Annotated in this window: 53 protein-coding genes (2 of these 53 running past the window's edge); 23 read left to right on the forward strand and 30 right to left on the reverse strand. The window is 59.8% G+C overall.

All coding sequences use genetic code 11. The annotated features are described in order from the left end of the window. From QUE41_RS07215 to QUE41_RS07235, 5 genes are all read right to left on the reverse strand, one after another. Positions 1-230: the 5' portion of an ABC transporter permease gene (locus QUE41_RS07215; protein WP_286342201.1), read on the reverse strand. 1024 nt of this gene lie to the left of the window's left edge; the window shows 230 of its 1254 coding nt (coding positions 1-230); it begins with the start codon at positions 228-230; the stop codon falls past the left edge of the window. Continuing rightward, positions 218-901, reverse strand: a complete 684-nt coding sequence (locus QUE41_RS07220) for an ABC transporter ATP-binding protein (protein ID WP_286342202.1) — start codon at positions 899-901, stop codon at positions 218-220. The genes QUE41_RS07215 and QUE41_RS07220 overlap by 13 nt, the downstream gene beginning before the upstream one ends. Next, the gene (locus QUE41_RS07225; RefSeq protein WP_286342203.1) at positions 901-1536 is read right to left on the reverse strand and encodes an RNA-binding protein; all 636 of its coding nucleotides are present in this window, start codon (positions 1534-1536) and stop codon (positions 901-903) included. Before QUE41_RS07225 ends, QUE41_RS07220 begins: the two co-directional genes overlap by 1 nt. A gap of 127 nt (positions 1537-1663) precedes the next feature. Beyond that, positions 1664-2128, reverse strand: a complete 465-nt coding sequence (locus QUE41_RS07230; protein ID WP_286342204.1) for a hypothetical protein — start codon at positions 2126-2128, stop codon at positions 1664-1666. Positions 2129-2366: 238 nt separating this feature from the next. Next, positions 2367-3410: a Glu/Leu/Phe/Val dehydrogenase dimerization domain-containing protein gene (locus tag QUE41_RS07235; RefSeq protein WP_286342205.1), complete on the reverse strand. Its 1044-nt coding sequence runs from the start codon at positions 3408-3410 to the stop codon at positions 2367-2369. A gap of 207 nt (positions 3411-3617) precedes the next feature. On the opposite strand from QUE41_RS07235, the gene QUE41_RS07240 reads away from it, so the two are divergent. Next, entirely contained in the window at positions 3618-4037 is a 420-nt protein-coding gene (locus QUE41_RS07240; RefSeq protein ID WP_286342206.1) for a DUF4826 family protein, read from the forward strand. A gap of 44 nt (positions 4038-4081) precedes the next feature. Here QUE41_RS07240 and QUE41_RS07245 read toward each other — a convergent pair whose 3' ends face one another. From QUE41_RS07245 to QUE41_RS07255, 3 genes are all read right to left on the reverse strand, one after another. Continuing rightward, positions 4082-5461, reverse strand: coding sequence for a sigma-54-dependent transcriptional regulator (locus tag QUE41_RS07245; RefSeq protein WP_286342207.1), 1380 nt, complete (start codon positions 5459-5461; stop codon positions 4082-4084). Beyond that, on the reverse strand, positions 5458-7428 hold the full coding sequence (locus QUE41_RS07250; RefSeq protein ID WP_286342208.1) for an ATP-binding protein: 1971 nt from the start codon (positions 7426-7428) through the stop codon (positions 5458-5460). Before QUE41_RS07250 ends, QUE41_RS07245 begins: the two co-directional genes overlap by 4 nt. Positions 7429-7583: 155 nt before the next feature. Then, on the reverse strand, positions 7584-8633 hold the full coding sequence (locus QUE41_RS07255; RefSeq protein ID WP_286342209.1) for a porin: 1050 nt from the start codon (positions 8631-8633) through the stop codon (positions 7584-7586). Between the two features lie 432 nt (positions 8634-9065). On the opposite strand from QUE41_RS07255, the gene QUE41_RS07260 reads away from it, so the two are divergent. Together QUE41_RS07260 and QUE41_RS07265 are read left to right on the forward strand one after the other, a co-directional pair. Further along, positions 9066-10853, forward strand: a complete 1788-nt coding sequence (locus QUE41_RS07260) for a flavocytochrome c (protein ID WP_286342210.1) — start codon at positions 9066-9068, stop codon at positions 10851-10853. 290 nt (positions 10854-11143) lie between these two features. Beyond that, positions 11144-11542, forward strand: a complete 399-nt coding sequence (locus QUE41_RS07265; protein WP_286342211.1) for a DUF2057 family protein — start codon at positions 11144-11146, stop codon at positions 11540-11542. Between the two features lie 106 nt (positions 11543-11648). Here QUE41_RS07265 and QUE41_RS07270 read toward each other — a convergent pair whose 3' ends face one another. The 7 genes from QUE41_RS07270 to rluE form a co-directional block, all read right to left on the reverse strand. Continuing rightward, complete coding sequence (locus tag QUE41_RS07270; protein ID WP_286342212.1) at positions 11649-12770, reverse strand: cupin domain-containing protein; 1122 nt, start codon at positions 12768-12770, stop codon at positions 11649-11651. A gap of 55 nt (positions 12771-12825) precedes the next feature. Continuing rightward, positions 12826-15882 carry an efflux RND transporter permease subunit gene (locus QUE41_RS07275; protein WP_286342213.1) on the reverse strand — a complete coding sequence of 1019 codons (3057 nt, stop codon included), beginning with the start codon at positions 15880-15882 and terminating at the stop codon, positions 12826-12828. Beyond that, the gene (locus QUE41_RS07280) at positions 15870-16901 is read right to left on the reverse strand and encodes an efflux RND transporter periplasmic adaptor subunit (protein ID WP_286342214.1); all 1032 of its coding nucleotides are present in this window, start codon (positions 16899-16901) and stop codon (positions 15870-15872) included. Before QUE41_RS07280 ends, QUE41_RS07275 begins: the two co-directional genes overlap by 13 nt. 108 nt (positions 16902-17009) lie before the next feature. After that, entirely contained in the window at positions 17010-18377 is a 1368-nt protein-coding gene (gene purB / locus QUE41_RS07285) for an adenylosuccinate lyase (protein WP_286342215.1), read from the reverse strand. Between the two features lie 159 nt (positions 18378-18536). After that, positions 18537-19148, reverse strand: a complete 612-nt coding sequence (gene hflD, locus QUE41_RS07290) for a high frequency lysogenization protein HflD (protein WP_028108253.1) — start codon at positions 19146-19148, stop codon at positions 18537-18539. Positions 19149-19159: 11 nt separating this feature from the next. After that, positions 19160-20275: a tRNA 2-thiouridine(34) synthase MnmA gene (gene mnmA / locus QUE41_RS07295; protein ID WP_286342922.1), complete on the reverse strand. Its 1116-nt coding sequence runs from the start codon at positions 20273-20275 to the stop codon at positions 19160-19162. A gap of 137 nt (positions 20276-20412) precedes the next feature. Then, positions 20413-21027, reverse strand: coding sequence for a 23S rRNA pseudouridine(2457) synthase RluE (rluE, locus tag QUE41_RS07300; protein ID WP_286342216.1), 615 nt, complete (start codon positions 21025-21027; stop codon positions 20413-20415). A gap of 341 nt (positions 21028-21368) precedes the next feature. On the opposite strand from rluE, the gene icd reads away from it, so the two are divergent. Then, complete coding sequence (gene icd / locus QUE41_RS07305) at positions 21369-22622, forward strand: NADP-dependent isocitrate dehydrogenase (protein WP_286342217.1); 1254 nt, start codon at positions 21369-21371, stop codon at positions 22620-22622. Between the two features lie 77 nt (positions 22623-22699). On the opposite strand, the gene cspD is transcribed toward icd, so the two are convergent. Further along, complete coding sequence (gene cspD / locus QUE41_RS07310) at positions 22700-22906, reverse strand: cold shock domain-containing protein CspD (protein WP_286342218.1); 207 nt, start codon at positions 22904-22906, stop codon at positions 22700-22702. Between the two features lie 198 nt (positions 22907-23104). Between cspD and clpS the strand changes: the two genes are divergently transcribed. Together clpS and clpA are read left to right on the forward strand one after the other, a co-directional pair. Next, a complete protein-coding gene (gene clpS / locus QUE41_RS07315; protein ID WP_286342219.1) occupies positions 23105-23419 on the forward strand; it encodes an ATP-dependent Clp protease adapter ClpS in 315 nt (104 codons plus the stop codon). Between the two features lie 34 nt (positions 23420-23453). Then, complete coding sequence (gene clpA / locus QUE41_RS07320) at positions 23454-25721, forward strand: ATP-dependent Clp protease ATP-binding subunit ClpA (protein ID WP_286342220.1); 2268 nt, start codon at positions 23454-23456, stop codon at positions 25719-25721. 86 nt (positions 25722-25807) lie between these two features. Here clpA and infA read toward each other — a convergent pair whose 3' ends face one another. The 3 genes from infA to aat form a co-directional block, all read right to left on the reverse strand. Then, entirely contained in the window at positions 25808-26026 is a 219-nt protein-coding gene (infA, locus tag QUE41_RS07325; RefSeq protein ID WP_028108260.1) for a translation initiation factor IF-1, read from the reverse strand. Between the two features lie 72 nt (positions 26027-26098). Beyond that, positions 26099-26797 carry an arginyltransferase gene (locus tag QUE41_RS07330; RefSeq protein WP_286342221.1) on the reverse strand — a complete coding sequence of 233 codons (699 nt, stop codon included), beginning with the start codon at positions 26795-26797 and terminating at the stop codon, positions 26099-26101. Next, a complete protein-coding gene (aat, locus tag QUE41_RS07335; RefSeq protein ID WP_286342222.1) occupies positions 26790-27503 on the reverse strand; it encodes a leucyl/phenylalanyl-tRNA--protein transferase in 714 nt (237 codons plus the stop codon). Before aat ends, QUE41_RS07330 begins: the two co-directional genes overlap by 8 nt. 56 nt (positions 27504-27559) lie before the next feature. Between aat and QUE41_RS07340 the strand changes: the two genes are divergently transcribed. Further along, on the forward strand, positions 27560-28021 hold the full coding sequence (locus QUE41_RS07340; RefSeq protein ID WP_502876020.1) for an outer membrane lipoprotein: 462 nt from the start codon (positions 27560-27562) through the stop codon (positions 28019-28021). A 53-nt stretch (positions 28022-28074) separates the two neighbouring features. Here the strand turns inward: QUE41_RS07340 and cydC are convergent, their stop codons facing one another. The 4 genes from cydC to ald form a co-directional block, all read right to left on the reverse strand. Next, positions 28075-29730: a heme ABC transporter ATP-binding protein/permease CydC gene (gene cydC / locus QUE41_RS07345; RefSeq protein WP_286342224.1), complete on the reverse strand. Its 1656-nt coding sequence runs from the start codon at positions 29728-29730 to the stop codon at positions 28075-28077. Further along, positions 29723-31414: a heme ABC transporter permease/ATP-binding protein CydD gene (gene cydD / locus QUE41_RS07350; RefSeq protein ID WP_286342225.1), complete on the reverse strand. Its 1692-nt coding sequence runs from the start codon at positions 31412-31414 to the stop codon at positions 29723-29725. Before cydD ends, cydC begins: the two co-directional genes overlap by 8 nt. Positions 31415-31481: 67 nt before the next feature. Further along, a complete protein-coding gene (gene trxB / locus QUE41_RS07355; RefSeq protein WP_286342226.1) occupies positions 31482-32432 on the reverse strand; it encodes a thioredoxin-disulfide reductase in 951 nt (316 codons plus the stop codon). A gap of 101 nt (positions 32433-32533) precedes the next feature. Next, on the reverse strand, positions 32534-33652 hold the full coding sequence (gene ald, locus QUE41_RS07360; protein ID WP_286342227.1) for an alanine dehydrogenase: 1119 nt from the start codon (positions 33650-33652) through the stop codon (positions 32534-32536). Between the two features lie 184 nt (positions 33653-33836). On the opposite strand from ald, the gene lrp reads away from it, so the two are divergent. From lrp to serS, 6 genes are all read left to right on the forward strand, one after another. Further along, on the forward strand, positions 33837-34343 hold the full coding sequence (gene lrp, locus QUE41_RS07365) for a leucine-responsive transcriptional regulator Lrp (RefSeq protein WP_286342228.1): 507 nt from the start codon (positions 33837-33839) through the stop codon (positions 34341-34343). A 162-nt stretch (positions 34344-34505) separates the two neighbouring features. Beyond that, entirely contained in the window at positions 34506-37124 is a 2619-nt protein-coding gene (locus QUE41_RS21595; protein ID WP_286342229.1) for a DNA translocase FtsK, read from the forward strand. 67 nt (positions 37125-37191) lie between these two features. Continuing rightward, entirely contained in the window at positions 37192-37791 is a 600-nt protein-coding gene (gene lolA / locus QUE41_RS07375; protein WP_286342230.1) for an outer membrane lipoprotein periplasmic chaperone LolA, read from the forward strand. Continuing rightward, positions 37788-39116 (forward strand): replication-associated recombination protein A, encoded by a 1329-nt coding sequence (locus QUE41_RS07380; protein WP_286342231.1) that lies wholly within the window; start codon positions 37788-37790, stop codon positions 39114-39116. The genes lolA and QUE41_RS07380 overlap by 4 nt, the downstream gene beginning before the upstream one ends. Further along, positions 39109-39483 carry a fluoride efflux transporter CrcB gene (gene crcB / locus QUE41_RS07385; RefSeq protein WP_028108270.1) on the forward strand — a complete coding sequence of 125 codons (375 nt, stop codon included), beginning with the start codon at positions 39109-39111 and terminating at the stop codon, positions 39481-39483. The genes QUE41_RS07380 and crcB overlap by 8 nt, the downstream gene beginning before the upstream one ends. Positions 39484-39494: 11 nt before the next feature. Then, complete coding sequence (serS, locus tag QUE41_RS07390; RefSeq protein ID WP_286342232.1) at positions 39495-40784, forward strand: serine--tRNA ligase; 1290 nt, start codon at positions 39495-39497, stop codon at positions 40782-40784. Between the two features lie 86 nt (positions 40785-40870). On the opposite strand, the gene QUE41_RS07395 is transcribed toward serS, so the two are convergent. Further along, the gene (locus tag QUE41_RS07395) at positions 40871-41083 is read right to left on the reverse strand and encodes a hypothetical protein (protein WP_286342233.1); all 213 of its coding nucleotides are present in this window, start codon (positions 41081-41083) and stop codon (positions 40871-40873) included. Between the two features lie 200 nt (positions 41084-41283). On the opposite strand from QUE41_RS07395, the gene QUE41_RS07400 reads away from it, so the two are divergent. The 7 genes from QUE41_RS07400 to QUE41_RS07430 all read left to right on the forward strand — a co-directional run bounded on the left by QUE41_RS07400 (position 41284) and on the right by QUE41_RS07430 (position 46659). Beyond that, a complete protein-coding gene (locus QUE41_RS07400; protein ID WP_286342234.1) occupies positions 41284-41580 on the forward strand; it encodes a hypothetical protein in 297 nt (98 codons plus the stop codon). A 37-nt stretch (positions 41581-41617) separates the two neighbouring features. Next, complete coding sequence (locus tag QUE41_RS07405) at positions 41618-42178, forward strand: ZrgA family zinc uptake protein (protein WP_286342235.1); 561 nt, start codon at positions 41618-41620, stop codon at positions 42176-42178. Between the two features lie 8 nt (positions 42179-42186). Continuing rightward, positions 42187-42876, forward strand: coding sequence for an ABC transporter ATP-binding protein (locus tag QUE41_RS07410; protein WP_286342236.1), 690 nt, complete (start codon positions 42187-42189; stop codon positions 42874-42876). Then, positions 42870-44120, forward strand: coding sequence for an ABC transporter permease (locus tag QUE41_RS07415; protein ID WP_286342237.1), 1251 nt, complete (start codon positions 42870-42872; stop codon positions 44118-44120). Before QUE41_RS07410 ends, QUE41_RS07415 begins: the two co-directional genes overlap by 7 nt. 10 nt (positions 44121-44130) lie before the next feature. Beyond that, positions 44131-44631 carry a DUF3299 domain-containing protein gene (locus QUE41_RS07420; RefSeq protein ID WP_286342238.1) on the forward strand — a complete coding sequence of 167 codons (501 nt, stop codon included), beginning with the start codon at positions 44131-44133 and terminating at the stop codon, positions 44629-44631. Between the two features lie 162 nt (positions 44632-44793). Next, a complete protein-coding gene (locus QUE41_RS07425; RefSeq protein ID WP_028108279.1) occupies positions 44794-45279 on the forward strand; it encodes a MarR family winged helix-turn-helix transcriptional regulator in 486 nt (161 codons plus the stop codon). 180 nt (positions 45280-45459) lie between these two features. After that, on the forward strand, positions 45460-46659 hold the full coding sequence (locus QUE41_RS07430; RefSeq protein WP_286342239.1) for a carbohydrate porin: 1200 nt from the start codon (positions 45460-45462) through the stop codon (positions 46657-46659). A 115-nt stretch (positions 46660-46774) separates the two neighbouring features. Here the strand turns inward: QUE41_RS07430 and QUE41_RS07435 are convergent, their stop codons facing one another. Together QUE41_RS07435 and QUE41_RS07440 are read right to left on the reverse strand one after the other, a co-directional pair. Beyond that, positions 46775-48349, reverse strand: coding sequence for a BCCT family transporter (locus QUE41_RS07435; protein WP_286342240.1), 1575 nt, complete (start codon positions 48347-48349; stop codon positions 46775-46777). A gap of 487 nt (positions 48350-48836) precedes the next feature. Beyond that, the gene (locus tag QUE41_RS07440) at positions 48837-49595 is read right to left on the reverse strand and encodes a hypothetical protein (RefSeq protein WP_286342241.1); all 759 of its coding nucleotides are present in this window, start codon (positions 49593-49595) and stop codon (positions 48837-48839) included. 200 nt (positions 49596-49795) lie between these two features. Between QUE41_RS07440 and QUE41_RS07445 the strand changes: the two genes are divergently transcribed. Further along, on the forward strand, positions 49796-50488 hold the full coding sequence (locus QUE41_RS07445) for an aspartate/glutamate racemase family protein (protein ID WP_286342242.1): 693 nt from the start codon (positions 49796-49798) through the stop codon (positions 50486-50488). Positions 50489-50539: 51 nt separating this feature from the next. Beyond that, positions 50540-51034, forward strand: coding sequence for a GNAT family N-acetyltransferase (locus QUE41_RS07450; RefSeq protein WP_286342243.1), 495 nt, complete (start codon positions 50540-50542; stop codon positions 51032-51034). Here QUE41_RS07450 and QUE41_RS07455 read toward each other — a convergent pair. The 3 genes from QUE41_RS07455 to punR all read right to left on the reverse strand — a co-directional run bounded on the left by QUE41_RS07455 (position 51031) and on the right by punR (position 55023). Continuing rightward, entirely contained in the window at positions 51031-51504 is a 474-nt protein-coding gene (locus tag QUE41_RS07455) for a DUF6702 family protein (protein WP_286342244.1), read from the reverse strand. The genes QUE41_RS07450 and QUE41_RS07455 overlap by 4 nt on opposite strands. Further along, complete coding sequence (locus QUE41_RS07460) at positions 51501-53861, reverse strand: M1 family metallopeptidase (protein WP_286342245.1); 2361 nt, start codon at positions 53859-53861, stop codon at positions 51501-51503. The genes QUE41_RS07455 and QUE41_RS07460 overlap by 4 nt, the downstream gene beginning before the upstream one ends. 259 nt (positions 53862-54120) lie before the next feature. Then, positions 54121-55023: a DNA-binding transcriptional activator PunR gene (gene punR, locus QUE41_RS07465; RefSeq protein WP_286342246.1), complete on the reverse strand. Its 903-nt coding sequence runs from the start codon at positions 55021-55023 to the stop codon at positions 54121-54123. Positions 55024-55161: 138 nt separating this feature from the next. On the opposite strand from punR, the gene punC reads away from it, so the two are divergent. Beyond that, complete coding sequence (gene punC / locus QUE41_RS07470) at positions 55162-56370, forward strand: purine nucleoside transporter PunC (RefSeq protein WP_286342247.1); 1209 nt, start codon at positions 55162-55164, stop codon at positions 56368-56370. A 15-nt stretch (positions 56371-56385) separates the two neighbouring features. Here punC and QUE41_RS07475 read toward each other — a convergent pair whose 3' ends face one another. Continuing rightward, on the reverse strand, positions 56386-56972 hold the 3' portion of the coding sequence (locus tag QUE41_RS07475) for an alpha/beta hydrolase (protein ID WP_286342248.1). Its footprint extends 289 nt past the window's final position; 587 of the gene's 876 nt are visible here — the last part of the coding sequence; the start codon falls outside the window, past its right edge — the gene reads right to left on this strand; it ends in the stop codon at positions 56386-56388.

The raw sequence follows: 56972 nt of genomic DNA on the forward strand, positions 1-56972 counted from the left end.
GGCATGGCCTCCTCCTGTTCGAAATACCTAGGGTGGCTCAGGGTCAGATGACCGGTGTCCCGGGCTGCCGCTTCTTGGAGAGAGCGGTAGGTAAAGAGGCCAAATCCTGCCGAGGCGGTCAGGGCGTACACCGCAATGGCCACGATCACCATGGAGAGCAGGGTGCGTCGCCGGTTGCGGCTCAGGTTCAGCAGTGCCAACCTGAGCCAGTGGGGAATCAACTTGCCCATGACATCCCCTCCTGCTCAATCATGCCATCGCACAGATTGATGATTCGGTGGCACTGGTTGGCCATCCTAGGATCGTGGGTGGCAATGATGAAGGTAACCCCCAGCTCGCGGCCCAGTCGTTTCATCAGGGCGATCACCTGTTCGGCGGTCTGGCTGTCCAGGCTGGCGGTGGGCTCGTCGGCGATCACCAGTCTGGGCTGATGCACCAGGGCCCGGGCGATGGCCACCCGCTGCTGTTGGCCACCGGAGAGGTGATCCGGCCGCTGCTGAGCCTGATTTTCCAGCCCCACTTGGGCCAGCATCGCCAGCGCCTGCCGCTTTTGCTGGCTGACGGGCAATCCGTTCAGTTGCAGTGGATAGGCAACGTTTTCCAGGGCGGTCATCACCGGCACCAGGTTGAAGCGCTGAAACACGAAACCCAACTGGCGTCGACGCACTTCGGTTGCCTGCCGGGCGTCTGTCGGAGCCGGGGCGTCGTCCAGAGCCAGGGTACCCTGATAGTCCAGGTCCAGCAGCCCGAGGATGTTGAGCAGGGTACTTTTGCCCGAGCCTGAGGGGCCGCACAGGGCCACCATCTCACCCTGGTCCACCTTGCCATTGACCCCCTTGAGGGCGTGGACCCGTCCCAGCCCCAGGGGGTGGAACTTTTCGATGGCATCGAAGCGGATCATCAGCCGTCCTCCAGCAGGGCGCGGGCCTGGTCGGTGATGGGGTGCTGGGGCGCCCGGCCTTCCAGAGTTTTGAGCCACAGGCGCGCCTGATAGTCGTCATCGGCCTTGAGGGCGGCGTGAATGGCGTAGAGGTACACCCAGGCACAGGCCTCTATGGGTTGGGCCTCGAAGGCTTTGTCGGAGAGCAGGGTCAGGTAAAGGTCGTATCCGGCATCAAATTGACCGAAGAACTCCGGCAGCTGGGTGAAGGTGACCGCCGCATTGGCTTGTGCCAGCTGGCTGTCGGGCAGTCCCAGCACTCTGGGCTGCTCATCCAGTGGCACCGCCTGTTCCTTCAGCAGTGCCAGCCCCTGATGGATGAAGCTTACTCCGGTCTCCACATGGGATAGCTTGTTCCAGGGCATCCAGGCATCCCGGCCCATCAAGGTGTGGGTACCCCCCAGGTAGACAAGGGTCAGAGGCTGTTTGCCTTCGGCCTCAACCCTCTGCTCCAGCTTGATTCGCACCTGTTCCACCAGGGCGCTGTCTCCTTGAGCCGCCTGATTGTAGAGGTCAATGGTGTCCTGGCTGGGATTGGCCCAAGCAGTTGCACAGAGACTCAGGCTGATTAGGGCGGCGCGTATCCTTAGTGTCATGGTCTTTCTCCTTTATTGGACTGATGTCAGAGTAAAGGAGTGCCAGCAAGGTGGCTTGATGGTGCGACCAGGGGGCGTTACTGGGGATAAACGGAACCAGAGGGAGATAAACGGTTAACTGTTTCTATCAGAGAGTGTCCCTAGGGGAGGAGAGGGTGAATTTGCGGACGGCCAGCTTAACCAGTTTTACCGAATAGGCGTTGATCAAACCCAGGACCATGGCGGCTAACGGAATAATCAGAGTAAGAAAGAGAGAAACGCAGAACAGCAGACCCATCAACAACTTGTCTGTCAGGATATCCTTTGAGTGAGACCAGCCCCCAACATAGCCGTCTGAGAACAAACAGAATGCCGTGTAGAAGTAAGCAGATGACAGGGAGACGTGCAACCAAATATTGGTCTTTGCGTTGTCACTGAAATGGGAGACGGTCAGACATAAACCCAGGATGATGTAGAGGACAAAAATGGTTGTGTCAGATTGATAGCGGGCGAGGTTCTGTGCGAGATTTCCATGAGTGGCTGCGTAAGCGACACCACAGAATAGCCCCAGGGTTATGCCGCCACAGACCAACCTCTCGACATACTTTCCCATCCGTTGCTTCCGCTCCATTGACTATCTTGCTTATCCGATGCCGTGGAACAACTCGCCTTTGTTCGACAAGTGTCGAGACATGAACTTATAAAAAAACCAGTTCAGAGATCTGGGCTTTATGTACTTAATTTATAAAGACTATGTCATACAGTTAAGGGAGGGCAAGAGTCGTTTTTTCGATTTGCTAAGGCAAACAAAAAACGCCCCGCAATGCGGGGCGTTTTGTCTTAATCGCTGATTACGCCTTGGCGGCGCGAGCCTGGGCGATGATCTCCCGGGCCATGATGTCGGCCACCTCACCGGTGGTTTTCCCTTCCTCTTCCGCCTTGGCGAAGATGGTCAGCAGGGTGTAGTAGATCTTGCGTACCTTGGCTTCGGACTTATCCGCGTCGTAGTCTTTCTCGAAGGAGACGTTGATGATGCCGCCGGCGTTGATTACATAGTCCGGGGCGTAGAGGATTCCCCTCTCCTTGAGGATCTCACCGTGACGGGGTTCCGCCAGCTGGTTGTTGGCACAACCGGCAACTATGGTCGCCTTCAGCTGGGGGATGGTGGCGTCGTTGACGGTGGCACCCAGGGCGCAGGGGCAGTACACGTCGACGTTCTGGCTGTAGATCTCATCCAGGCCGACGACGGTGGCGCCAAACTCGGTGGCGGCACGATCCAGCTGTTCTGGGCTAAGGTCGCAGACCACCAGCTCGGCACCGGCTTCGTGCAGGTGACGGCAGATGTCGAAGCCCACATGGCCCAGCCCCTGTACCGCAACCTTGATCCCTTCCAGGCTGTCCAGACCGCGCTGGTGCTTCACCGCAGCCTTGATGCCCAGATAGGTGCCCAGGGCGGTGAACGGAGAGGGATCGCCACTCTGGCCTTCCAGACCGCACATGTAAGGGGTGACCTCATGGGCCTTCATGATGTCGGAGGTGTTGATCCCCACATCTTCTGCGGAGTAGTAGCGGCCGCCCAGGGAGTCGACGGCGCGACCGAAGGCGTGGAACAGGGCGTCGGACTTGTCGGACTTGGGATCGCCGATGATCACCGACTTGCCGCCGCCAAACTCCAGGCCGGCCAGGGCGTTCTTGTAGGTCATACCCCGGGAGAGGCGCAGTACGTCGTTGATGGCGTCCTCTTCGCTCTCGTAGGGCCACATGCGGCAGCCGCCGACGGCTGGACCCAGAGTGGTGTCGTGTACGGCAATGATCGCTTTAAGGCCTGAGGCCTTGTCGTGGCAGAACATGACGTGCTCATGTTCATCAAATGAGATGTGCTCGAAAATGGACACTGGCTTGCTCCCTGTGCAGTTTGCCTTTGTTTCAGGCCTTCTTATATGTGATTATGGTCGCCACCATACCAGTGACACACTGGTGCGCCAAGTCGAACCAGGGCCTGAGAGGGTGTCAAATGGCAAGCAAAGTTGACATAGATCACACTGCCAGTCTCTCTGCGCAAAAGTTGACTGGTATAAGGCAGTAGCAAGAAGGAAGAGGCAATGACAGAACAACAACAGCCCCCCCAGCAGGAGCAGGAGTGGATCCGGACTCAATTTCAGAAGGCCAACCGTCACATGGCGGAGAAGGGCCTGATTCCGGGCAAGGTGTACGACAAGGAGTGCCGGGTACTGCCCCCCTTCCTGGCCCTTTGGAAGATCATGGAAAGTGGCAGCGGTAAGCGCTACTGGGTACTCAGTGGCGACCTGCCTGCAGATCTGATGCAGGACACCCACATCGAGGATGCCCGCGATGCCCTGAGGCACTTCTCTTTGAACTGGCAAATGAAGGCGGAGAACATTCGCCGTACCACCCAGGACAAGACCCAGTTGGAGTATGCGGCGCTGCTGATCAACCGCGCCGAAGCGATGTCGCAGATGCAGATGGATGAACGTTTCTGGTCAGGTGAAGCCAAGGCCTGAGCCTGATACAGCATTGAAAAAGGGGAGCCATCGGCTCCCCTTTTTTATTCCCCCTTGGCCAGGCGGCGACTCAGCGCGCTCTGGCTGATCCCCAGCATCTTGGCGGCGGCGGTCTGGTTGTTGGCGGTGCGGCTCATCGCCTCTTCGATGATGGCACGGTTGACCTCGGCCAGGCTGGGCAACTGCTCCGGGAAACGCAGCAGTTGCGCCGGTGCCGCGTCTCCCTGGTGCTCCTGCATCGCTTCCACAAAGGGGGCGATATTCAGGTGAGTGTCGTCGCTGCGGCTGACCGCGTCGAACACCATCCCCTTGAGCTCTTGCAGGTTGCCCGGGAAAGGGTAGCCCGCCAGCTTGGCGGCCAGATCCGCTGGCAGCAGTGGGGCCGGGCGCTGCATCTGCTCGCTGGCCTGCTCGATGAAATGGTTGAGCAGCAGCGGCAGGTCCAGGGGGCGCTCCCGCAGAGGGGGCAGGTTGATGCGGTGTGCCCGCAGCCGGTACAGCAGATCGTTGCGGAAACGGCCCGCTTTTTTCAGCTCCAGCAGGTCATGCTGAGTGGAGGTGACGATGCGACAGCGCACCGGGAAGGGGCGATCACTGCCGATGGGGTAGTACTGACGGTACTGCAGCAGATCCAGCAGTTTTGCCTGGGCCTCCAGGGGCAGATCGCCGATCTCATCCAGGTAGAGCAGCCCCTCTTGGGCGCTGTGCACCAGGCCGGCCCGGGCCGGTTCATCCCCTTCGACGGCGCCACGAACCTGGCCAAACAGGGTGGCCTCGAACCCTTCCAGGCTCAGGCCCGCCAGATTGACCCGGACGAACGGCGTGTCGGCACCAACCAGGCGGTGCAGGGCCTGGGCAAACAGATCCTTGCCACTGCCACTTTCGCCGGTGATCAGGATTGGTTCCGGACTGATGGCCAGGGCTTCCAGGTAGCGCAGCCGGTCCAGCATCGCCGGCTCGCAGGTGAGAATGTGGTTGAAGGCTTCAGGCTGAGCCAGTTCCCGGCTGAGGAAGCTCTCTTTGATCTGCTGATAGCTGCGCTCCAGGCCCACCACTTCCAGGGCACGGCGCACCGTGCTGGCCAGATCTTCCACGTTGCCGGTCTTGATGAAGTAGTCGTAGGCGCCGCGCTTCATGCAGCGCACCGCGGTTTCCACCTCGTTGACCCCGGTGACGATGATCACCCTGGTGTTGGGGTAGCGGCCGCGGATCTCCTCCAGCAGCTGTTCACCTGAGTGGAAGGGCATGGTCAGGTCCAGCAGCACCAGGGCGTACTCCTTGAGATCCATGCGGTTGAGCACCTGACGGCTGTCTACACAGGTGTCCAGGGTGGCCTCTGGCACCAGGCGGGTCAGGGTCATGGAGAGGGTGCGCAGCCACTGGGCTTCGTCGTCCACCAGCAACAGGTTTCGTGCCAGCTTCATGCTTGCTCCTCCTCGGGGAAGTAGAGGGTCATGGTGGTGCCTTGGTCCAGATCGGACTCCACCAGCCATTTGCCATTGTGTTCATTGATGATGCGGCTGCACACCGACAGCCCCAGGCCGGTGCCGCCCACGTGGCGGCGGGTGGTGAAGAAGGGCTCCTTGATGCGCTGTACCGTCTCCCTGTCCATGCCGCAGCCGTTGTCGCGGATCTTGATAAAGACCCCCTGGGGATCCCGGCCGGTCTCCAGCTGGAGCACGCCACGGTCCGGGCTCATGGCGTGACAGGCGTTCTGAACCAGGTTGATCATCACCTGCTGCAGCTGCTGGGCATCGCCTCGCATCCTCGGGTCCTGTTCATCCAGGGCGGTCTGGACCCCGAAACGTTTCACCTGATTGGCGGTGAGGCGCAGGGAGACCTGAACCACGTCATTGAGGCTCAGGCTCTGGTGGCTGGCCTGATCGGCGGGGCGGGCGTACTGCTTGAGGTCGTCGACGATCCGGGCGATGCGCCTGGCTCCCTCTTCGATGGTGTGGCTGCCGTTGTCCAGTTCCCTCAGGGCCCGGTCCGGATCCAGTCCGGCGATCAGCCAGAAGGGATCCTGCTCCCGGTAGTGTTCGATGGCGGGCTTGAGATCCTGCATCGCTTCGCTGAACAGGGCGATGGCGTGGACTATCAGCCCGGTGGGGTTGTTGATCTCATGGGCGATGCCCGCGGACAGTTCGCCCAGGGAGGCCAGGCGGCTGGCCTGTTCATTGGCCTGACGCAGCTTGTGCTGCTCGGTGGTCTCCTCGAGCATCACCACTGCCTGCTCCTGGCCTATGGGGTGGATCTGCAGCTGCCAGTACTGCTGCCCCTGGTGCAGCTCCTTAACCTGGCCCTTCTGGGTGTTGAGCACCATCCTGAGTATCGGTGCCAGCTGAAAGTGCAGGCCCAGGCTGTCCAGCAGGGCCCCGGACTCCAGCATCGACTGATTTTTGCCGTTGCTCCACAGGCACTCCTGGCGGCGGTCAAACAGGAATACCCCGTGGGGGATGCCGTCGAGCACCGACTGGAACTGGCGAGACAGCTGGGAGATGCGCCCTTCCGCCAGGCGGCGCTGCTCCAGTTCGTTGTCCAGGTCCAGGGTGCGTTTGTGCAGCCGGCGGCTGATGGAGAAGGTAAACACCAGGCCGATGGCGGCCAGGGTGGCGATCAGCACCGAGCCCCACATCACCTGCTCGTGGGTGGAGGTCAGATCCACCTTCTCCCGGCCGGTGCCAAACCATTTGTTGACCAGCAGGTCGTACTCGCCGGAGAGCTTGAGCTGGCGCAGGGCCTTGTTGATCTCGGTCATCAGTGCCGCGTTCTTGTCATTGCTGACGAAGTTGAAGGCGCCGTAGATCAGCGGGTCACTGGCACTGCGCACCGAGGGGTAGAGGGGCTGCAGGCGTCGGGCGACGAAGTTCTCCGCCAACACCACGTCCACCCGCTTCTGCAGCAGCATCTTGAAGCCGGTTTCATAGAGATCCACATCGATGCGGATAAAGTTCTGAGGGTGGCCCCGCAGGTAGACATCGACGAAAGAGCCCACCTTGATCGCCACCCGCTTGCCCGCCAGATCCTGCCAGTTGTTGATGAAGCTCTTGCCCTGCAGGGTATAGGCCTTGGCGTGGGTGGCGTAGATGGGATCGGACTGCTGGGCGTTGCGGCTGATGGCCACCGGGCTCACCACACAGATGACGTCGATGTCACTGTTCGGGTTCTGCACGTCCCGCACCAGTTGCTGGAAGGATTTGCGTCTGGGGTGGATGCTGTGCCCGGTCAATTGACCGATGCGCTTGAGCAGCTCGATGTTGAAGCCCTGATCCACCCCGTTCTTGCGCCACTCCAGAGGCGCGGTATTGGAGTGAACCCCAAACACCACAGGTTCGCCGGAGGCCAGACACAGGGATGAGAACAGCAGCAGAATTGAGAGGCAATATTTCATGGGGGAATCATACCTAAGAGTAGGTAGCCGAGATGTGCAGAGGATCGCGAATTGGACTCAGGTCCAGTGCAGACTCTCATTCGGGGGAGCATGCGCCGTGTTGCCGGTCCCAAAAAAAGGGGCCCGCAGGCCCCTTAGAGTTTGTCGTACAGGAGTTAGAACTTGTAGTGCAGACCCATGGTGAAGATGTTGTCACCTTCGTCGTACAGCTTGGCGGCGGCAGTGGCCACTTCCGCGTCGAAGCGGCTGTAGTGGGCGTACAGCTTGGCGGCTTTGCTCAGCTTGTAGTCGGCGCCTACGGCGTAGTTGGTCACTTCGGCCTTGGTGACGTCGCCCTTGTTCAGGCCAGCCAGGCTCTTCATGACGTTGCCAGCGTATTTGCCGTTACCGGAGTCGTCCTGGCCATAACGGGCTTTCAGGGTGATCACATCGGTCAGAGGGTAGGCGGCGTCAACAACGAAACCGCTGCCATCCAGGTTCTCGAAGTTGAGATCCTTGGTGTCCTGGAAGATGGCGCCCAGCTTCACCTTGCCCAGTTTGACCTGACCGGTGATACGGTAGGCTTCATCGCCACCCAGACCGGCGTTGTAACCCAGGGCCACGAAGTAGTTCTTCTTCGCCAGCTTCTTGTCGCCGTACAGGGCGGATACTGAGTACAGGTCACCCTCAACATCGGCGTCGGCGCCGTAGGCGTCGTCTTCCAGCTGGTAGGTACCGATCAGAGTCACGCCACCCAGTTTAGGGGAGATGTAGCTGATCATGTCGCCGTAGCGGCTGTTGCCGGAGAACAGGCGGTTGATGTCGGTGTTGGTCAGGTTGAACTTGTCTACGCCGCCTTCAGCTTTCCAGAATGCGGAGCCCATCTTACCGAAGGTCAGCTCACCGAAGCCGCCTTTCAGACCCAGGTAGGTGTCACGAGAGGAGAATGGGTTGCTGGCATCGCTGTCTTCACCGCGAACCATCACTTCGGCCTTGTACACCAAGGCCAGGGCGTCGTTCAGGGCTACGTTGCCCTTGATGCCAACCAGGGAGAAGTCGTTCTCGATGGTGGTGCCTTCGCCACCGCCGATGTTGGAAGCGAAACCGGTATCGGCGTCAGTCACTGCCAGACGCATGGCGCCATAGAAGGTGGGCATCTCTGCCTGTACTGCAGTGGAGCCCAGCAGAGCCAGCAGCATAGAGGAAGCTACAATGCTTTTTTTCATCTTACATACCCTATTTTATTTGGTGTGGGATTGCTTGGCGGAAAGATTAAGAAATAAATAGCCGGCATAATGTGATCTAAAGTGGAATTTATATTTGTTTAATTGTCTGTGGTTTTAATATTTGCCCCAAGCCTTATTTTATTGGCTTTCTTTGAGCTTGCTAGTGTGGGTCTATGCAAAAATGCATAGGCGGCCATGGTGCAATGCACATCTGCATAGTGCTAAAACCCCGCTGTGACAGTGGCTTCACTTCTGTGCTTTGGATGGCGAACTGGCTTGTATTTCCAATGAGGCTGACAAAAGATAAAAGGTAAAAGGGAGCCGGCATTAAATTGTTCTATTTACTAGATTCAAAAAATGAATATTTCGGCTCTTTTATTAACGGCGTGAAAAATCATTTTTCATGTTCGTAAAACCACCTAGGAGATATCGATGAACGCTCGCAAATATGCACTGTCTCTGAGTGCACTTTTGGTGTCCGGTGTATTGTCTGCTTCCACTCTGGCTGCAGACAATCTGGCCGATTTCCACGCTGATAACCTGGGCTGTGAAGCCTGCCACACCGAGAGCATGGAGCTGTCTGACGACAACCTGAGCCATGAGAACAGCCAGTGTGTCAGCTGCCACGGCGATCTGAAAGAGGTGGCCGAGTCCACCAAGCACGAGCATTTCAACGCTCACGCTTCCCACTTCCCCGGTGAGCCAGCCTGTACCGCCTGTCACGCGGGCCACCAGAAGTCCCTGAACTACTGCGATTCCTGCCACAGCTTCGATTTCGACATGCCTTACCACGGCAAGTGGGAGCGCCACGAGCCTTCCATCGCCGAGCTGCACAAAGACAAGGCTGACCGCGAAGCGGCCCTGGCTGCTGCCCCTCGTGACACCGTTGATGTGCTGGTAGTGGGTTCCGGTGGCGCCGGTTTCTCTGCTGCCGTATCCGCCTTCGACAACGGCGCCAAGGTGATGCTGATTGAGAAGGAGCCTGTGATCGGTGGTAACGCCAAGCTGGCCGCCGGTGGCATGAACGCCGCCGAAACCAAGCAGCAGGCAGCCAAGGGCATCAAGGACAGCATCGAGCTGATGACCAAGGACACCATGAAGGGTGGCCGCAACATCAACGATCCTGCCCTGGTTAAGGTTCTGGTTGAAGACTCCGCAGGCTCCATCGACTGGATGACCGGCATGGGCGCGGATCTGAGCGACGTAGGCCGCATGGGTGGCGCGTCCGTTAACCGTACTCACCGTCCAACCGGTGGTGCCGGTGTGGGTGCCCACGTGGTTCAGGTGCTGTACGACAATGCGGTGAAGCGCAACATCGACATGCGCATGAACACCCGTGGTGTTGAAGTCCTCAAAGATGCCTCCGGCAAGGTGAAGGGCATGCTGGTCAAGGGCAAATACACAGGTTACTACTGGGTGAAAGCCGACGCCGTCGTGCTGGCCACCGGTGGCTTCGGTAAGAACAACGACCGTGTTGCCAAACTGGATCCCAAGCTGAAGGGCTTTAAAGCCACCAACCAGCCTGGCGCCACAGGTGACGGTCTGGACGTGGCCGGCGAAGCCGGTGCCGCCATGGTTGATCTCAAGTACATCCAGGCTCACCCAACTCTGTCCATCAAGGGCGGTGTGATGGTGACCGAGGCGGTTCGTGGTAACGGTGCCATCCTGGTGAACCGTGAAGGTAAGCGTTTCGTCAACGAGATCACCACTCGTGACAAGGCTGCCGCAGCCATTCTGCAGCAGACCGGCAAGACTGCCTTCCTGATCTTCGATGACTCCGTACGCAAGTCTCTGAAGAAGATTGAGAAGTACATTGGTCTGGGCGTAGTACCCGCCAACGCTTCCATCGTGGAACTGGGCAAATCCCAGGGCATCAACGGCGACGAGCTGAAGAAATCCATCGCCCGCTACAACGAGTTTGTGGCGGCCGGTAAAGACGCTGATTTCGAGCGTCCTCAGCTGCCTCGCGCCCTGAACGAAGGCCAGTACTACGCCATCGAAGTGGGCCCAGGTGTGCACCACACCATGGGTGGCGTGAAGATCGACAACAAGTCCGAAGTTCTGGACACCAAGGGTAAGGTGATTCCTGGCCTGTACGGTGCCGGTGAGGTGACTGGTGGTGTTCACGGCGCCAACCGTCTGGGTGGTAACGCCATCTCCGACATCGTGACCTTTGGTCGCCTGGCCGGTGAGGAAGCGGCCAAGTACTCCAAGCAGTAACAGCGAACATCAGTTTCATTCCTGCACGCTTTTGGGAGGGCCTCGCGCCCTCCCTTTTTTGTGCCTGCCTCTCCGGATTCAGCCTGAACTCTGTTTGTTGTCATTCCCCGCAGTATTGAGTGTCGCCGCGGCACCCTGGCGCCGACACCCCTGCTGTCGCCGTCAAAAAACTCAGCAGAGAACTCGATACAGTGGAAATAAAAATGTGATCAAAGTCACATTGTCTGTTAGATCTTATAGGGAGTGGCGGCATAGAGCCGTACAGCACGCGCTACAGGGAGAGAACAACAATGCGTACACTGATTGCATCCGCGGCCATGATGATGGCATCCATGGCTTCAGCCAGCACTCTGACCCTGCCCACAGGCTTCTACGCCATGGAGGTCAATGGTGCACCCGCCCAGCAGCAGGGACGTACCCTGGAACTGGGAGAGGGCAAGCAGGTGGTGACCCTGAGGTACATCAACCCCTACATCAGTCACCCCGAGTCCAACGACTTCTACACCTCCAAGCCTCAATATCTGGTGTTCAACGCCGGAACCGGGGAGATGCAGCTGGTGCTGGACGAGCGCCGCCAGTTTGATCCCTACGCGGCCGATCTGAAGTTCCACATTCAGGCCAATGGCCGCAAGGTGGCCATGAAACGCTACAGCGGTCATTCGGCGATTGCCGCGGCCCTGGCTGACTAGTTCCAAACGCAACATCTGTCTTCATCCGCACGATAAATTCGGGGAGCCATAGGCTCTTTTTTATGTCAGTTTCTTGATGCCGGCAGCCAGCCAATGTTGGGGGCCGTTACTCCAGATACCAGTACCCCAGGTTGATGAACTCCAGCAGGGTGGCGCTGTCTGTCTCGTCAGCCAGAAGCGGTGCCAGGGTCTTGGCGTCCAGGTGAGCCTGTTCCCTCAGCGGCAGCGCCGCAGCCGATGAGTTCAGTTGCCAGTGGTGACCGTCCAGGTAGAGGCTGCCGGGCAGATCCCCCTCCAGATGCAATACCTTGAGGCCGCCGATGCGCACCAGGCTGTTTCCCCGCTCCAGGGCTGCGGTGAGCCAGGGCAGATCCACCGGCTCTTCCGGGGGCAGGGGCTCAAGCTCGAACCGGTTCTGGCTGAGCAGGCTGCCCAGCATGGGGCGCAGGGTCGTGGGAGCCGTCATCAGCTGGATCATCAGATTCGCCAGTCCCTGCTGATGGTCTGCGCTGATAAGAGAGGCTTGCCCGGGCTCAGAGTCTGAGGTGAACCGCTGTTGGCCCTGGTTGGTGTCCTGCAGCTGGTCGGCCAGCTGGCACAGCAGCTCCTGTTGGCTGGGGGCACGAAATCCCACAGAGTAGGAGAGGGAGGGGGCCAGGGTCTGACCGCAGTGGGGGTAGCCCGGTGGAATGTAAAGCAGATCCCCCGGGCCCATCTCCACATCCAACAGAGGCTCAAAATCCTCCACCAGCGCCAGGGCGCCGCTGCCCTGCCTGGGCTTGTGCTCGCCCAGATCCCCCACCTGCCAACGGCGCCGGCCCTGCCCCTGGATGATAAATACATCGTAGTTGTCGATGTGGGGACCCACTCCGCCTCCCGGGGCGGCAAAGGAGGCCATCAGATCATCGAAGCGCCAGTCCGGCAGGAAGCGGAAACAGGCGGCCAACTCGCTGGCGGCGGGCTCCAGGTGATTGACCGCCTGCACCAGCAGCTGCCAGCCGGACTCGCCCAGGCGCTCAAAGTCGGTGACCGGCCCCGATTCGCTGCGCCACTGGTCTCCTTGCTGAATGACCAGCCGGCTGCTGACCGACTCTTCCGTCGCCAGGCCCGCCAGCTCATCGGGCTCTATGGGGTCCTGGAAGTCGGCAAAGGCGCCTTTGATAAACAGGGGCTTCTTCTGCCAGTGGTGGTGCAGAAACTCCCGGGTGTCGAGACTCAGGTGGTACATGGCGCTCCTTGTCGATATGGCCATCTCCTTTGGGACCCCGGATTATATCCATTCCCTAGCCCTTAGGCGACGGAATGCGGAAGAACAGGGCGTAGAGCACCGGCACCACAATCAGGGTCAGCAGGGTGGCGAAGGAGAGTCCCCCCACCAGCACCACCGACATGGAGCGGAAGAAGGCGTCGAAAAACAGCGGCAGCACCCCCAGTACCGTGGTCAGGGCGCCCATCATCACCGGTCGCACCCGACTGGCGGAGGCGTCGATCACCGCCTGGTAGGGGGGCTTGCCTTCATCGATCTCCAGATCGATCTGATCCACCAGAACGATGGCGTTTTTGATCAGCAAGCCGGAGAGGGAGAGCAGGCCGAGGATCCCCATAAACTCCATGGGGGTGGCGGTGGTCAGCAGGCCGGCCACCACCCCAATCAGGGCCAGGGGCACCACCAGCCAGATGATTACCGGCTGGCGGACGGTGCCGAACAGCACGAAGACGATCACCACCATAAACAGGATGCCCAGGGGGATCACCGAGGCCAGATCCTCCTGGGATTCGGTGGAGTCACCATACTCGCCGTCCCACTCCAGGGTGTAGCCGTTGGGCAGGGGGATCGCCTCCACCTGGCTCTTGATGCGCCCCAGCAGATCCGACGCCAGTTCGCCGGGAAGGGGGTCGCTCTGGGCCTTGATGGTCCACAGCCGGTCCTCCCGCTTTATCTGTCCGTCGCGCCAGGTGGTGCGAAACCCCTCCACCACCTGGGTGATGGGCACGGTCTGGCCGGTAGAGGCGCTCAGCACCTGGATGTTCTGAATCCCCTCGATGCCCACCCGCTCCAGGGCCGGGGCCCGGGCGAAGATGGGGATGAGGTCGTCAAACTCCCTAAAGGTGCCTATCTGGCGGCCGGAGAAGTTGGTCAGCAGCGCCATGGCCAGATCTTCCCGGTTGATGCCGGCTCGCCGGGCCTCCGATTCCGAATACAGGGGTTCGATGACGCTGACCGGCTGGCGCCAGTCGTCCTTGATGGCGATGGCGCCGCCGTCGGCAATCATGATCGCCTTGGCCTGATCCGCCAGCTGTCTGAGCACGGCCCTATCCGGCCCCTTGAAGGTGGCCTCGATCTTGGAGCCGCCTCCGGGACCGAGGACGAAGCGCCATACCTTGGCCTGGGCATTGGGGAAGGTCTGATCGATGTGGTTCTGAATCTTGGGGATCAGGGTGTCGTTGCGCCGGTAATCATCCAGCCTGACCAGCAACTGGCCGTAGGCGCTGTTCTCCGACTCCGGGGCGTACACCAGCATGTAACGCAGGCCGCCGGCCCCTATGGTGGCGTTGACCGACTCCACCCCCTCCTGCTCCAGGACAAAGGCTTCGATGGCGGCCAGGTCTTCATAGGTGCGCTCGATGTCACTGCCCTGGGGCAGCCAGTAATCCACCACCATCTGCGGGGTGGTGGACGCGGGAAAGAAGCCATCTTTGACGAACTGAAAGCCCCAGGCGGAGACAAGAAACAGACCAAAGACCCCAAGCACCAGCAGGCCGCGCAGTTTCAGCGACAGCTCCAGGGTGGCCTTGTAGCTGCGGATAAAGCCGCTCTCCGCTGACTGCTGCGCCTGGCCCTGCTGCTCCTTGAACAGCCAGTAGCAAAAGAGCGGGGTCAGGGTCAGGGCGAACACCCAACTGTAGAACAGGGAGATGAGGATCACCCAGAACAGGTGGCCGGTGTACTCGGCGGTGTCGCCGGGGGCAAAGCCGATGGGGGCAAAGGCGATGATCCCTACCAGGGTGCCCCCCAGCAGGGGCCACTGGGTCTGGGTGACGATGGTTTTGGCGATCTCCAGTTTTTTGATGCCCCGCTGCATCCCCACCAGAATCCCTTCGGTGACCACGATGGCGTTGTCCACCATCATCCCCAGGGCGATGATCAGAGCCCCCAGGGAGATGCGGTGCATGGGGATACCGCTGATGTGCATGGTGGCCAGGGTGGCGGCGATGGTGAGCAGCAAAATGGCGCCAATCACCGTGGAGGATTTCAGTCCCATAAACAGCAGCAGGGTCACCACCACAATGGCCAGGGCGATAAGCACATTGGCCACAAACCCCTGTACCGAGGCCTCCACCTCCTGGCCCTGATGATAGAACTGACCGACCTGGATGCCCCAGGGACGGCGGCTTTCCGCCTCTGCCAGCTTGGCGTCGATCGCCTTGCCCACCTTAACGATGTTGCTGCCCTGAACCGCGGAGATCCCCACAGCCACCGCCGGCTGACCGTTGAAACGGTAGCTGTGATCCCTGGGGGTCTGGTAGCCACGCCAGACGTTGGCGATGTCCTTGAGGTAGACCACCTGGCCGTCTGCGGTGGAGGAGACCTGCAGGTTACGGATGGACTCCACCGAGTCGATGTTGCCACTGGGGTAGATGATCACCCGCTTGTCGCCTATTTTCACATCTCCGGCGCTGCTGACGGTGTTCTGGCTCTCCAGGGTGGCGTAGATGTTGTTGATGTTCAGGCCCAGGGCGGTGGCGTGGGCCCGGGAGATCTCCACATAGATCCCCTCGCTGCGTTCTCCGCCCAGGGTGACCTTGGCCACATCCTCCACCTGCAGCAGTTCGCTCTGCAGCTGTTTGGCGTAGTGGCGCAGTTCGGCGTCAGAGAAGCCCTGGCCGGTGATCAGGTAGTAGAGGCCGTAGACATCGCCGAAGTCGTCCACCACTACCGACTCGTAGGTGCCCGGGGGCAGGTCGCTCTGGGCGTCACGCACCTTGTTTCTCAGCTTGGTCCACACCAGCTGCAGGGCATCCTTGCTCTTGGAAAACTCATACTTGATGTTGACCTTGATCTCCGACACCCCATCGGAGGAGGTGGACTCAAGAAAATCCACCTCCTGCATCTCCTGAATCGCCTGCTCCAGAGGGTCGGTGACCTCCTCGGCCACCTCCTCGGGACTGGCCCCAGGGTAGAGGGTGATCACCGGGGCCTCCCGAATGGTGAAGTCCGGGTCTTCCAGCCGGGGCATCTCCTGGTAGGCGTTCCAGCCCCCCATGCACACCAGGATGATCAGGATGACGCTGAACACCTTGTTGCGGATGCTGAACTCTGCCAGGTTCAATCCTGCCATGGTTTCACCTCCATCCCCTCCGCCAGGTAGGTGCCGCCGGCGGCCACTATGGTGTCGCCGATGGCCAGCCCCTGTTTCACCGGCACCAGGTCACCCACCCCTTCCGCCACCTGAATGTCCCGGCGACTGACGGTGTTGCTCTGCTGCTGATAGAGCCACACATAGGTCTGTGTGCCCTGTTGCTGTACTGCATCCAGGGGGATCGCCAGGGTATTGCTGTTGGCCCCGGGGGGCGTGGCTTCCACCGTGGCCAGCATGCCGGGGAGGATCAGCTTGTCCTCAGGCGGGGTAAACAGCCAGGTAACCGGGTAGGTCTGGGAGCTGGGGTCGGCAATCAGGCCGATCTCTTTGAAGCGGGCGGTAAAGCGTCGGCTGGGGTCGGCGTTGATGTACACCTCGACCGTGGGGGGGGCGGCGTCCTGAATCAGCCTGGAGGGAACATTGAAGTTCACCTCAAGCTCTTGGGTGTCGATCAGCTTGGCCACCAGTTCCCCGGCGGCGATGTTCTGCAGGTTGATCACCGGCACCTGGGCGATGATGCCGGAGAAGGGGGCGTGCAGGACGCTGTCATCCAGGGCTTTCTGGGCGATCCCCAGGTTGGCCTTAGCGATGTCCCGGGCGGAGAGCTGCTTGGTGAGGTCGCTTTGAGAGATCAGTCCCTTGGAGGCCACCTGCTCCAGTCGCCGGTACTCCCGCTCGGCGTTGTCATACTCCGCCTGGGCCGAGGCCAGTTTATTGAGGAAATCCCTCTGGTCCAGTTTGGCCAGCAGCTCCCCCTCCTGCACCTGTTGCGCCTCGATGATATTGAGCTCCTTGAGCAGGCCACTGACCTGGAAGCTCAGGTCGGCGTCCCTGGAGGCGTCCACCACGGCGGGGAACTCATAGATCTGATTGCGCTGGGCGTCGGTGATGGTGAACAGCTTTACCGGCCTGACGGCAGCGGCACGCTGTTGTTCCGGTTCCGGGGAGCAGGCGATCAGCAGCGGCAGGCTGAGCAGCAGGGGTTTCAGGGCGTCCATCTGGGTCTCCGTCGGGGAAAGCTCAGTGTTTAGCCTAGACGAAGATGTTGAATGATAGAGGAAAGAAAAACGCCACCTTAGCGGTGGCGTTTTCACAGAGCGGTGAGGTTACAGCTCTTCGAGGAAGCGCTGGGCACGGCCGGTGTAGTTGGCCGGAGTCAGCTGCTTGAGCTCTGCCTTCACCTCGTCGGGCAGGGCCAGGCCGTCGATAAACTCGGCCATCATCTGCTGGTTCACCCGCTTGCCCCGGGTCAGCTCCTTGAGCTTCTCATAGGGCTTTTCGATGCCGTAGCGGCGCATCACGGTCTGGATGGGCTCTGCCAGCAGCTCCCAGTTGTTGTCCAGTTCGGCCAGCAGGCTGGCTTCGTTGACTTCCAGCTTGCTGATCCCCTTGAGGGTAGCCTGGTAGGCGATCAGGCTGTAGCCGGCGCCCACACCCAGGTTGCGCAGTACGGTGGAGTCGGTCAGATCACGCTGCCAGCGGGAGACAGGCAGTTTGGCCGCCAGATGCTGGAACAGGGCATTGGCCAGGCCCAGGTTGCCTTCGGAGTTTTCGAAGTCGATGGGGTTGACCTTGTGGGGCATGGTGGAGGAGCCAATCTCGCCGGCCACGGTCTTCTGCTTGAAGTGGCCCAGGGCGATGTAGCCCCACACGTCCCGGTCGAAATCGATGAGGATGGTGTTGAAGCGGGCGAGGGCGTCGAACAGCTCGGCGATGTAATCGTGGGGCTCAATCTGAGTGGTCCAGGGGTTCCAGGTCAGACCCAGGCCGGTGACAAAGCGCTCGGACATCTGATGCCAGTCAGCATCCGGGTAGGCGGACAGGTGGGCGTTGTAGTTGCCCACGGCGCCATTGATCTTGCCGAGGATCTCGACCGCGGCAATCTGCTTCACCTGACGCTCCAGACGGATGGCGACGTTGGCCATCTCCTTGCCCATGGTGGTGGGACTGGCGGGCTGGCCGTGGGTACGGGCCATCATGGGGATGGTGGCGTAGTGCTGGGCCAGATCCTTGATGGCGTCCACCAGTTGCTGGCAGTAGGGCAGAATCACCTGATCGCGGGCTTCGGTCAGCATCAGGCCATGGGAGAGGTTGTTGATGTCTTCGCTGGTGCAGGCGAAGTGAACAAACTCGTTAATGGCGTGCAGCTCGGCGTTGTCGGCGATGCGCTCCTTGATGAAGTACTCCACCGCCTTCACGTCGTGGTTGGTGGTGCGCTCAATCTCCTTCACCCGGGCGGCGTCGGCTTCACTGAAGTTGGCCACGATGCCATCGAGCACGGTCAGTGCCTCTTCGGAGAAGCAGGGAACTTCGTTGATCTCAGGGCAGGCAGCCAGCATCTTCAGCCAGCTGATCTCAACCTGAACCCGGTACTTGACCAGACCGAACTCACTGAAGATGGAACGAAGAGGGGATGTTTTGCTTCCATAGCGGCCGTCAACCGGAGAGATGGCAGTGAGGCTGGAAAGCTCCATTTAGGACTCCTTGGGTACAAAGACAGAGGTTGTGACCCGGGCTCGTGCCAGGGTTCATTATAGTTGCGGGCAATTCTATCAAAGGCCCGCCCGAGTTTGGAGGGCTGGCAAAAAAAGATGCGCCCGTGGGGCGCATCTTCTGGGTTGTTCACCCTATGGCTATCTCAAGGCCTGCATCGCCGCCTTGACCATGGCGCCCCGCGAGAACATCAGCTGGCGGCGCTTGCCACCGAGCTGGCGCCACAGCACCGCCGCCCGAACGGCGCCGAGCAGCAGGGCGCGGATGCGGGCCTGGTTGCTGCTCTGCTGCAGCTGCTCCGGGTTGCCGACCACCTGGATCTTGGCGCCTAGGGGGCTGATCACATCGCTGTAGATGGAGGCCATGTTGGCCAGCACCTGAGGATCGGTCAGCTCGAAGTGGTGCAGCTGACGCTTCACCTGGCTGATGCGCTCACCCAGCATCCCCAGGGCAGAGGAGTTTTTCGCCAGTTTGCGCTCCAGGGCCAGGATGCCGACGATGTAACGGGTCAGGTCCACATCCTTGCGATTGCCATCGCCGATCTGGTCCACCAGGGTACGGAAGCCGGCGTTGAGCTGATGGCGGTCGTAGACCTCCTCCACGCTGTCCGGGGTGGTGATCATCACCGCGCCCAGGGAGTGGCTCATCGCCTCCTCATCGACCCGGCCATAGCGAGCCAGTTGCTGCACCTGCCATACCGCCTGACAAAGGGCGGCAAAGGCCAGGGTGCGCGCTTGCAGGTTATCTTGCATCTTAAATTCCGTTAGCGAATGACAGCGTCGATGATGCCGCCGCCCAGGCAGACCTCACCATCATAGAATACGGCGGACTGGCCAGGGGTGACCGAAGAGACCGGCTCATCGAACATCACTTCCAAATCACCATTATCCAATACCTTGAGGCTACAGGGAATATCCTGTTGGCGATAGCGGGTTTTTACCGTTATCCGGCTGCCATCGGCCGGACCCTTGCGGTCCACCCAGTGCAGCTGGTTGGCCACCAGGCCTTTGGAGAAGAGCCTGGGGTGGTCGGCCCCTTGGGCCACCAGCAGGACGTTGCGCTCCAGATCCTTGTCCACCACGTACCATGGGTCATCGCCTGAATTCTTCAGGCCGCCGATCCCCAGCCCTTTACGCTGGCCCAGGGTGTGGTACATCAGCCCCTGATGGGTGCCGATCACCTCACCGTCGACGGTCTCGATGTCACCGGGCTGAGCGGGCAGGTACTTGGCCAGGAAATCGGTGAATTTGCGCTCGCCGATGAAACAGATGCCGGTGCTGTCCTTCTTGGAGGCGGTGACCAGATCCTGCTCCTCGGCGATGCGGCGCACCTCTGGCTTCTCCAGCTCACCCACGGGGAACAGGGTCTGGCCCACGTGTTCACTGCCCAGGGTGTAGAGGAAGTAGCTTTGGTCCTTGTTGCCATCCAGGCCTCTGAGCATCTGGAAGCGGCCGTCCTCGGTTTCGCGTCGGCGCACATAGTGGCCGGTGGCGATGTAGTCGGCACCCAGGGCTTCGGCGGCGAACTCCAGGAAGGCTTTAAACTTGATCTCTTTGTTGCACATGATGTCCGGGTTGGGGGTGCGTCCCGCCTTGTACTCCTCCAGGAAGTACTCGAACACATTGTCCCAGTATTCTGCAGCAAAGTTGACGCTGTGCAGCTCGATGCCCAGCTTGTCACATACCGCCTGAGCGTCGGCCAGATCCTGCGCTGCGGCGCAATACTCTTCGGTGTCATCTTCCTCCCAGTTCTTCATGAACAGGCCCTCTACCTGATAGCCCTGCTGCATCAGCAGATAGGCGGAGACAGAGGAGTCGACGCCGCCGGACATACCGACGATCACCTTTTTTGAGCTGTTATCTGACATAGACAAGCGAATTCCGGTTAGTAGTGTGGCTCAACAAAAAACGGCGCCCGCAAAGCGGGCGGGGCAGAATTTTATCACGAAATGGCCATATGGGGTTAGTGTTGCCCCCCTTCAAGAGGGGAAGTGGAGAAATTTCCAAATAGTTGGAATTAATTCTCCAGCTGGCGGTATTCGCCACTGGCCAGACCGTCCAGGGTCCAGTTGCCCATGCGATAGCGAATCAGCCTCAGGGTCGGGTGGCCGATGTGGGCGGTCATGCGGCGCACCTGACGGTTGCGTCCCTCGATGATGGTGATCGCCAGCCAGCTGGTGGGGATGGACTTGCGCTCGCGGATGGGCGGGTTTCGCGGCCACAGCCCCTGGGGCTCCTCTATGCGCTCCACCTTGGCGGGCAGGGTAGGGCCATCCTTGAGTGTCACCCCGTCGCGCAGCTGCGCCAGCGCGTCGTCACTGGGTTCTCCCTCGACCTGGACCCAGTAGGTCTTGCTGGTCTTCTTGCCTGGCTGGGTCAGCCTGGCCTGAAGCTTGCCGTCGTTGGTGAGCACCAGCAGTCCTTCGCTGTCCCTGTCCAGGCGGCCGGCGGCGTACACCCCGGCAACGGGAATGAAGTCCTTGAGGGTGGCGCGATTCTGATCGTCGGTGAACTGGGTCAGTACATCGAAGGGCTTGTTGAACAGCAGCACCTTTCTCGGGCCCTGAGGCGGGCGAGGGCGATTTGCCGATGCCGGACGGCGCGGGGTTCTTTGGGGTCTTCTCTTTTGCATCCCCCTAGTTTACCCAGCTTGATACCCAGGGACTAGGGTATGTCGGTGCCAGCGAAACAATTTTGTACCGCTCGATGAACCGGTAAGCGGTTTAGGCTCGCTTTTGCTGTGATTTTAGGCAGATACTCCGGCGGCTGCCAACATCTCACCGACGAAAAAACAACCCCTAGACCAAGGTTCAATGGTATGACCCTTATGATGAAGTCATACTCAATGACGCGAAGTGGTGGCCGTTTCTAATCTGTGCAGTCTGGTATATGATGACGGCGAAATGTGACAAAGCTCATGATTCGGTCGGAAGGGCCGGCCCCCCTACATGCGCAAGGAAAAAGGAGAATTACATGGAGTCCAAGATTGTCGTTCCAGCTGCTGGTGAGAAGATTACTGTTGCCGACGGCGGTGCGCTGAACGTTCCCAACGAACCCATCATTCCTTACATCGAAGGTGATGGCATCGGTGTGGACGTGACCCCCCCTATGCGTAAGGTTCTGGACGCTGCAGTAGAGAAAGCCTACGGCGGTGAGAAGAAGATTCACTGGATGGAGGTCTACTGCGGTGAGAAATCCACCCAGGTCTACGGTGCCGACACCTGGCTGCCGGAAGAGACCCTGGAAGCGGTGAAGGATTACGCCGTTGCCATCAAGGGCCCCCTGACCACTCCGGTGGGCGGTGGTATCCGTTCCCTGAACGTGGCCCTGCGTCAGGAGCTGGACCTGTATGTGTGCCTGCGTCCCGTACGCTACTACCAGGGTACTCCCAGCCCACTGAAGAACCCCGAGCTGACCGACATGGTGATCTTCCGTGAGAACAGTGAAGACATCTACGCCGGTGTTGAGTGGCAGGCGGGCACCGCCGAAGCGGACAAGGTGATCAAGTTCCTGACTGAAGAGATGGGCGCCACCAAGATCCGATTCGAGGAGAACTGCGGCATCGGCATCAAGCCCATCTCGAAAGAGGGCACCGATCGTCTGGTGCGTGCGGCCATCCAATACGCCATCGATAACGATCGCGATTCCGTCACCCTGGTGCACAAGGGCAACATCATGAAGTTCACCGAGGGTGCCTTTAAGGACTTCGGTTATGAACTGGCCCAGCGTGAGTTCGGTGCCGAGCTGCTGGATGGTGGTCCATGGTGCAAGATGACCAACCCCAACACTGGCAAGGAGATCATCATCAAGGATGTGATCGCCGATGCCTTCCTGCAGCAGATTCTGTTGCGTCCCGCCGAGTACGATGTGATTGCCACCATGAACCTCAACGGTGACTACATCTCCGACGCCCTGGCGGCCCAGGTGGGTGGTATCGGCATCGCCCCCGGCGCCAACATCGGTGATGGTGTGGCCCTGTTTGAAGCCACCCACGGCACCGCGCCCAAGTACGCGGGTCAGGACAAGGTCAACCCGGGCTCCCTGATCCTCTCCGGCGAGATGATGTTGCGTCATCTGGGCTGGCTGGAAGCCGCCGACCTGGTGGTTAAGGGCATGGAAGGCGCCATCGCCGCCAAGACCGTGACCTACGACTTCGATCGCCTGATGGACGGAGCGACCCTGCTGAGCTGCTCCGAGTTCGGCGATGCGGTGATCGATAATATGTAAGAGGCTGTGTAGCCACAGGTTGCGAGCAACAAAAAAAGCAGACCCTCGGGTCTGCTTTTTTTAATTCAGATTCCGCCTTACTTGACGGGAGTGATGTTGGAGGCGTGCATCCCCTTGGGACCCTCTTCCATCTCAAACTCCACGTTCTGGCCGGCCTTTAGTGTCCGATACCCTTCCATCTGGATGGTGGAGTAGTGGGCAAACACGTCTTCACCTCCGGTCTCAGGGCAGATAAATCCGAATCCTTTGGCGTTGTTAAACCACTTCACTGTTCCGTTAGCCATACCTCGACTTCCTTCCATTAGTCTTGAATCGTCTTGTAATCGTCTGGTTTCGCCCATATAACTGGTAGTGAGGGCGAAACGTAGCGGCCAACTATTGATGTTGACTCTTTATCTATTAACAAATGAGTAACATGGTCGTCAAGCCCTAAATGAATCACAATCTTCAACAAACCCCAACGGAATGACTAAGCTTTTACAATGAGCAGAGAGACCCTACCAGACTTGGTTGTTGAGAGAGACTCTCAAGAACAGGCTGTGGAGCCACCGCCTCAGTACAAGGTGATACTGAATAATGATGACTACACACCCATGGACTTTGTGGTTGAAGTACTGCAGAAATTTTTTGCCAAGCCCGTCGAGGAAGCGACGGAGATCATGTTGACAATCCACCATCAGGGAAAGGGTATTTGTGGGTTGTACACCCTGGACATCGCCGAAACTAAGGCGATGCAGGTAAACCGGTACGCTCGTGAACACGGTCATCCTCTGTTGTGCTCAACAGAGCGCGTGTAACTAGCATGTCCAACGTAACTCAGGGGAACTCCATATGCTGAACAAAGACCTCGAACTGACCTTGAACACGGCGTTCCAGCGGGCCAAGAACAGCCGCCACGAGTTCATGACCGTAGAGCACCTGCTGCTCGCCCTGCTGGACAACCCGGCCGCCAAAGAGGCCCTGGAGGCCTGTGGCGCGAAGCTTGTGACCCTGCGACAGGAGATCGAGGGCTTCATTGAACAGACCACGCCGCTGATCCCCGCCGACGATGAGGAGCGGGAGACCCAGCCGACCCTGGGATTCCAGCGGGTACTGCAACGGGCCGTATTCCACGTACAGAGCAGTGGGCGCAACGAGGTGTCCGGTGCCAACGTGCTGGTGGCCATCTTCAGCGAGCAGGAGTCCCAGGCGGTCTACCTGCTGCGCAAATCCGACGTCACCCGGCTGGATGTGGTCAACTTCATCGCCCATGGGGTGGTGAAGGGTGGCGAGGACATGGACGCCGGCGGTGATGACAGCCAGGAAGAGGTGCAGAGCGAAGAGTCCGCCGAGGGCAATGAGAAGCTCGAGAACTTCGCCACCAATTTGAACGAGCAGGCCAAAGCCGGTCTGATTGATCCTCTGATTGGCCGCGACAACGAACTGGAGCGGGCCATCCAGGTATTGTGCCGCCGCCGCAAGAACAATCCGCTGCTGGTGGGCGAAGCCGGCGTGGGCAAGACCGCCATCGCCGAAGGCCTGGCCTATCGCATCGTCAATGAGCAGGTGCCTGAGGTGATGGCTGACGCCATCATCTTCAGCCTGGACATGGGCTCGCTGCTGGCGGGCACCAAGTACCGGGGCGATTTTGAGAAACGCTTTAAGGCGGTGCTGCGTCAGCTGCAGCGTCGCAAGAACGCCATCCTCTTTATCGATGAGATCCACACCATCATCGGTGCCGGCGCGGCCAGTGGCGGCATGATGGACGCCTCCAACCTGCTTAAGCCTCTGCTGTCCAGCGGCAAGCTGCGCTGCATCGGTTCCACTACCTACCAGGAGTTCCAGGGGATCTTCGAGAAGGACCGGGCCCTGGCTCGTCGTTTCCAGAAGATCGACGTGGTGGAACCCAGTGTGGAGGACACCATCCGCATCCTGCAAGGCCTGAAGGAGCGTTATGAGCAGCACCATGCGGTGCGCTACACCCAGTCGGCGTTGACCGCGGCGGCGGAGCTCTCCTCCAAGCACATCAATGAACGTCACCTGCCTGACAAGGCGATCGACGTGATTGATGAGGCGGGGGCTCGCATGGCGCTGTTGCCGCCGTCTAAGCGCAAGAAGACGGTGTCGGTGAATGACGTTGAGGCGATCATCGCCAAGATGGCGCGGATCCCCGAGAAGTCGGTGTCCGCCTCTGACAAGGATCTGCTGGCCAACCTGGACCGCAACCTGAAGATGGTGGTCTTCGGTCAGGACCCGGCCATCGACGCCCTGACCGCGTCTATCCGCCTCTCCCGCTCAGGCCTGGGCAATGAGGACAAGCCCGTGGGCAGCTTCCTGCTGGCCGGCCCGACCGGGGTGGGTAAGACCGAGGTCACCAACCAGCTGGCCAGGCTGATGGGGATCGAGCTGATCCGCTTCGACATGTCCGAGTACATGGAGCGCCACAGTGTCTCCCGTCTGGTGGGTGCGCCTCCAGGCTATGTGGGGTATGACCAGGGTGGCCTGCTCACCGATGCGGTGCTTAAGCATCCTCACTCCGTGGTGCTGCTGGATGAGATCGAGAAGGCTCACCCGGATGTGTACAACCTGCTGCTGCAGGTGATGGACCATGGCACCCTGACCGACAACAATGGTCGCAAGGCGGACTTCCGCAATGTGATCCTGGTGATGACCACCAACGCCGGTGTGCAGGAGACCATCCGCAAGTCCATCGGTTTCCGTCAGCAGGACCACAGCCTGGACGCCATGAGTGAGATCAACCGGGTATTCACCCCAGAGTTCCGCAACCGCCTGGATTCCATCATCTGGTTCAACCATCTGGATATGCAGGTGATCGCCAAGGTGGTGGACAAGTTCCTGGTGGAGCTGCAGGCGCAGCTGGACGCCAAGAGCGTCACTCTGCAGGTGGACGAGGATGCCAGGGTCTGGATGGCCGAGAAGGGCTACGACGAGAACATGGGCGCCCGCCCCATGGGCCGCCTGGTTCAGGAGCAGCTCAAAAAGCCTCTGGCCAATGAGATTCTGTTCGGTCGCCTCCAGGATGGCGGTGAGGTGCAGGTGACGGTGGAGTCCGATGAACTGACCTTCCACTATGCCCCGGAAGAGGTGGCGGAAGCCTGATAATCTGCCCGATAAACAAAAAGCCCAGCGTTTGCTGGGCTTTTTTGAATCCGGCGTCGGCCGCCGAGGCGACCTCGCAACAGGAATTAACGAGAACGGAAGACGATGCGGCCCTTGCTCAGGTCGTAGGGGGTCAGAGCTACAGTCACGGTATCGCCAGTGAGGATACGGATGTAGTTCTTGCGCATCTTGCCAGAGATGTGGGCGGTCACAACGTGGCCGTTTTCCAGTTCAACACGGAACATGGTGTTGGGGAGGGTCTCCAGGATGGTGCCCTGCATCTCAATACTGTCTTCTTTTGCCATTAAGTGGTTATCCTGTTACGAAACAAAAATCGGGCGTATCATGCCGCAATTTACGGCTAGTGTAAAGTTGGCTTAGGCCAGGGTGTGCCAGCCGCCGGTTGTCAGGGTCTGATAGGGGCGATACTGGGTTTTGTAGGCCATCTTCCGGCACTCTTCGATCTGGTAGCCCAGATAGAGAAAATGCTTACCCTCACTCTTGGCGTACTCCAACTGTTTAAGTATACCGCACACCCCCAAAGAGCGCTTATCCAGCTCGGGCTCGAAGAAGGTGTAGACCGCGGACAGCGCCTGACTGAGGCGGTCGGTCACCGCCACCAACACCAGCTTGCCGTCCAGGCGCCCCTCCAGATACCTCTGCTCCAGCCAGTCGCAGGGCAGGAAGCGGTTGAACTGTTCATCTGTGGGAGGATACATGGGACCGTCGCTGTGACGTCCGCGAATGTACCTGTGGTACAGGGCCCGGTGCTCATCGGTGGGCTGACTGACCACCCGCCAGGTCAGATCCCGGTTCTTGGCCAGTATCCGCCTCTGAGAGCGGCTGGGCACAAACTCTTTCACCAGAACCCGAACCGGCTCGCAGGAGCGACACTCAGGGCAGTGGGGGCGATAGACATCGCTGCCGCTGCGCCTAAACCCCAGGCTCATCAATCCCTCGAAGTGGCCCGGGTTCATCTTGCTCTGCACAATCAGCAGTTGTTCTTTCTTCTCAGGCCGGTAGCTGCACTCGAAGGGTTGGCTCAGCCCCAGAGGCAACCGGCTCACCTCAGACATTCAGGTTGATCTCCTGTGGTTGCCAGCGGGCCGGGTCCACCCGCTGATCCCGGCAGCCGGACAGAAGCTGCAGAAACGCCTCGCGGGAGAGGTTTTCACTGCCCAGGTGGGCCAGGTGTTCATTGGGCACCTGGGCGTCAATCCACTGTACGTTGCACGACTTCAGGTGGTGGTTCAGGGCCCAGAAGGCCGCCTTGGAGGCGTCGCTCTGACGGTGGAACATCGATTCCCCGCAGAACAGCCCGCCCACCAGTACGCCGTAGAGACCGCCGACCAGAGTGCCGTTGTGCCACACCTCCACCGAGTGGGCCTGGCCCAGACGGTGGAGTTCCAGGTAGCCGGCGCGCATCTGGGGCGAGATCCAGGTGCCCTCCTGTTTGGATCTGGGGGAGGCACAGCCGTCGATGACGCCGGCGAAATGGTGGTTCAGGGTCAATCGCCACCCCATGCGCCGCACCGATCGCTTCAGGCTGCGTGAGGGGCGGTGATTGGCCACCCGAAACACCGCCCTGGGATCCGGTGACCACCAGAGAATGGGCTCGTCCGGGTTGAACCAGGGGAAAATCCCCCTCCGGTAGGCCTGCATCAACCGCTCCGGGGAGAGGTCGCCTCCTATGGCCAGCAGGCCGTTGGGTTCGGCCAGTGCTTCCTCCGGGGTGGGGAACCAGTGATGTTCATTATTGAGGTAGCGGACAACCTTGACCATAACGCGTACTATAGAACCTGTGTCTTATTAAAGTTAGCGAAAAAACCATGCAGGTGATACGAGGATTGTTGGTGCTGATGCTTCTCGGCACCTCCCTGGCCCATGCCCAGGTCTATAACCGCAACCAGGCGGTGCCGGTGCAGAAGGTGGATTATGCCACAGTGGAATCGGTACGCCAGGTGGAACAACAGGAGCTTATCGAAGATCGTAACCGGGGGTGGAAGACCTTTGGTGGTGCCCTTATCGGTGGCCTGATCGGCAATCAGTTCGGGGATGGCTCCGGGCGGGATGTGGCCACCGTGGTGGGGGCCCTGCTGGGAGCCAACATGGCTCATAACCGCAACCCCGGTTATCAGGTTCGCCAGGTACGGCTGGTGGAGCTGATTGTGGTGACCGAAGAGGGGGAACGCCTCATGGTGCTGCAGGACAGAGATCCGTCGATGCTGTTTGCTCCCGGGGATGAGGTGAGGCTGGTGTTCCTCTCCAATGACAATGTCCGGGTCGACAAGGCGATGTAGCGCTAGCAGGCGCCAGCGACAGAAAAGGGCGCCCTGAGGCGCCCTTTTGCGTGTTAGTGACCGCTGACAATCCGGCCCTGTTCCACCTGCAATACCCTGTCCATTCTTTCCAGGCCGGCGCTCTTATGGGTGACATAGAGGACGGTGCGCCCGCCCTGAAGCAGCCCATCCAGAACCTGTCGCTCGGTGCTGTCGTCCAGCCCCTCGGTGGGTTCATCCATCAGCAGCACAGAGCCTGGGTGGAGCAGGGCACGGGCCAGGCCGATGCGGCGGGCTTCGCCGCCGGAGAGCTGCCGCCCTCCCTCACCCAACCAGAGTGCCAGCCCCTCCTTCTCCAGCAGGCCCTTGAGGCCCACGGCATCCAAAGCCTCTTCCAGCTCTGCATCATTGGCCCCGGGCCTGGCCAGCAGCAGGTTCTCTTTCAGTGTGCCGCTGAACACATGGACCCGTTGTTCCACCAGGCAGACCTGTTGCCGCAGTGTGGCTTCGCTGAGCTCCTGCCAGGGGGTCGAGCCCAGAGTCAGGCTGCCTGAAGTGGGTTGCCACTCCCGGCTCAGCAGGTTCAGCAACGAAGATTTACCACAACCTGTTTTACCCACCAGGGCCACCTTCTCGCCGGGAGCCAGAGTCAGGTTGACCTGCTCCAGAGCGGCAAGGGGGCTGCCTGGGTAGGCAAAGCTGACGTCATTGAGTTGGATGGGGGCATCCTGCCAGCCGGCCAGGCCAAAGGTGAGCGATGGGCGCTGCTCCAGCACTGGCCTGAGTCGTCCGGCGGCATTGATGGTGTGACTCAGGTGCTGGAAGGCACCGGCCACAGGCACCAGGGCTTCGAAGCTGGCCAGGGTCACAAAGGCCACCAGGGCCAGCAGTGGCCCGGGCGGAGTGAGGCTGCCAATCTGATCGGCGGCCAGATAGAGCATCAGTACCAGGGCCCAGCCGTTGAGCAGCTGCAGCAGGGCCTGGGAGGCGGCGGTGACCCGGGTCAGCTGGCGCTGGGATTGCAGCAGCCCAGACTCGGCCTGGCGGATCTGGCCACGCTGGGCCTGGGTGCCGCCATAGACCGCCAGTTCGGTCTGGGCAGCAATGAAGTCCACCAGCTGCTGGCGCAGGGTGCGGGTGCTTTCCCCCAACTGCCGTCCGGGTGCGCGACCCAGGCGGTAGAAGATCAGCGGCAGGATCACCAGCAGGCTCAGCAGAATGGCCACCAGCACCGCTGCCAGGGTCGGATCAAACAGGGCCACCAGGGCGCCTACGGCGGCGATGGCTACTATGGCCGCCACCAGAGGGGAGATCAGCCTCAGGTAGAGGTGGTCCAGGGTGTCCACATCCGCCACCATACGATTCAGCAGATCGCCGTCGCGCAGATCGCCTCTGTCCCCCGGAGTCAGAGGGGCCAGGGCACGGAAGAAGCGGTCGCGCAGATCGGTGAGCAGACGGAAGGTGGCATCATGACTGACCACCCGCTCGGCCCAGCGGGCTGCGGTGCGCAGGATGGAGAGGCCACGGACCCCGCCGCTGGGGTACATGTAGTTGAACTGACCGCGGGTCGCCACCACCAGGCCGGCACTGGCCGACGCGGCCAGGAACCAGCCGGACAGGGAGAGCAGGCCGATGCTGGCACACAGGGTGACAATGGCCAGCACAATACCCAGGCTCATCATCCTCCAATGGGGGCGGAACAGGCTCAGGAAGGGTTTAAGATCATTCATGGCCGGCCTCCCTGGGCTGAATCTCCAATACCTGGTCCAGCTCCTCCAACGCCTGACGGCGGTGACTGACCAGGACCACACTTCGTTGTTGCCAGTGATGTCTCAGGCCGTCCATCACCAGGGTTTCACTCTTGTGATCCAGGCTGGCGGTAGGCTCATCTAATAGCAGCAGAGGGGCATCCTTGAGCAGGGCGCGGGCCAGGGCCAGGCGCTGAGCCTGACCGACGGACAGGCCACTGTTGCGGTCCCCGACTCTGTGGGCCAGCCCTTCGGGGAACAGGGCCAGGGCCTCGTCCAGATGGGCGAGGGCACAGGCCTGGGCCAATTGCTCTTCGGAGACCTGAGGCTGACCCAGCAGCAGGTTGTCACGGACACTGCCATGAATCAGGGCGGGGTTCTGTCCCAGCCAGCTGTAGTGGCCCATCCAGTGATCCCGTGCCAGGTCTCGTACCTCAGTGCCATTCACCTTGAGGCTGCCCTGGTAGGGCATCAGGCCCATGAGCGTCTTGAGTATGGAGCTCTTGCCGGCCCCGGAGGGGCCCACCAGGCCGAGCTTCTCTCCTGGCTTCAGGCTGAAGCTGACCGGGAGAGTCAGTGGGGTGCCGTCGGGGGCGATGACCACCAGCTGCTGCGCATCTATGCTGAGGCCTTCTCCCAGGTTCGGGGTGTGTTGGCCGGCGGCTTGCGGTTCAGGCTGCTCCAGGAATTCGACGATGGATTCGGCGGCGCCCAGGGCTTGGGCCTTTGCATGATAGAAGGCGCCAAGATCTCGCAAGGGCTGATAGAACTCTGGGGCCAGCAGCAGTACCAGGAAGCCGGTAAACAGGGTGATGCCGGCGCCATAGTGGCCGAAGTCCAGATGGCCGAGATAGCTGAAACCGAAGTAGACCGCAATCAGGGCGATGGAGATGGCGGCGAAGAACTCCAGCACCGCCGACGAGAGGAAGGCCATGCGCAGCACCTCCATGGTGCGTTCACGGAACTCCTCTGAGGCCTGGTTCAGGGAGCGGGCCTGGGCGTCAACGGCGGCAAACTGGCGTATGGTGCTGATGCCGCGAAGCCGGTCGAGGAAGGTGCCGGAGAGGCGGGCCAGGGCCTGGAAGTTGCGCTTGTTGGCGTCGGCGGCGCCCATGCCGATAATCGCCATAAAGAGAATGGTGAGCGGAGCGGTGCCCAGCAGGATAAGGCCGGCGATCCAGTTGATGGGGAACAGCAGCACCAGGATCATCAGGGGGATCATCCCTGCCAGCATCATCTGGGGCAGATACTTGGCGAAGAAGTCCTGCATCTGCTCGGTCTGCTCGAGCAGCATGGTGGTCCAGGCCCCCTGGGCACGCTGTGCCGTATAGGCGGGGCCCAGGCGGTCCATCTTGTCCAGGATGGCGCTGCGGGTGTTCTGGCGGACCAGAGCACCAATATTGAAGCTGAAGCGCTCGCGCCCGGCCAGTGCCAGGGATTTGAGGGCGATGAGTGCTGCCAGCATCAGGAACTGTTGGCTTAACTGCTCCTTGGCCACCTCGAGGATGATGAGTTGGTGCAGCAGGTCGGCCAGAATCCACGCCTGGCCGATGATCGCCAGACCGGCGAGCAGGCCGCACCCCAGGGTGAGCATCAGCCACAGGCGGGCCGGCTTGGCAGCGCCGCGGAGCCAGGAGGTCAGGTGGCGCTGAAGGGCTTTATCCATAACAACTGTCTTTCAAAGGCGAAAAGGGGGAGTCTGAGCTCCCCCTTGAATCTGATTAACCGGAACCTTACTGAGCGTCCAGGAAACGCTCGGCGTCCAGGGCGGCCATACAACCTGTGCCGGCAGAGGTGATCGCCTGGCGGTAGTTGTGGTCCATCACGTCGCCGGCGGCAAACACGCCGGGTACTGAGGTGGCGGTGGCGTTGCCCTCGAGGCCGCTCTGAACCAGGATGTAGCCATCCTTCATCTCCAGCTGGCCTTCGAAGATCTGGGTGTTGGGCTGGTGACCGATGGCGATAAAGGCGCCGTCCACGGTCAGTTCCTCGGTGGCATCGGACTTGGTGTCCTTGATGCGCACGCCGGTGACGCCCATGTCGTCGCCCAGTACTTCATCCAGGGTACGGTCGGTGTGCAGCACGATGTTGCCGTTCTCCACCTTGTCCATCAGGCGCTTCACCAGGATCTTCTCGGCGCGGAAGCTGTCACGGCGATGGATCAGGTGCACCTCACTGGCGATGTTGGAGAGGTAGAGCGCCTCCTCCACGGCGGTGTTGCCGCCGCCGACAACGGCCACAGGCTTATTGCGGTAGAAGAAGCCGTCACAGGTGGCACAGGCGGAGACACCGCGCCCCTTGAATGCTTCCTCGGAGTCCAGGCCCAGGTACTTGGCGCTGGCACCGGTGGAGATGATCAGGGCATCACAGGTGTACTCGCCGCTGTCGCCCTTGAGGCGGAAGGGGCGGGTCTTCAGATCCACTTCATTGATGTGGTCGAACAGGATCTCGGTTTCAAACTTCTCCGCGTGCTCCTGCATTCGCTGCATCAGGCCGGGGCCGGTCAGGCCTTCCGGATCACCGGGCCAGTTCTCCACCTCTGTGGTGGTGGTCAGCTGGCCGCCCTGTTGCATGCCGGTGATCAGCACCGGGTTGAGGTTGGCGCGGGCTGCGTACACCGCTGCGGTGTAGCCGGCGGGGCCGGAACCAAGGATCAGTAGGCCACAGTGTTTTGCCTGGGTCATTAGAGTCTCCATCCATAAGCATATGCCCGGATTCTATGGGCCGAAGGGGCAAAAGAAAAGGGGGCCATTGCCCCCTTTTTTCGATTGCACTGTCAGGTTTTTTATCCAACCAGCAGGGAGCGGGGCTCGACGAACTCGAAGTTCAGGGCCTCGGCCACCTCTTCACAGGTGATCTTACCGTCCATCACGTTCAGGCCATTCAGCAGGTGCTTGTCGTCCAGCAGGGCCTGCTTATACCCCTTCTCCGCCAGGGCCACGATGTAGGGCAGGGTGGCGTTGTTCAGGGCGAAGGTGGAGGTGCGGGGCACGGCGCCCGGCATGTTGGCCACACAGTAGTGCACTACATCGTCGACGATGTAGACAGGCTCCTGGTGGGTGGTGGGCTTGGAGGTTTCGACACAACCGCCCTGGTCGATGGCCACGTCCACAATGGCCGCGCCGGGCTTCATCTTGCTGATGTGCTCGCGGGTCACCAGCTTGGGCGCCGCTGCGCCGGGGATCAGGACGCCGCCAATCACCAGATCCGCTTCCAGTACGTGCTTCTCCAGGGCTTCTGCTGTGGAGTAGATCACCTTGGCGCGGTTCTCGAACTGATGGTTCAGGTCACGCAGTACGTTGACGTTGCGGTCGAGGATGGTGACGTCGGCACCCAGGCCTACGGCCATCAGGGCGGCGTTGCGGCCAACCATGCCGCCACCGATGACGACGACTTTGGCGGGCTCTACGCCGGGGACACCACCCAGCAGCATGCCGCGGCCCTGGTGAGATTTTTCCAGGGCCTGGGCGCCGGCCTGGATGGACATGCGACCGGCGACTTCAGACATGGGGGCCAGCAGAGGCAGGCCGCCTTTATCATCGGTGACGGTTTCGTAGGCGATGCAGATGGCGCCACTCTTAACCAGATCCTCGGTCTGAGGCAGGTCCGGGGCCAGGTGCAGGTAGGTGAACAGGATCTGGCCGGGGCGCAGCATGGCACGTTCTACTGCCTGAGGCTCTTTTACCTTTACAATCATCTCCGCCTGGGCGAAGACCTGCTCTGCGGTGCCGAGGATCTCGGCGCCGGCGTTGATATAGTCCTGATCGTCAAAACCAATACCACTGCCCGCCTGGGTTTGCACCAGTACCTGATGGCCGCGACGGGTCAATTCCCGCACGCTGGCTGGCACCATGCCAACACGGTACTCGTGATTCTTAATCTCCTTTGGCACACCGATGATCATATTGTCCCCTTTTGTATTTTCTATTAATCCACAGGCGTAAGTATGGAAAAACTACCCCTGAATATGATTTTTTCGTGGCTATCGGGTGCGAATCAGTATATTATTCAGTCGGAAGTTTTTCTTCCGATATATTTGGGCATTATTAGGATAAAATCCCAACCAAGAAGGGAAAAGGAAGCACAAAATGGCATATAATAAGAAAAAGCCACTCAAAGAGTTGGACAGAATCGACCGCAACATCCTTAATGAACTGCAAAAGGATGGCCGCATCTCCAACGTTGAACTGTCCAAGCGCGTGGGTCTCAGTCCGACTCCCTGTCTGGAGCGGGTTAAGCGCCTCGAGCGCCAGGGTTTCATCCAGGGTTACACCGCTCTGGTTAACCCCCACTACCTGGGCGCCTCTTTGCTGGTTTATGTGGAGATCACCCTCAATCGTGACTCCCCGGACGTGTTTGATAAGTTCAATCACTCCGTGATGGCTCTGGAAGACATCCAGGAGTGCCACCTGGTATCCGGCGATTTCGACTACCTGCTGAAGACTCGCGTGAGCGACATGTCCGCTTACCGTCAGCTGCTGTCCGACACCCTGCTGAAGCTCCCCGGCGTGAAGGACACCCGCACCTACGTGGTGATGGAGGAGGTCAAGCAGACCAGCCGGGTTCAGATCAGTCAGACCACCATCCCTGCCTGATCCTCGGGAAACCCCCAGCCAACAGTGCCTCCAGCGGAGGCACTGTTGCGTTTAGGCCCCTGTAAACCCTGCCAATAACTGTATAGATAACCATGCATCTGCCGCCATTGTCTGATATGGTAGGCTTCTCTATTGAATCTGCGAGAAAAAAAGGGTTACGCCTTGAGTGAGCAAGAGACTGCGCCACGCACTCTAAACGGCATTCAGCGATTACTGGAACTGGGGTTAATTCTCTGTTGTGCCCTGGCTCTCTATCTCCTTGCCGCCCTGGGAAGCTTCCATCCGGCGGATCCGGGCTGGAGCCAGACCGCCTGGGACGGGCAGGTGCACAATACCATGGGGCGGGTCGGCGCCTGGCTGGCAGACCTGCTCTATTTCGCTTTTGGCATCAGTGCCTGGGCCATTCCGGTGCTGACCGCTGGCATAGGCTGGCTGATGTTCCGCCGCAGCTACCACCTTGGCGAGATTGACTACTTTTCTGTAGCCCTGCGCATTGTTGGCCTGCTGCTGATGCTGCTTGGCTTCTCCACTCTGGCTTCCATCAATGCCGATGACATCTACTACTTCTCCGCCGGTGGCGTGATTGGTGATGTGATTCGCGATGCCATGCTGCCCTATTTCAACCTGATGGGCACCACCTTGTTGCTGCTCTGCTTCATCGGCGCGGGTTTCACCCTGTTTACTGGTTTGAGCTGGGTGACCGTGGTGGAGGCGGTGGGCGCCGGTGTTATTAAGGCGCTGTTGTGGCTCTGGGCCCTGCCGAGCAGGATGCTCAATCGTGACAAGGGGGAGCCGACGCCGGCCGAAGACGACATCCTGGCCGTGGCCCAGAAGCACAAAGAGCCCGCCTTTAGCGGTGGTGCCACGCCCGCCTATGCCACCTCTGCCATCTCGGCGGACCTGGACAGGGATGCAGACAGTGGCGAGGATGAGCCCACCGACTGGCTTGACCGGGTGCCTTTCCTTTACCGTTTCCGCTGGTTCAACCGTTTCGTCGCCTGGTATGACGAGCGTCGCTACGGGCCGGAAGAGGCCCAGGATGAGCCGCCGCAGTTGCCCTCCAAGGCTGAGCCCCAGGTGGATACCGAGGCCCTGTTCGGCGCCAGAACCGAACCGGTGATGGGAGACGAGCCCCAGCAATCTGAGCCGGTTATGCCTGCTCTGACCCAGGGGTTGACCCCTGAGGCTCCGGAAGCCGCAGTTGCCCCTAAGGCAGCCAAACCGAGAAAGGCAGCAAAAACCAAAGGTGAGCAACCCCTGCCCGTAGCTGCTCAAGCACAGGCCGAAGTTCAGACTCTTATGCCCACCCTGGAGCTGCTGGACAGGCCCAATAAGAGCCAGAACCCCATCAGTCGCGAAGAGCTGGATCAGATAGCCCGCCTGGTGGAGCTGAAGCTGGCGGATTTCAGCATCTCTGCCCAAGTGGTGGACGTGCATCCCGGGCCGGTGATCACCCGGTTTGAACTGGACCTGGCTCCCGGAGTCAAAGTCTCCAAGATCACCAACCTGGCCAAGGATCTGGCCCGAGCCCTGTCGGCGGTCAGTGTGCGGGTGGTCGAGGTGATTCCCGGCAAGTCGGTGATCGGCCTGGAACTGCCCAATAAGCACAGAGAGATTGTTTATCTGCGCGATGTACTGGGCAGCGACAAGTTTGAGCAGTCCAAGTCCAACCTGGCCATGGTGCTGGGGCAGGACATCGCCGGCTATCCGGTGACCGTGGACCTGGCGAAGATGCCCCACCTGCTGGTGGCGGGTACCACAGGCTCGGGTAAGTCGGTGGGGGTCAACGTGATGATCCTCAGTCTGCTGTATAAGTCCACGCCGGAAGAGGTGCGGCTGATCATGATCGACCCCAAGATGCTGGAGCTGTCGGTCTATGAGGGGATTCCTCACCTGTTGTGTGAGGTGGTCACCGACATGAAGGAGGCCTCCAACGCCCTGCGCTGGTGTGTGGGAGAGATGGAGCGCCGCTACAAGCTGATGTCTGCCCTGGGAGTGCGAAACCTCAAAGGCTTCAACGCCAAGGTACAGGAAGCCCGAGACGCCGGTGAGCCCTTGACCGACCCCCTGTGGAGTGCAACGGATTCCATGGATGTGCAGCCTCCTGAGCTTGAGAAGCTGCCCTCCATCGTGGTGGTGGTGGATGAGTTTGCCGACATGATGATGATCGTTGGTAAGAAGGTAGAGGAGCTGATCGCCCGTATCGCCCAGAAGGCCCGGGCCGCCGGCATCCACCTGATCCTGGCAACTCAGCGCCCGTCGGTGGATGTGATTACCGGCCTGATTAAGGCCAACATTCCCACCCGCATCGCCTTCCAGGTGTCCAGCCGGGTGGATTCCCGCACCATCCTGGATCAGCAGGGTGCGGAGCAACTGCTGGGGCAGGGTGACATGCTCTATTTGCCGCCGGGTACCGGGGTACCGATGCGGGTCCATGGGGCCTTCGTGGACGATCACGAGGTGCACCGGGTGGTGGCGGATTGGCGCGCCCGAGGTGAGCCTGATTACATTGAGGAGATCCTGGCCGGCGAGAGCGGCGGGGAACAGGTGCTGCTCCCCGGAGAGAGCGGCGACGCAGAGGGGGAGAAGGACCCTCTGTATGACGAGGCGGTGGCATTCGTGATTGAGTCACGCCGGGCGTCCATCTCCAGTGTTCAGCGTAAGCTGAAGATCGGTTACAACCGGGCGGCGCGCCTGGTTGAGGAGATGGAACAGAGTGGGCTGGTGAGTCCTCCGGGCCACAACGGCAACCGTGAGGTGCTGGTGCCCGCCAGAGATTAGACAAGATGCCCGGGGGAGGGATTGGCGCAACACTCTCCAACTGAGGCATCACCTCCAGAGAGGAACTATGAAAAGAGTGATTTTGGCAGCAGCCCTGCTGCCCGTTCTGGCTCATGCCGGGGCAGAAGAGAACCTGAAACAGAAACTGGCGCAGCTGGACAGCTTCCAGGCGTTCTTCAGCCAGCAGGTGTTCGACGACCAGGGCGAGCTTATCCAGGAAGGCGAGGGCCGCCTGGCGGTGAGTGCCCCGGACCGTTTCCGCTGGCAATTGACCGCGCCGGAGGAGAGCCTGGTGGTGGCCGATGGCAGTGCCGTTTGGGTCTACGATCCCCTGATGGAGGCGGTGTCCATCTACCGTCAGGACGATGCCATCGCCCAGACGCCCCTGACCATACTGACCCGTACCGACGATGAGGCCTGGAGCCAGTATCAGTTCAGTCAGGATGGCCAATGCTTCGATGCCGAGCCGGTCAGCGAAGAGAGCCACATCCGCCGTATGTCCGTCTGCTTCCAGGGAGACAGCATCGCCTCTCTGGCTATGCTGGACAGCCAGGCGGTTCGCAGCGAGTTTACCCTGTCCGGTTTCAGCACCGAGGCCGTGGCCGCGGAGCAGTTTCAGTTCAAGGCGCCCGAGGGCACCGAGATAGACGATCAGCGCGGCCAATGAGCAGCCTGAGCCTGGACTTTAGCCCGGATTTTCGCCCCCTGGCGGCGCGAATGCGCCCGGAGAAGCTGGAGCATTACATAGGCCAGGAGCATCTGTTCGCCCCTGGCAAGCCGCTTCGTCAGGCTTTGGAGGCGGGCCGCGCCCACTCCATGATCCTCTGGGGCCCGCCGGGTACCGGCAAGACCACCCTGGCAGAGCTGGTGGCCAGCTACTCCAATGCCCATGTAGAGCGGATCTCCGCGGTGACCTCCGGGGTCAAGGAGATTCGTGAGGCGATCGCCAAGGCCAAGGAGGTCGCCCAGGCCCAGGGGCGGCGCACCCTGCTGTTTGTGGATGAGGTCCACAGATTCAATAAGAGCCAGCAGGACGCCTTTTTGCCCTTCATCGAAGATGGCACGGTGATCTTCGTCGGCGCCACCACGGAAAATCCCTCTTTCGAGGTCAACAGTGCACTGCTCTCCCGGGCCAGAGTCTATGTGATCAAGAAGCTGGACGCCGACGCCATCAAGCGGATCCTCAGCGATGCCCTGGCCGATACAGAGCGGGGGCTGGGTAAGCTCGGTCTCAGCATGGCCGAAGAGGTGCTGACCGCCCTGGCGACTCTGGTGGACGGCGATGCCCGCCGCGCCCTGAACCTGTTGGAGCTGATGGCGGACATGAGTGAGGATGGCGTCCTCACTCAGGAGATGCTGACTCAGGTGGCCGGCGAGCCGGTGGCCCGATTCGACAACAAGGGCGACCAGTTTTACGACCTGATCTCGGCGGTACACAAGTCGGTGCGTGGCTCCAATCCGGATGCGGCCCTCTACTGGTATTGCCGCATTCTCGAAGGGGGCGGCGATCCCCTCTATGTGGCCCGGCGCTGTCTGGCCATCGCCTCCGAGGATGTGGGCAACGCCGACCCCAGAGCCATGGAGGTGGCCCTGAACGCCTGGGACTGCTTCCATCGGGTTGGTCCGGCGGAAGGGGAGCGAGCCATCGCTCAGGCCCTGGTCTATCTGGCGGCGGCGCCTAAGAGTAACGCTGTCTACACCGCCTTCAAGGCGGCCCGGATGCGGGCGCGGGAAACCGGCCACCTGGAGGTGCCTGTGCACCTGCGCAATGCCCCCACCAAGCTGATGAAGGAGCTGGGTCACGGTGCCGAGTACCGCTATGCCCACGATGAGCCGGGAGCCTATGCCGCCGGTGAGGTCTACCTGCCGCCTGAGCTGCAGCAGGAAAAGTTCTACCAGCCTACGGAACGAGGCCTGGAGAGGAAGATCAAAGAGAAACTCAATCAGTTGGCGGAAATGGACCGCCAAAGTGGGAACAAACGCTATGAATAACCTTATTGCGGTGGCCCTGGGGGGCGCGGTGGGAGCGAGCGCACGTTATGGCACGTCAATTCTTGCCCTAAAGCTATTCGGAACTGGCTTTCCCTTTGGTACACTGATCGTCAATTGCATAGGTTCTCTGATTATGGGGGCGCTCTACGCCTGGGGCGATGTCTCTAATCTGTCCCCGACCCTGAAAGCGTTTATTGGTGTGGGCATGCTGGGTGCGTTGACCACCTTCTCCACCTTCTCCAATGAAACCGTCCTGCTCCTGCAGGAGGGGTACTGGATCAAAGCCATGTTGAATGTATTGCTGAACGTAGGCCTCTGTCTTGCGATGGTGTTCTGCGGTCAGCAGTTGGTTTATGCACGACTCTAAATAGAAGCGATATGTTAGACAGCAAATACCTAAGAGCCGACATCGAGCAAACTGCCGAGCGTCTGGCTACCCGAGGCTACATCCTGGATGTGGCGCGTTTGACCAAACTGGACGAACAGCGTAAAGCGCTGCAGGTCGAAACTCAGGAACTGCAAGCTGAACGTAACAGTCGCTCGAAGTCGATCGGCAAGGCCAAGGCCAATGGCGAAGATATCGCCCCACTTCTGGCGGAAGTGGCCAGCCTGGGTGACAAGCTGACCGAGACCAAGGCTGCTCAGGACAAGCTGCTGGCCGAATGGGACGACATCGTTGCCGGCATCCCCAACCTGCCGGACGCCTCCTGCCCCCTGGGTGCCGATGAGGAGGAGAATGTCGAGGTGAGCACCTGGGGTGAGCCCCGCAGCTTCGACTTCGACGTCAAGGATCACGTGGATCTGGGCGAAGGCGTGGATGGTCTGGACTTTGCTTCCGCCGCCAAGTTGTCCGGTTCCCGTTTCATCGTGATGAAGGGCCAGGTGGCCCGCATGCATCGCGCCCTGGCCCAGTACATGCTGGACGTGCACACCACAGAGCACGGCTACACCGAGATGTACGTGCCCTACCTGGTGAACCCGGACAGCCTGCGCGGTACCGGCCAGCTGCCCAAGTTTGGTGAGGATCTGTTCCACACCGAGCAGCTGGAGGAGGACACCGATCGTCGTCTGAGCCTGATCCCCACCGCCGAGGTGCCCCTGACCAACATGGCTCGTGATGAGATCATCGATGCCAAGGCCCTGCCGGTGAAGATGACCGCCCACACTCCCTGCTTCCGCAGCGAAGCCGGTGCGTCTGGCCGTGACACCCGTGGCCTGATTCGTCAGCATCAGTTTGACAAGGTGGAGCTGGTGCAACTGGCCAAGCCTTCCGAGTCCATGGAGGCTCTGGAGCAACTGACCGGTCACGCCGAGAAGATTCTGCAGAACCTGAACCTGCCCTACCGTAAGGTGGTGCTGTGCACCGGTGACATGGGCTTTGGCTCCACCAAGACCTATGATCTGGAAGTGTGGGTGCCCAGCCAGGCCAAGTACCGTGAGATCTCCTCCTGCTCCAACATGGGCGATTTCCAGGCACGTCGCATGAAGGCGCGCTGGCGTAACCCTGAAACCGGCAAGCCCGAGCTGCTGCACACCCTGAACGGCTCCGGCCTGGCGGTGGGCCGCACTCTGGTGGCCATTCTGGAGAACTGCCAGCAGGCGGATGGTCGCATCGAGATCCCCGAAGTGCTGCGCCCTTACATGGGTGGCCTGACCCACATCGGCTAATTCAAAGCGCCCGTAATTCGATAAAAGCCCGGCCAAGAGCCGGGCTTTTTTGTGGTTGAGGTGAGGGCAATCGTGGTACTGAGGCCCTAAGGGTCCCGCTTCTCCAACTGTTTCAGCCGCTGCCTCAGGGCAACCACTTCGCTCAGCAGGGCGGAGAACACCAGCACCATGATGGAGATGATGGAGAGTTCGCCACTGGAGTAACTGTCATAGCGCATCACCGTGTAGACCACGGCGGTCAGCAGCAGGACCAGGGTGGAGAGCAGCATGGTGTAGCGCCTCTTCAGGGTGGATGCCATACTTTGATGATAGACGGCGAATACCTATTTAGCATAGCTAGGCCAGTGACTTAGCTTAATCTTGCCCAGGTGGCTATTGGCCTGTGGTATCAGTCAGTTCAGGTGACGCCTCCGGTTACAACTCTTTGCTGTTGCTGAACTGCTATGGATGGTATAGATCTCTTTTTATGTCAGTTTTCCCCCAAGTGCCTCAAGTCTCTATGCCCAAGACCGCCAAACCACAGCGGGCCCTGGTCCTGGTTCTGATGATCTGGACAGCCAATCTGTCGATGTTAGCCAGCCAGGGGTTGGAGGAGGCACTGCATCATCACGAGGCGGGCGTACCCTGTGTACACGCCCTGCTGATTGACCACTGGTTTCAGGCAACTGGCCTGTCCGGGGTCACCTGGCCTGCCTCCTCGCCGTTTCTGAACAGGGTGGTGCCCGAGCTCCGCCCCCTGGTTCAGCCTGTGCCCCAAAACAGAGGCAACCGCGATCCACCCATTGCTCTGTCATGAACCCACCCTTTTTTCGATTCATAGACGGAGTTTCTCTATGGGAACCAACACAAAACTGGGTCAGGTTGCCCTGTTGATTGGCTTAGTTCAGATGCCGATCGGCGTAATGGCGTCGGACCACCAAGATCATCATCACCACGAATTTGAAGAGCATCAGGCCCACCTGCATGGCCAGGGCCTGTTGACTCTGGTCCAGGACCAGAACCTGGTGCAGGTCAGCCTGGAGGTAGATACCCACTCTCTGTGGGGCTTTGAGCATGCACCGGCCGATGAGAGCCAGTGGGCTAAGGTGGAGCAGGTGCTGGCTCAACTGGAGACGGGCCATGGGTTGTTCAGCCTGAACGGTGAGGCCCAGTGCCGTCCTGACGGGGTCAGCCTGAGTCGGCCCGAAGGGCTGGATCATCCTACGGAGCACGGTCATATGGAGCTGGAGGTCAGTTGGCAGTGGCGCTGTAAGGCCCCCTCGGCCCTGAATCAACTGGAGGTGGGCCTGTTCGACCAGTTTCCTGAGCTGCACTCGTTGACGGTCCAGCGGCTGACAGCCCAGGGCAGTGGCGGAGGCCAGCTCAGTCGCCAGCACAGCACCCTGAGCTGGTAGGGGGCATCATGACTCAATTGGCCATAGAGGGCCTGAGCTACCACTGGCCAGGTTCAGGGCGTGAGCTCAGGGTGGATGAGCTGGTATTGAACGCCGGGGAGAGGGTGTTGCTGCAGGGGCCATCTGGCAGCGGTAAGTCGACGTTGCTCAATCTGATCAGCGGCGTGTTGTCCGGCTATCAGGGGAAGCTCAAGCTGGAAGGGGACGAGTTGTCTGCCCTGTCTGCGGTGGGCCGGGATCGGCTGCGGGCGGAGTCCATGGGGATCATTTTTCAGCAATTTAATCTGCTTCCCTATCTGAATGTGGAAGAGAACGTGCTGATGCCACTGAAGTTTTCAAAAGAGCGCCGGCGCAGACTCGACAATCCTGCCAGGGAAGCCCGCCGGTTGCTCACCGCCATGGAGCTGGATGAGGGCCTGCATCGTCAGCCGGTGACTCAGTTGTCCGTAGGCCAGCAGCAGCGGGTGGCGGTTGCCAGGGCGCTGATCGGTGCGCCAGGGCTGATTCTGGCGGATGAGCCCACTTCGGCCTTGGATCCCAAGGCCAGAGACAGTTTCCTGTCGTTGCTGACGCAGCAGTGTGCCCAGTCAGGCTCGGCCTTGCTGCTGGTCAGCCATGACCCGGCGCTGGCCGAAGTGGTGGAGCGCGGCTACCAGTTGGTGGTCAATCAGCAAGTCACCGAGGTGCTGCCATGTTGAGCCTGATGACACGAAGCATGGCCAACCGCCGCACCAGTGTCGGACTGACCCTGGCGGTGATCGCCCTCTCTGTCGCCCTGTTTATCGGGGTGGAGATGGTCAGAACCCAGGCCAGGCAGAGTTTTGCCAACACCATCTCAGGCACGGATCTGGTGGTGGGGGCGAGAAGTGGCAGCATCAATCTGCTGCTCTACTCTGTGTTCCGCTTGGGGGATGCCACCAACAACATCGGCTATGACACTTACCAGAGGCTGGCGGGTACCAAGGGTGTGGCCTGGACCATTCCCCTGGCCCTGGGGGATTCCCATAAGGGATACCGGGTGGTGGGTACCAACCTGAATTATTTCAACCATTATCAATATGGCAAGGGACAGTCTCTGGCTCTGGCCCAGGGGACCCGATTCGAAGGCTTGTTTGATGTGGTCCTGGGTGCCGAGGTGGCCACCAAGCTGGGTTACCAGCTTGAAGACAAACTGGTGCTCTCCCACGGCGCCGGGGCGTCGGTCAGCTTCTCCAAACACGATGAGATGCCTTTCACCGTGGTGGGCATTCTGGCGCCAACCGGCACGCCGGTGGACCGAAGCCTGCACGTGTCTCTGGAAGCCATAGAAGCGATCCATCTGGGATGGCAGGGGGGCAGTCGCCGCTATGCGGTCAGTGGCGATCAGGTGGACCAGTATGACCTGACTCCCAAGACCATCACCGCCTTCCTGGTCGGGCTGGAGAGCAAGTTGAGACTGTTGGGGGTCCAGCGGGCCATCAATAACAACCGCTCTGAGCCTTTGTCTGCCATCTTGCCCGGTATGGCCCTGTCCCAGTTGTGGGCTCTGCTGTCTCAAGGGGAGCGGGCTTTGGCCATCGTTTGCGGTTTTGTGGTGGCGGTGGGCCTGACGGGCATGCTGACCACCTTGCTGGCCAGTTTGGGAGAGCGGCGTCGGGAGATGGCCATATTGAGGGCCATGGGGGCCGGGCCCAGACACATCTTCCTGTTGTTGTGGGGAGAGGCGGCGCTGCTGAGCCTGATTGGAACCCTGTTCGGTTATCTGCTGGCTCAATTGAGTGTGCTGGTGCTGGCGCCCTGGGCAAGGAGTCAGTATGGTCTGGAGCTGAGCCTTGGCATGCCCGCAGATTCTGTGCTGTGGATGATGGGGGCGGTGCAGTTGGCCGGTACCCTGGCCGGGATTTTGCCCGCCTGGCGAGCCTACCGCCATACCCTCAGTGATGGCCTGACCCAAAGATTGTAAGGAGAGAAAAATGAAAATGCGATATCTGTTGTTGGCTGTCCTGGCCCTGGTATCCCAGATGGTTAGTGCCGAGGTTAAGGTGTTGGAGTGGGAGGATCTGATCCCCGCCGAGGAGCGAGATAATCCCTTACCTCCACCCTCCAATGCCATTCACCCCATGTTTGCCGATGAGAGTGCTCCCATCGACTGGGTGCAGACCTATGGCGGTGTAGTGGAGGGCCTCAATGGCAAGGAGGTGCGACTGGCCGGGTTTGTGGTTCCCCTGGAAGGGGACGAAAACAAGGTGACCGAGTTCCTTCTGGTTCCCTATTATGGGGCCTGCATCCACGTGCCGCCGCCACCGACCAACCAGATCGTCTATGTGAACTATCCAGAAGGACTGCCTCAGGACATTGTCTGGGACGCGGTATGGGTGACAGGCACCCTCAGTGCGGTGACCTATGATATGGAAACCTTTGCGGCGGGATACTCTCTGAAGGCGACTCTGGCCAACCCCTACGATGAGGGTTAGGCCAGGGTTTTCGGTTCCTCCAGGGGGAGGGCATGACGTTCTTTTCAGGGGCATTTTCGGGTGATGCAGAGGTAAATTCAGTTAAGGGCAATAAGTTAGTTGCCTAAAGTCCGAGGGTGAATATACTCGGCAATTATCTGTTGAATTTTGTATAGGAAGAACATGCCTGAGGCACAATACTGGCCTGAGGTGCTTGTGGCACTTCGGCGCATCATCCGGGCGACCGACCTGCAGTCTAAAAGAATGATCAAAGCCTGCGGGCTGACCATTCCCCAGGTCATGGTACTCAGAGCCATTGATACTCTCGGGGATGTGACGGTGCGCCGTCTGTCGAACGACGTTTCCCTGAGCCCGGCAACGGTCACCACCATCTTGAATCGACTGCAGGATCGTGGGTTGATTGAGCGAGTGCGAAGTCAGACCGATAAGCGTATCGTCAATGCCAGGCTGACCGAGGAGGGGAGCCGGGTGCTGGCGTCGGCGCCACCACTGCTGCATGAGAAGTTCATCGATCGTTTCGAGAACCTCAACGATTGGGAAAAGACCCAGATTCTCTCCTCCATGCAGCGTGTTGCCTATATGATGGATGCAGAAACCCTGGATGCGGCACCTCTGCTGGATATCGCCTCTCCGGATACAGTGAAGTAAACTTGAAACCCCATAAAAGGGCGGCGTAAGCCGCCCTTTTTTGTGCCTGAAGTCAGCATAATCATTTGAGATCAAATGATTGGTTCGTTAACATGTGACGCTGTTGCGTCCCGTCCGTTACAGGAATGTGGTTCGGGGCGTCTGTTGGAACATTCATAATTTCATTTAGGACGCGTTGTAATGAAAACCAAACTGGCCATTGTCATCGGTATGATTTTCTCTGCCGCGGCTGCCGCTCAAACCAGTGAAATCGAGGAGCTCAAGCAGCGAGTCGATGAGCTGGAGAAGCGTCAGCAAGCGGTCGAGCAGGAGAAGGATGAGGGAGGGATCACCTTGGGTGGTGCGGCTCGATTCCAATATAGCTATGAAGATTATAGCGATGACAACAGCGACAGAGGCGGAGACTTCGACTTTGATGTGTTCAGGTTAGATGCCAATGGTAAGATCGGCGACCTGACGCTGTCCGCTCAATACCGTTGGTATCAATACATGGATGTGCTGCACCACGCCTGGGTCGGCTATGATTTCAGCGACACTCAGAGTGGTCAGATCGGTGTCACCCAGGTGCCCTTCGGTATTCTGCCTTACGCTTCTCACAGCTTCTTCTTCAGCTCAAACTTTTACACTGGCCTGGAAGATGACTATGACATGGGCCTGAACTATAAGTTTGAGTCCAAACGAAATCGACTGGATGTGGCGTTCTACAAGAACGATGAGCAGGGCGGCATCGATGGTTATGTGTCTGAGCGCAGCGATCGTTACTCCTATGACGTGCTTGGGGTGCGCCTTGAAGGCGAAGGCACCTACGATGCGCCGAGCCTGGAGGTGGGGGAAACCAACACCTTCAACCTCCGTTACGCCCATACCCTGGAGTTGGACGGCGGCTCGGTAGAGCTGGGCCTGTCCGGTCAGTTTGGTGAGCTGGAAGTGGATGGCAACATGGATGGCGACCACTGGGCTGCAGCGGTTCACGGCGTCATCAACTACGGTGCCTGGAACGTTCAGCTTCAGGCATCCGACTACGAGTACGACATCGATGGCATGGATGTGGAGCAGATGGTGGTTGGTGCTTATGCCTTCTACGACTCCATTCCCGCAGAAGCGATCACCTACACCGCCAACATCGCTTACAGCCTGCCGGTGAAGATGGGCCCGGTCACCAACCTGACCTTCTACAACGATTACTCCCTGATGACCGACAAGCCGGGCGAGTTGGACGACACCTTCATGAACGTCACCGGTATGGCGATCAGTGCCGGTGCCCTCTACACCTACGTGGATTTTGTGGTTGCTGAGAATCAGCCCTTTATCGGCGGCACCCTGGTGGGCAGTGGTGACACCAACAAGCGGGTGAACATCAACTTCGGCTACTACTTCTAAGCCTGAAGTTCACAGCTTCCAGCCCCGCCCATTGGCGGGGCTTTTTTTGTCTGGTGGTTGGTCGCGGGCCAACAAAAAGGGGCGCCGCTGCGCCCCTTGGAACCGGAATGTGAGGTTACCCTCTTGGCTCGGTCTTCATGCCTTTGACCAGACTGACGCACATCATCAGCAGGATAAAGGTGAAGGGCAGGGCGGTGGAGATGGTGCCCGCCTGCAGGGCCTGAATCGCTTCGGTGCCGCCGATCCACAGCAGAGTCGCGGCGATGGCGCCTTCGATGGTGGCCCAGAAGATGCGCTGAGGTACAGGGGCGTCCACCTTACCGCCGGCGGTAATGCTGTCGATCACCAGGGAGCCGGAGTCGGAAGAGGTGATGAAAAACACCATGATCAGCACGATGGAGATTACTGACAGGAAGGTGCTCCAGGGCAGGGCATCATAGGTGTAGAACAGCGCCAGGGTGATGTCCGACAGGCCATTGGTGCCCAGTTCGCCCACCTTGTTGACGATCTGATCGATGGCGATGCCGCCAAATACCGACATCCAGATGATGCACACCGCTGTGGGGATAAACATCACTGCAATCAGGAACTCACGCACGGTGCGGCCTTTGGACACCCGGGCGATGAACATGCCAACAAAAGGAGACCAGGAGATCCACCAGGCCCAGTAGAACACGGTCCAGCCGTGCATCCAGGCTTCATCTTCCCGACCATGGGGGTTGCTCAGGGGCAGCAGGTTCTCGGCGTAGCCCAGCAGGGTTTGCCCCAGATTGCCGAAGGCGACGGCGGCGCCCACCAGGGTCACAAACACCAGCAGGGCCAGAGCCACCAGCATGTTGACGTTACTCAGTACCTTGACGCCGCCTTCGATGCCCCGGACCACGGAGACCACCGCCAGACCGGTGACAAAGGCGATGACGCCAACCTGCATGCCGATGCCGCCTTCGGTGCCAAACACATGATTGATGCCGCTGGTGGCCTGTTGGGCACCCAGGCCCAGGGAGGTCGCCAGGCCAAACAGGGTCGCCAGCACCGCCATGATGTCGATGATGTGGCCAAACCAGCCCCAGGTCTTGTCCCCCAGGATGGGGTAGAAGATGGAGCGGATCGACAGGGGCAGCCCCTTGTTGAAGGCGAAGAAGGCCAGGGACAGGGCGACCACGGCGTACATCGCCCAGGGGTGCAGGCCCCAGTGGAAAATGGTGGCGCCCATGGCGACTTTGACCGCTTCCGGAGAGTTGGCTTCCACGCCCAGTGGCGTCTCATACCAGCCGGTGAAGTAGGCAACGGGCTCGGCAACGCCCCAGAACATCAGGCCGATGCCCATGCCGGCGGCAAACAGCATCGCCATCCAGGACAGGTTGGAGTGTTCGGGACGGGCGTCGGCACCGCCAAGGCGGATGCGGCCGTAGGGGCTGACCACCAGCCATAAACAGAAAATCAGGAACAGGTTAGCCGACCACATAAAGAGGGCGTCGAAGTTGTTTATGATTTTCCACTTGATGCCGTCGAGGGCGGCTTTGGCGGTGGCGGCATCGCTGATCAGGATGGCTGCCAGGAAAAGAAGAATCAGGCCGGCACTGATGCCGAATACAGGGTTATGGACATCAAACCCCCACTTCTGAATGTTGTCTTGACCAACGGTATAGTCAGTATTATCGATACTGTACTTATCTATGGGGTTACTCATTAATCCTCTCAAAAAGATTTGTTCTCAAATCTACTTTTCGTTGTTATTCGTCTTAATGCGGGACGAATGCTAACAAATTGTTTAGGTAGAACTCAAATTAATGCCAGGGTGTCGTCGAGACCTTTAGTTGGTGGGTTGTTAGTTATATTTAATTAAAACATATGGTTATCGTGATGTGCGGGCGTATTTAATTGGTTGCTGCTCATACTAGATTATCCAGGTGTGCGCTTTGGGCTTGAATATTATTTAATCAGTTGAAGGAGGCTGCCGTTAGCCAAAGTCGATGCCAATATTACAGCTCGAATAAATGGGCTGAGCAGAAGATGGTTAAGGTTTGATTTGAGAGACTGCGGACAATTGCTGTGCAACTTCCAGCCTATGGCAGTGCTTTACTATAGCGGTGAGTAAACTTCTGACACTCCAAAGCCAACCTGAGCGGCCTTGGATAAATCGCAGTTGGCAAAAATGAGGCTGTGCTGACGCCGAGTCACCACCTTTGGCCGGTGTAATCCAGCAGCCGCACTTCTCTCTTGCCCAGATCAAACGCGGCGGTCAGGCTGCCACTTTTACCTATGGCCCGCTGGGAGGGCAGGTGCAGATAGAGGGGAATTTGAGTGTGACTGAGGGTCACGGGTTGCCAAAGGCCGCTCTCGCTTTCGGTCAGCACCTCGAGGAACACAGTAACAATCAGGGCATCACTGTTGTTGCCCCCCATGCCGTACCCCAGCCTGTGAAGGGGGTAGAAGGGATTATCCAGGTCATAGCGACTGCCGGAGGGCACCGTCATTCTGAATCTGTAGCTGAGATAGGAGGCGGCACGCTCCGGGTAGGTCAGCTCCAGAGGCTCCTGATGATAGGGACTGTTCCGGTCGAAAAATGGGGTAGTCTGTTTGCGGCGGCTGTCATTGGAGGCGGCGTCGAAGCACAGTGGTCGCTCCCCCTCTTTCGCAAGGTAACGGTAGACCAGGCAGCTCAACTCACCGCCGAGTTGCCGCAGGCCCCGCTCCAGGTTGGGGTCCCGGCTGAGATCTCGTACCAACTGCCGCTGCTCACCGCTGGTGTTGAGGGCCATCAACCCCTGAAGGACACGCTGGTTTTCGGCGGTGGGTGGGTACCAGTGGTTGCCGGAAATGGCGTACTCGAAGGAGCGAATGTGGTCTACCTGGAAATAGAACTTGGGGTAGGCGTGCCTGGCCCAGGCAGGAAGAGAGGCGGCCAGTATCATCATCAGCAGTGCAATTCTCATGGTATCCCTCCGAGAGACGCTGGATAAATCATACTCAATTCACGGCCTGACTGTTAAGCTTTCTAATTGAAAATCAACAGAATTGTTGAGTCTTAATTGGAGTTGCAAGCAAAGCTGTGAGCCGAAGCGCAATTCTGTCCAAGCGCTAGGAAGAGCCCAGGCCTACCCTGAAGCAGTTGGGTTATGAGAATCGAGGACATATGAAAACCATAGGCATCATTGGCGGCATGAGCTGGGAGTCCAGCGTCAGTTATTACCAGTTGATCAACCGCGGGGTCGCCGCCGCCCAGGGAGGGCTGCACAGCGCCAAACTGGTGCTCTACAGTGTGGATTTTGCGGAGATTGAAGCTCTGCAGAGCAGTGGCGACTGGCAAAGGTCGGGAGAGCTTTTGGCGCAGGCGGCCAGGGCCCTGCAGTCTGCCGGCGCCGATTTTGTGGTGATCGCCACCAATACCATGCACAAGGTGGCGGATCAGGTGATGGAGGCGGTGGCGATCCCTTTGCTGCACATCGCCGACGCCACCGCCGATGCCCTGCTGGATGCCGGCATAGACTGCGTCGGCTTGTTGGGGACGCGCTTCACCATGGAGCAGGCATTCTACCGCGAGCGCCTGGAAGCCAGAGGTATCCGGGTGTTGGTGCCCGGAGAGGCCGGACGGGCCATGGTGGATAGGGTGATCTACCAGGAGTTGTGTCGTGGAAAAGTGGAGCCTCAGTCCCGTCGGGATTACCTGGAGGTGATCGACCAGTTGGCGTCAGAGGGGGCTCAGGGGGTGATCCTGGGGTGCACCGAGATTGGCCTGCTGGTGGGCGAGGGGGACACCGGGGTTCCCCTGTTCGATACCACGGAGATACACGCCAAAGCGGCAGTTGCCAACGCGCTGGAATCATGAGAAAAAGATAGGTTCCCGCTGGAATTCAACAACATAAAACAGGGAGACACCATGATCATTCGCGCCCCCCGCCCCGAAGATGCCGCCGACATTACCCAGACCATGGCGCAGCCGATCTGTTATGGCAATACCCTGCAGATGCCCCATCCCACGGAGCAGATGTGGCGTGAACGGCTGGCCAACAAACCGGATAATTTGCATGTGCTGGTGGTCGAGGTGGAGGGCAGGGTGGTGGCCAATGGTGGACTGGAGCTGATGGCGTCACCCAGGCGACGGCATGTCGCCAACATGGGCATGGCGGTGCACCCTGAATTCCATGCCCGGGGCGTGGGATCGGCGCTGCTGGCGGCGCTGCTGGAGCTGGCGGACAACTGGCTGGCGTTAAGGCGCATCGAACTTGAGGTGTACAGCGACAATGAGGCGGCCCTGGGGCTTTATCGTAAGCACGGCTTCGAGGTGGAGGGGACCGCCCGGGACTATGCCTTCCGGGACGGTCGCTACGTGGATGCTCTGCTGATGGCCCGGATCCGGACACCGGACAGCTAGGGCAGGATCAGGGTCACCGATGGCTGGGCCCGGTTGAGCTGCCAACTTTGAGTCTGACGAAAGTCCTGAAGATTCAGGGTATTCACCTGGCTGGGCTCCACCTCCTGCAACAGGGTCAGGGTGATGGTCAGAGGCTGTCCCCGGTATTCGCCGATGGGCAGTTCCTGGTAGATAAGGAGGTCTTTCACTGTGGGATCGATGCCAACCCAGTTGGGCTGCAGTTGCAGCCCGGTATCGGTCTCCAGCCTGAAGTGTTGGTTCAGATACGCTTCAAGCTGCATCTCTGCGTCGGCGAACCCCTGACTGGCGGGCAGCTCCAGGGCTCGCCCCATGTCCCGGGCGCTGTAACGGTGGATGATCTCCAGGGACTGACCATTGCGACTCAGGGCAATTTCAGTCAGGCCAAAGTGATAATTATGGGCCCAGGCACCGCCGCACAGCAGTGCCAGGACCAGAAGCCAGAGTCTCATTGGTTCTCCTTTGCGTCCTCCTTCAGAGGTTCGGCGTACTTCTGCATCATGTTCTTCTTCTTTTTCTCCTTAAACAGCTCCAGCCTGGAGGGCAGGATCTGTCTCGGGTAGTGGTTGTTGTCCACATTGGTGTCGGCGGTCTGCCAGTGGGGGTCCACCACCACAGAGATGAGTCTTTTCTCCATGGGACGTACCAGCATCTTGGTCACTTTCTTGGCGTTTTTCACCCAAATTTCTGCTGGTAGGATGAGCGGCTCAATGCTGCCGTCGTCGTAGCTGAGTTCCAAGATGATCGGCATCACCAGGCCACCCAGGTTGGAGAAGTCCAGCAGGTAGACGTTGTGGTCATCCTGCAACAGCTCCCGCTCGAAGGGCTCCAGCTTGGCCAGCATCTCGGCGTAGTCGTTGCGATCCTTATTGGTGGCGGTGAACTGGTCGTGCTCGTTGTAGAAGTCCTGCTGCTCGGGCTTGCCATCGATGAAGCGAGGCATCCCCTGGTTGCGCAGCTCGGTGATGGTTTCCGGCTTCTCCTGATGCTGCTGGCGCTGCCACTGGGACTCGATGTCCGGATCCTTGGTGTTCACCGTGAAATGGCGCACCCGGTCGATGCTGATGTCGACGTGATCCGTGGTGTAGAACCAGCCCCGCCAGAACCAGTCCAGGTCGATACCGGAGGCGTCTTCCATGGTGCGGAAGAAGTCCGCCGGCATCGGGCGCTTGAACTTCCAGCGCTCGGCGTACTCCCGGAAGGCGAAATCGAACAGATCACGGCCCAGGATGGTTTCCCGCAGGATGTTCAGGGCGGTGGCAGGCTTGGCATAGGCGTTGTTGCCAAACTGCAGAATCGACTCGGAGTTGGTCATGATCGGCACCTGACCCTCACTCTTCATGTAGGAAATGATCTCCTGGGGCTCACCGCCCTTGGAGGGGTACTCCTCCTCCCAGGCCTGTTGGGCCAGGTACTGAACGAAGGTGTTGAGCCCCTCATCCATCCAGGTCCACTGGCGTTCATCGGAGTTAACGATCATCGGGAAGTAGTTGTGGCCCACCTCATGGATGATCACAGTGATCAGGCCGTACTTGGTGCGCCTGGACCAGGTGCGGTCGCTGCGGTCTTCCTTGTTGATCTCAGGGCGAGGGCCGTTGAAGGAGAGCATGGGGTACTCCATGCCGCCCACGGGGCCGTTGACCGAGATCGCCACCGGGTAGGGGTAGTCGAAGCTGTAGCTGTTGTAGACGTCGATGGTGTGGACGATGGCGGCGGTGGAGTACTTGTCCCACAGCGGCGTGGCCTCCTCGGGGTAGAAGGACATGGCCAGGGTGTCGGTGCCGCCCTTTTTGTATCCTTGGGCATCCCACAGGAATTTGCGGGAGGAGGCCCAGGCAAAATCACGCACCTGGTCCGCCTTGAAGCGCCAGGTCTTGGTGCCCTTGCTGCGGCGCTGCTCGTTCTCCAGTGCTTCCTCTTTGGTGATGATGTACACCGGCTTGTCCGCCTCTCTGGCCTGCTCCAGGCGTTGGCGCTGGGTGCGGGTCAGCACCTCTTCCGGGTTGCTCAGAGTACCGGTGGCGGTGACCACATGGTCGGCGGGTACGGTGATGTTCACCTCATAGTCGCCAAACTCCAGGGTGAACTCGCCATGGCGCAGGAAGGGTTTGTTGTGCCAGCCGTGGGCGTCGCTGTAGACCGCCATGCGGGGGAACCACTGGGCGACTTCGTACAGGTAGTTGTCATCCCGCTCGAAGTACTCATAGCCGGAACGCCCGCCCAACGCTTTCTGCTCGTGGATGCGGTATTGCCAGCCAATGGTGAGCTCGAAGCTCTGTCCGGGCTTGAGGGCGGTGGGCAGATCCACCCGCATCAGGGTGTCCACCAGAGTGTACTTCAGGGGCTGGCCACCCTTGCCACTGACCTGGGTCAGGTTGATGCCAGAGGGGTGCACCTGGGTCATCAGTTCCCGGCGGTAGCTGCCCATGTCGATGCGATTGGCCTTGTCCCCTTCGTCGGCCACAGACACGGTGCGCATCCGGTTGGCCATGGAATCCTGACGGAAGCGGTTGGCATCCAGTTGCAGCCACAGGTAGCGCAGGCTGTCCGGGGAGTTGTTGGTGTAGGTGATAATCTCTTTGGCGGACAGGCTCTGATTGGCGTCGTCTAGGGTTACGTCGATGTGGTAATCCGCTTGCTGTTGCCAGTACTGGTGGCCAGGCGCGCCGGAGGCGGTGCGGTAGCTGTTGGGGGTGGGCAGCAGCTCTTCGAGCTGGCGGAACTTGTCACCGGCGACCAGCAGCGGGTCGGCGGCCAGGGCTGAGGTGGCGATCAGCGACAGCCCCAGGAAAAGGGAGCGAAATGACACGGACGGTTTCCTTCTTAAGGGTGAATCCCACGGCCGCTTTGGTTATGAGTTTGGTGCGGCGGGGTGTTGTGGCGCGGGCAAGATACCATAGGCGCGTAGCGCTGAAAAACCTGTGAAGGAGCCAGGTGGGAACGGCTGACCAATAAATCTAATTCAGCTGTTTAGACTGAGGCTAACGCGCCGGATTTATTGGTGAAAACTGCCGAATCTCAAGAGAAAGGAAACAGGAAAAAATGTGTAAGCTGGTTTTTCACCGGGGTCAGTTCAGCCATTCCCGGTTCAGCTGTTCTCTATCTTCCCCAAGATAATCCAGCACCCAGGTCAGCAGGGCGTTGGACTCATCCTTGCGCCAGGCCAGGCAGCAATGACTGGGACTGCGTGGGGTGGGCAGGCTTTTTTCCACCAGGATGCCCCGGGCGATCAGCGGCTCGGCGTAGTGGCGGGGCATACAGCCCAGGCCCAATCCCTCGCTGAAGCAGGCGATGGCGTTGGGCCAGTCGGGCACCATCAGCCGGCGCTGGTGAGGCAGTTGCCAGTTACTGCGCTTTGGCAGGGTACGGGCACTGTCCTCCAGGCTGATGGCGGGGTAGTGGCCTATGGCCTCTTCATTGAGGTGCTCTGCGCTGGCCAGGGGATGATGGGCCGCCATCACAAAGGCCCAGTCGATCTCGCCCATGTCCAGATAGCCGAAGTCTCCGCCCACGGGAATGGCGGAGGTGGCACCAATGGCGATCTCCGCCCGGCCATCGGCCAGGGCATCCCACACGCCATTGAACACCTCCATGCTGATCACCAGTTCGGCGTTGTCGAAGTGGCGGTAGAAGTCCCGAATCAGGGCGGTGATTCTGTGGGGTTTGACCACGTTGTCCAGGGCCAGGCGCAGGGTCTGCTGCCAACCGCTGGCGACCCTCAGGGTCTGGGCTTTGACCTCCTCCATCTGCCTGAGCATCGCCCTGGCCTCGGCGATGAAGTGCTGGCCCGCTTCGGTCAGCTCGACCCGGCGAGGCAGACGATGGAAGAGTTCGACCCCCAGATCTCCCTCCATTTGGCGCACCCGGTAGCTGATGGCGGAGGGCACCTTGTGAAGTTGACCGGCGGCCGCAGTAAAACTGCCCAGGCGGGCGACACAATCCAGCAGTTCGAGATCGGCTTTGGCAAACATAAGCAATCAAATATTTTGAACGATAACCCAGGATAATATCGTTTAATTTTCTTCATTACGACAAATACAATCCCTGGCGTTGATATACATGGGGCTGGCGCCACCTCGCTCGATGAAAATTGTTGAAAGGTATTTGTTGTGAAAACCACCAAACTGGAGATGGTCTACCTGGCGGCCCTGTCGATGCTGGGATTTGTCGCTACCGATATGTATCTGCCCGCCTTCGAGCGGATGCAGGATTTCTTCGGCAGCGGCCCGGAAGCGGTGGCGCTGTCCCTGTCGGTGTTTCTGGCGGGTCTGGCCATAGGTCAGCTCCTCTGGGGCGCGGTGTCAGATCGGTTGGGCCATCGTAATGCCCTGCTGGCGGGCCTGGCTCTGTTTGTATTGGCCTCTGTGGCCATCGCATACAGCCACAGCATCTGGCAGCTGCTTGCCCTGCGGTCTATGCAGGCGGTGGGCGTCTCCTCTGCCGCGGTCATCTGGCAGGCGATGGTGATCGCCGAGAAGAGTGACCGCGAAGCGCAGCGCCTGTTTGCCAGCATCATGCCCCTGGTGGCGCTGACCCCGGCCCTGGCACCCCAACTTGGGGTGGCCTTGATACAGTGGTTTGACTGGCAGGGGATATTCATCGGACTGGCCTTGATGGGACTGGCGTGCCTGTTGGTCACCCTTGCTCGTCCTGGCCGCAAGCCTTATGCCTCCAAAGGGAGCGTGGCGGCGGACTTTGCTCTGCTGCTGCGACGGCCAGGCTATCTGGGCAATGTGCTGATCTACAGCTTTGGCTCGGCCGCCTTCTTCGCGTTTCTGACCGGCCTGCCCAAGGTGATGACCGAAATGGGCTACGGCGCCGCTGACATCGCCATGGTGTTTCTGCCTCAGACCCTGGCTTTTATGGCCGGCGGTTATCTGGGCAAACGCCTGGTGGAGAGGTTGGGGGATGAATGGGTGCTGAAACAGCTGCTGGTGCTGTTTGGGTTTGCCTCCCTGCTGTTGGTGGTTGTGTCCTTGCTGCCTATCCCTGTCATCTGGCCGCTGTTGGCGCCTTTCTGCCTGCTGGCCGCCGCCAATGGCGCCCTCTATCCCATCGCGGTCAACCGTGCCCTGGGCCAGGCGAGGGAGTGCCCGGCGACGGGGGCGGGACTGCAGAACAGCATCCAGATCAGCATCAGTTTTACCGCCAGCGCGGCGGTGGCGCTCTTTGCCAGTCAGGCGCAGGAGGCGATCGGTATCGCCATTGGCTTGAGCTGTGTCGGGGTGATGCTCGGCTATGTGGTGTCTGATGCCAGGCAGCGCGGTCAGTGGACCAGGCCGGATCCGGCTCGGGTGGCCCTTGACGAGCGGGAGTAGTCTCTCTCCGTTGCCCTAAGGGGGCACAGGCGGGCCGGCCAACTGGCTGGGCGGCGAAGCTAAGGTGGGAGAGGTCAGTTGATTGAATCTGAGCAGCAATCTGTGTTGATGTTCCGGGTGTTCGCCGGTAAAGGTTCTGGCATGGGCGCAGTGGGGCATCAGCCAGAACTCTTTCCGGGTTTGTACCGCGCCGTAGAGCTGGATGGAACGCTGCGCTGGAATGAGTCGGTCCTGGTTGCAATGACTGACCACCACAGGCAGATGGCTTAAGGCGGTGATCTGCTCCATTGGGGCGCCATCTGTGTCGACCACCAGGGGCATCAGGCTACGCCAGAGTGTGCCGCCGGGGTAAGTGCCCACCACGTCCTGAGCCAGCAGAAGGTAGTCATCGAAGGAACTGTCCAGTACCAGCAGGTCAAAGCGCTGCTCCAATCCGCTACTTGAGAGCCCATCCAGGGCGATGGCGCCTCCCATGGAGGTGGCGAGTATGATTTTGGGCAAAGAGCGAAAGCCCGGCCGGGTTACGGCGTGTTCGAGCAGAGAGCGGGCGTCCTGGGCCAGCACATCTCTTGTGGCTTTGCCGCTGGAGAGCCCGAAGCCTG

Origin of the sequence: Ferrimonas sp. YFM (assembly GCF_030296015.1) — a bacterium.
In the GTDB taxonomy this organism is placed as follows: Bacteria; Pseudomonadota; Gammaproteobacteria; order Enterobacterales; family Shewanellaceae; genus Ferrimonas.

Coding starts and splice junctions, on each gene's coding strand:
- QUE41_RS07220 (WP_286342202.1), bottom strand. CDS start 901: ATGATCCGCTTCGATGCCATCGAAAAGTTCCACCCCCTGGGGCTGGGA.
- QUE41_RS07225 (WP_286342203.1), bottom strand. CDS start 1,536: ATGACACTAAGGATACGCGCCGCCCTAATCAGCCTGAGTCTCTGTGCA.
- QUE41_RS07230 (WP_286342204.1), bottom strand. CDS start 2,128: ATGGGAAAGTATGTCGAGAGGTTGGTCTGTGGCGGCATAACCCTGGGG.
- QUE41_RS07240 (WP_286342206.1), top strand. CDS start 3,618: ATGACAGAACAACAACAGCCCCCCCAGCAGGAGCAGGAGTGGATCCGG.
- QUE41_RS07245 (WP_286342207.1), bottom strand. CDS start 5,461: ATGAAGCTGGCACGAAACCTGTTGCTGGTGGACGACGAAGCCCAGTGG.
- QUE41_RS07250 (WP_286342208.1), bottom strand. CDS start 7,428: ATGAAATATTGCCTCTCAATTCTGCTGCTGTTCTCATCCCTGTGTCTG.
- QUE41_RS07255 (WP_286342209.1), bottom strand. CDS start 8,633: ATGAAAAAAAGCATTGTAGCTTCCTCTATGCTGCTGGCTCTGCTGGGC.
- QUE41_RS07260 (WP_286342210.1), top strand. CDS start 9,066: ATGAACGCTCGCAAATATGCACTGTCTCTGAGTGCACTTTTGGTGTCC.
- QUE41_RS07265 (WP_286342211.1), top strand. CDS start 11,144: ATGCGTACACTGATTGCATCCGCGGCCATGATGATGGCATCCATGGCT.
- QUE41_RS07270 (WP_286342212.1), bottom strand. CDS start 12,770: ATGTACCACCTGAGTCTCGACACCCGGGAGTTTCTGCACCACCACTGG.
- QUE41_RS07275 (WP_286342213.1), bottom strand. CDS start 15,882: ATGGCAGGATTGAACCTGGCAGAGTTCAGCATCCGCAACAAGGTGTTC.
- QUE41_RS07280 (WP_286342214.1), bottom strand. CDS start 16,901: ATGGACGCCCTGAAACCCCTGCTGCTCAGCCTGCCGCTGCTGATCGCC.
- purB (WP_286342215.1), bottom strand. CDS start 18,377: ATGGAGCTTTCCAGCCTCACTGCCATCTCTCCGGTTGACGGCCGCTAT.
- hflD (WP_028108253.1), bottom strand. CDS start 19,148: ATGCAAGATAACCTGCAAGCGCGCACCCTGGCCTTTGCCGCCCTTTGT.
- rluE (WP_286342216.1), bottom strand. CDS start 21,027: ATGCAAAAGAGAAGACCCCAAAGAACCCCGCGCCGTCCGGCATCGGCA.
- icd (WP_286342217.1), top strand. CDS start 21,369: ATGGAGTCCAAGATTGTCGTTCCAGCTGCTGGTGAGAAGATTACTGTT.
- cspD (WP_286342218.1), bottom strand. CDS start 22,906: ATGGCTAACGGAACAGTGAAGTGGTTTAACAACGCCAAAGGATTCGGA.
- clpS (WP_286342219.1), top strand. CDS start 23,105: ATGAGCAGAGAGACCCTACCAGACTTGGTTGTTGAGAGAGACTCTCAA.
- clpA (WP_286342220.1), top strand. CDS start 23,454: ATGCTGAACAAAGACCTCGAACTGACCTTGAACACGGCGTTCCAGCGG.
- infA (WP_028108260.1), bottom strand. CDS start 26,026: ATGGCAAAAGAAGACAGTATTGAGATGCAGGGCACCATCCTGGAGACC.
- QUE41_RS07330 (WP_286342221.1), bottom strand. CDS start 26,797: ATGTCTGAGGTGAGCCGGTTGCCTCTGGGGCTGAGCCAACCCTTCGAG.
- aat (WP_286342222.1), bottom strand. CDS start 27,503: ATGGTCAAGGTTGTCCGCTACCTCAATAATGAACATCACTGGTTCCCC.
- cydC (WP_286342224.1), bottom strand. CDS start 29,730: ATGAATGATCTTAAACCCTTCCTGAGCCTGTTCCGCCCCCATTGGAGG.
- cydD (WP_286342225.1), bottom strand. CDS start 31,414: ATGGATAAAGCCCTTCAGCGCCACCTGACCTCCTGGCTCCGCGGCGCT.
- trxB (WP_286342226.1), bottom strand. CDS start 32,432: ATGACCCAGGCAAAACACTGTGGCCTACTGATCCTTGGTTCCGGCCCC.
- ald (WP_286342227.1), bottom strand. CDS start 33,652: ATGATCATCGGTGTGCCAAAGGAGATTAAGAATCACGAGTACCGTGTT.
- lrp (WP_286342228.1), top strand. CDS start 33,837: ATGGCATATAATAAGAAAAAGCCACTCAAAGAGTTGGACAGAATCGAC.
- lolA (WP_286342230.1), top strand. CDS start 37,192: ATGAAAAGAGTGATTTTGGCAGCAGCCCTGCTGCCCGTTCTGGCTCAT.
- QUE41_RS07380 (WP_286342231.1), top strand. CDS start 37,788: ATGAGCAGCCTGAGCCTGGACTTTAGCCCGGATTTTCGCCCCCTGGCG.
- crcB (WP_028108270.1), top strand. CDS start 39,109: ATGAATAACCTTATTGCGGTGGCCCTGGGGGGCGCGGTGGGAGCGAGC.
- serS (WP_286342232.1), top strand. CDS start 39,495: ATGTTAGACAGCAAATACCTAAGAGCCGACATCGAGCAAACTGCCGAG.
- QUE41_RS07395 (WP_286342233.1), bottom strand. CDS start 41,083: ATGGCATCCACCCTGAAGAGGCGCTACACCATGCTGCTCTCCACCCTG.
- QUE41_RS07400 (WP_286342234.1), top strand. CDS start 41,284: ATGCCCAAGACCGCCAAACCACAGCGGGCCCTGGTCCTGGTTCTGATG.
- QUE41_RS07405 (WP_286342235.1), top strand. CDS start 41,618: ATGGGAACCAACACAAAACTGGGTCAGGTTGCCCTGTTGATTGGCTTA.
- QUE41_RS07410 (WP_286342236.1), top strand. CDS start 42,187: ATGACTCAATTGGCCATAGAGGGCCTGAGCTACCACTGGCCAGGTTCA.
- QUE41_RS07415 (WP_286342237.1), top strand. CDS start 42,870: ATGTTGAGCCTGATGACACGAAGCATGGCCAACCGCCGCACCAGTGTC.
- QUE41_RS07420 (WP_286342238.1), top strand. CDS start 44,131: ATGAAAATGCGATATCTGTTGTTGGCTGTCCTGGCCCTGGTATCCCAG.
- QUE41_RS07425 (WP_028108279.1), top strand. CDS start 44,794: ATGCCTGAGGCACAATACTGGCCTGAGGTGCTTGTGGCACTTCGGCGC.
- QUE41_RS07430 (WP_286342239.1), top strand. CDS start 45,460: ATGAAAACCAAACTGGCCATTGTCATCGGTATGATTTTCTCTGCCGCG.
- QUE41_RS07435 (WP_286342240.1), bottom strand. CDS start 48,349: ATGAGTAACCCCATAGATAAGTACAGTATCGATAATACTGACTATACC.
- QUE41_RS07440 (WP_286342241.1), bottom strand. CDS start 49,595: ATGAGAATTGCACTGCTGATGATGATACTGGCCGCCTCTCTTCCTGCC.
- QUE41_RS07445 (WP_286342242.1), top strand. CDS start 49,796: ATGAAAACCATAGGCATCATTGGCGGCATGAGCTGGGAGTCCAGCGTC.
- QUE41_RS07450 (WP_286342243.1), top strand. CDS start 50,540: ATGATCATTCGCGCCCCCCGCCCCGAAGATGCCGCCGACATTACCCAG.
- QUE41_RS07455 (WP_286342244.1), bottom strand. CDS start 51,504: ATGAGACTCTGGCTTCTGGTCCTGGCACTGCTGTGCGGCGGTGCCTGG.
- punR (WP_286342246.1), bottom strand. CDS start 55,023: ATGTTTGCCAAAGCCGATCTCGAACTGCTGGATTGTGTCGCCCGCCTG.